At 50.0% G+C, this 57,671-nt stretch carries 50 protein-coding genes (1 of these 50 running past the window's edge); 16 read left to right on the top strand and 34 right to left on the bottom strand.

The genetic code is table 11. The annotated features are described in order from the left end of the window. The 4 genes from BWI97_RS21680 to BWI97_RS21665 form a co-directional block, all read left to right on the top strand. Nucleotides 1–736, top strand: partial view of an AraC family transcriptional regulator gene (locus BWI97_RS21680; RefSeq protein ID WP_102202773.1) — the 3' portion only. The gene continues 101 nt to the left of window position 1, outside the view; the window shows 736 of its 837 coding nt (coding positions 102–837); the start codon falls outside the window, past its left edge; it ends in the stop codon at nt 734–736. Between the two features lie 141 nt (nt 737–877). Then, nucleotides 878–1,291 carry an OsmC family protein gene (locus BWI97_RS21675; RefSeq protein ID WP_094811494.1) on the top strand — a complete coding sequence of 138 codons (414 nt, stop codon included), beginning with the start codon at nt 878–880 and terminating at the stop codon, nt 1,289–1,291. A 160-nt stretch (nt 1,292–1,451) separates the two neighbouring features. Further along, nucleotides 1,452–2,468 carry a zinc-binding alcohol dehydrogenase family protein gene (locus BWI97_RS21670; protein ID WP_102202772.1) on the top strand — a complete coding sequence of 339 codons (1,017 nt, stop codon included), beginning with the start codon at nt 1,452–1,454 and terminating at the stop codon, nt 2,466–2,468. 918 nt (nt 2,469–3,386) lie between these two features. Next, entirely contained in the window at nt 3,387–3,974 is a 588-nt protein-coding gene (locus tag BWI97_RS21665) for a DUF4202 domain-containing protein (protein ID WP_094811496.1), read from the top strand. Between the two features lie 18 nt (nt 3,975–3,992). On the opposite strand, the gene BWI97_RS21660 is transcribed toward BWI97_RS21665, so the two are convergent. From BWI97_RS21660 to BWI97_RS21650, 3 genes are all read right to left on the bottom strand, one after another. Beyond that, the gene (locus tag BWI97_RS21660) at nt 3,993–4,622 is read right to left on the bottom strand and encodes a response regulator transcription factor (protein WP_102202771.1); all 630 of its coding nucleotides are present in this window, start codon (nt 4,620–4,622) and stop codon (nt 3,993–3,995) included. A gap of 477 nt (nt 4,623–5,099) precedes the next feature. Further along, entirely contained in the window at nt 5,100–5,975 is an 876-nt protein-coding gene (locus BWI97_RS21655) for a manganese catalase family protein (protein WP_102202770.1), read from the bottom strand. A 299-nt stretch (nt 5,976–6,274) separates the two neighbouring features. Further along, nucleotides 6,275–6,763 carry a response regulator gene (locus tag BWI97_RS21650; protein WP_102202769.1) on the bottom strand — a complete coding sequence of 163 codons (489 nt, stop codon included), beginning with the start codon at nt 6,761–6,763 and terminating at the stop codon, nt 6,275–6,277. 207 nt (nt 6,764–6,970) lie between these two features. Between BWI97_RS21650 and BWI97_RS21645 the strand changes: the two genes are divergently transcribed. Continuing rightward, a complete protein-coding gene (locus BWI97_RS21645) occupies nt 6,971–7,831 on the top strand; it encodes an alpha/beta fold hydrolase (protein WP_094811504.1) in 861 nt (286 codons plus the stop codon). A gap of 55 nt (nt 7,832–7,886) precedes the next feature. Here the strand turns inward: BWI97_RS21645 and BWI97_RS28430 are convergent, their stop codons facing one another. The 3 genes from BWI97_RS28430 to BWI97_RS21635 all read right to left on the bottom strand — a co-directional run bounded on the left by BWI97_RS28430 (nt 7,887) and on the right by BWI97_RS21635 (nt 12,235). Further along, a complete protein-coding gene (locus tag BWI97_RS28430; protein ID WP_233207942.1) occupies nt 7,887–8,375 on the bottom strand; it encodes a hypothetical protein in 489 nt (162 codons plus the stop codon). Further along, nucleotides 8,293–10,374, bottom strand: coding sequence for a prolyl oligopeptidase family serine peptidase (locus tag BWI97_RS21640; protein ID WP_233207941.1), 2,082 nt, complete (start codon nt 10,372–10,374; stop codon nt 8,293–8,295). The genes BWI97_RS28430 and BWI97_RS21640 overlap by 83 nt, the downstream gene beginning before the upstream one ends. Before the next feature lie 427 nt (nt 10,375–10,801). Then, the gene (locus tag BWI97_RS21635; protein ID WP_102202768.1) at nt 10,802–12,235 is read right to left on the bottom strand and encodes an APC family permease; all 1,434 of its coding nucleotides are present in this window, start codon (nt 12,233–12,235) and stop codon (nt 10,802–10,804) included. Nucleotides 12,236–12,487: 252 nt separating this feature from the next. Between BWI97_RS21635 and BWI97_RS21630 the strand changes: the two genes are divergently transcribed. Beyond that, complete coding sequence (locus tag BWI97_RS21630) at nt 12,488–13,045, top strand: HD domain-containing protein (RefSeq protein WP_094811511.1); 558 nt, start codon at nt 12,488–12,490, stop codon at nt 13,043–13,045. Between the two features lie 461 nt (nt 13,046–13,506). On the opposite strand, the gene BWI97_RS21625 is transcribed toward BWI97_RS21630, so the two are convergent. The 6 genes from BWI97_RS21625 to BWI97_RS21600 all read right to left on the bottom strand — a co-directional run bounded on the left by BWI97_RS21625 (nt 13,507) and on the right by BWI97_RS21600 (nt 21,488). Continuing rightward, nucleotides 13,507–14,724: a sorbosone dehydrogenase family protein gene (locus tag BWI97_RS21625; RefSeq protein WP_102202767.1), complete on the bottom strand. Its 1,218-nt coding sequence runs from the start codon at nt 14,722–14,724 to the stop codon at nt 13,507–13,509. A 336-nt stretch (nt 14,725–15,060) separates the two neighbouring features. Continuing rightward, complete coding sequence (locus BWI97_RS21620; protein WP_094811513.1) at nt 15,061–16,203, bottom strand: Gfo/Idh/MocA family protein; 1,143 nt, start codon at nt 16,201–16,203, stop codon at nt 15,061–15,063. A gap of 312 nt (nt 16,204–16,515) precedes the next feature. Next, nucleotides 16,516–18,060: an aldehyde dehydrogenase (NADP(+)) gene (locus BWI97_RS21615; RefSeq protein ID WP_094811516.1), complete on the bottom strand. Its 1,545-nt coding sequence runs from the start codon at nt 18,058–18,060 to the stop codon at nt 16,516–16,518. Nucleotides 18,061–18,197: 137 nt separating this feature from the next. Beyond that, nucleotides 18,198–19,439, bottom strand: a complete 1,242-nt coding sequence (locus BWI97_RS21610) for an FAD-binding oxidoreductase (RefSeq protein ID WP_102202766.1) — start codon at nt 19,437–19,439, stop codon at nt 18,198–18,200. A 37-nt stretch (nt 19,440–19,476) separates the two neighbouring features. Further along, nucleotides 19,477–20,484, bottom strand: a complete 1,008-nt coding sequence (locus BWI97_RS21605) for a 4-hydroxyproline epimerase (RefSeq protein ID WP_094811520.1) — start codon at nt 20,482–20,484, stop codon at nt 19,477–19,479. An 89-nt stretch (nt 20,485–20,573) separates the two neighbouring features. Continuing rightward, a complete protein-coding gene (locus BWI97_RS21600; protein WP_094811522.1) occupies nt 20,574–21,488 on the bottom strand; it encodes a dihydrodipicolinate synthase family protein in 915 nt (304 codons plus the stop codon). Nucleotides 21,489–21,625: 137 nt separating this feature from the next. Here BWI97_RS21600 and BWI97_RS21595 point away from each other — a divergent pair, with 137 nt between their 5' ends. Both BWI97_RS21595 and BWI97_RS21590 read left to right on the top strand, forming a co-directional pair. Next, complete coding sequence (locus BWI97_RS21595) at nt 21,626–22,480, top strand: AraC family transcriptional regulator (RefSeq protein WP_102202765.1); 855 nt, start codon at nt 21,626–21,628, stop codon at nt 22,478–22,480. 515 nt (nt 22,481–22,995) lie between these two features. Then, nucleotides 22,996–23,682 carry a hypothetical protein gene (locus tag BWI97_RS21590; RefSeq protein ID WP_102202764.1) on the top strand — a complete coding sequence of 229 codons (687 nt, stop codon included), beginning with the start codon at nt 22,996–22,998 and terminating at the stop codon, nt 23,680–23,682. 49 nt (nt 23,683–23,731) lie between these two features. On the opposite strand, the gene BWI97_RS21585 is transcribed toward BWI97_RS21590, so the two are convergent. From BWI97_RS21585 to BWI97_RS27745, 3 genes are all read right to left on the bottom strand, one after another. Next, nucleotides 23,732–24,601 carry an SDR family oxidoreductase gene (locus tag BWI97_RS21585; RefSeq protein ID WP_102202763.1) on the bottom strand — a complete coding sequence of 290 codons (870 nt, stop codon included), beginning with the start codon at nt 24,599–24,601 and terminating at the stop codon, nt 23,732–23,734. 260 nt (nt 24,602–24,861) lie between these two features. Beyond that, nucleotides 24,862–25,758, bottom strand: a complete 897-nt coding sequence (locus tag BWI97_RS21580) for an SDR family oxidoreductase (protein WP_094811561.1) — start codon at nt 25,756–25,758, stop codon at nt 24,862–24,864. Between the two features lie 43 nt (nt 25,759–25,801). Next, the gene (locus tag BWI97_RS27745) at nt 25,802–25,939 is read right to left on the bottom strand and encodes a hypothetical protein (protein ID WP_158242815.1); all 138 of its coding nucleotides are present in this window, start codon (nt 25,937–25,939) and stop codon (nt 25,802–25,804) included. Nucleotides 25,940–25,951: 12 nt separating this feature from the next. On the opposite strand from BWI97_RS27745, the gene BWI97_RS21575 reads away from it, so the two are divergent. Next, nucleotides 25,952–26,767: an aldo/keto reductase gene (locus BWI97_RS21575; protein ID WP_102202762.1), complete on the top strand. Its 816-nt coding sequence runs from the start codon at nt 25,952–25,954 to the stop codon at nt 26,765–26,767. A gap of 82 nt (nt 26,768–26,849) precedes the next feature. Here the strand turns inward: BWI97_RS21575 and BWI97_RS28970 are convergent, their stop codons facing one another. The 4 genes from BWI97_RS28970 to BWI97_RS21555 all read right to left on the bottom strand — a co-directional run bounded on the left by BWI97_RS28970 (nt 26,850) and on the right by BWI97_RS21555 (nt 29,381). After that, entirely contained in the window at nt 26,850–27,152 is a 303-nt protein-coding gene (locus BWI97_RS28970) for a S9 family peptidase (protein WP_102202761.1), read from the bottom strand. 11 nt (nt 27,153–27,163) lie between these two features. Continuing rightward, nucleotides 27,164–28,063 carry a S9 family peptidase gene (locus BWI97_RS21565; protein ID WP_102202760.1) on the bottom strand — a complete coding sequence of 300 codons (900 nt, stop codon included), beginning with the start codon at nt 28,061–28,063 and terminating at the stop codon, nt 27,164–27,166. Nucleotides 28,064–28,693: 630 nt separating this feature from the next. Next, nucleotides 28,694–28,897, bottom strand: coding sequence for a hypothetical protein (locus BWI97_RS21560; protein ID WP_094811534.1), 204 nt, complete (start codon nt 28,895–28,897; stop codon nt 28,694–28,696). A 271-nt stretch (nt 28,898–29,168) separates the two neighbouring features. Beyond that, nucleotides 29,169–29,381 (bottom strand): hypothetical protein, encoded by a 213-nt coding sequence (locus BWI97_RS21555; RefSeq protein WP_102202759.1) that lies wholly within the window; start codon nt 29,379–29,381, stop codon nt 29,169–29,171. Between the two features lie 660 nt (nt 29,382–30,041). Between BWI97_RS21555 and BWI97_RS21550 the strand changes: the two genes are divergently transcribed. Beyond that, nucleotides 30,042–30,245 (top strand): hypothetical protein, encoded by a 204-nt coding sequence (locus tag BWI97_RS21550; protein WP_102202758.1) that lies wholly within the window; start codon nt 30,042–30,044, stop codon nt 30,243–30,245. 30 nt (nt 30,246–30,275) lie between these two features. Here BWI97_RS21550 and BWI97_RS21545 read toward each other — a convergent pair whose 3' ends face one another. Further along, a complete protein-coding gene (locus BWI97_RS21545) occupies nt 30,276–31,736 on the bottom strand; it encodes a PLP-dependent aminotransferase family protein (protein WP_102202757.1) in 1,461 nt (486 codons plus the stop codon). A gap of 81 nt (nt 31,737–31,817) precedes the next feature. On the opposite strand from BWI97_RS21545, the gene BWI97_RS21540 reads away from it, so the two are divergent. Beyond that, nucleotides 31,818–32,444 (top strand): pyridoxamine 5'-phosphate oxidase family protein, encoded by a 627-nt coding sequence (locus BWI97_RS21540; protein WP_094811540.1) that lies wholly within the window; start codon nt 31,818–31,820, stop codon nt 32,442–32,444. Between the two features lie 57 nt (nt 32,445–32,501). On the opposite strand, the gene BWI97_RS21535 is transcribed toward BWI97_RS21540, so the two are convergent. From BWI97_RS21535 to BWI97_RS21520, 4 genes are all read right to left on the bottom strand, one after another. Next, entirely contained in the window at nt 32,502–32,747 is a 246-nt protein-coding gene (locus BWI97_RS21535) for an Atu4866 domain-containing protein (RefSeq protein ID WP_094811542.1), read from the bottom strand. A 35-nt stretch (nt 32,748–32,782) separates the two neighbouring features. Further along, nucleotides 32,783–33,634, bottom strand: coding sequence for an oxidoreductase (locus BWI97_RS21530; RefSeq protein WP_094811545.1), 852 nt, complete (start codon nt 33,632–33,634; stop codon nt 32,783–32,785). 319 nt (nt 33,635–33,953) lie between these two features. Further along, nucleotides 33,954–34,169, bottom strand: coding sequence for a hypothetical protein (locus tag BWI97_RS27445; RefSeq protein ID WP_141217442.1), 216 nt, complete (start codon nt 34,167–34,169; stop codon nt 33,954–33,956). Nucleotides 34,170–34,245: 76 nt separating this feature from the next. Then, on the bottom strand, nt 34,246–35,661 hold the full coding sequence (locus BWI97_RS21520) for a glycosyltransferase family 39 protein (RefSeq protein WP_102202755.1): 1,416 nt from the start codon (nt 35,659–35,661) through the stop codon (nt 34,246–34,248). A 244-nt stretch (nt 35,662–35,905) separates the two neighbouring features. Here BWI97_RS21520 and BWI97_RS21515 point away from each other — a divergent pair, with 244 nt between their 5' ends. From BWI97_RS21515 to BWI97_RS21505, 3 genes are all read left to right on the top strand, one after another. Further along, the gene (locus tag BWI97_RS21515) at nt 35,906–36,955 is read left to right on the top strand and encodes a sensor histidine kinase (protein WP_102202754.1); all 1,050 of its coding nucleotides are present in this window, start codon (nt 35,906–35,908) and stop codon (nt 36,953–36,955) included. Nucleotides 36,956–36,973: 18 nt separating this feature from the next. Further along, nucleotides 36,974–37,777 (top strand): AraC family transcriptional regulator, encoded by an 804-nt coding sequence (locus BWI97_RS21510; RefSeq protein WP_102202753.1) that lies wholly within the window; start codon nt 36,974–36,976, stop codon nt 37,775–37,777. Between the two features lie 73 nt (nt 37,778–37,850). Next, nucleotides 37,851–38,378 carry a dihydrofolate reductase family protein gene (locus BWI97_RS21505; RefSeq protein WP_102202752.1) on the top strand — a complete coding sequence of 176 codons (528 nt, stop codon included), beginning with the start codon at nt 37,851–37,853 and terminating at the stop codon, nt 38,376–38,378. 42 nt (nt 38,379–38,420) lie between these two features. On the opposite strand, the gene BWI97_RS21500 is transcribed toward BWI97_RS21505, so the two are convergent. Further along, nucleotides 38,421–39,059 carry an SOS response-associated peptidase gene (locus tag BWI97_RS21500; RefSeq protein WP_102202751.1) on the bottom strand — a complete coding sequence of 213 codons (639 nt, stop codon included), beginning with the start codon at nt 39,057–39,059 and terminating at the stop codon, nt 38,421–38,423. Between the two features lie 562 nt (nt 39,060–39,621). On the opposite strand from BWI97_RS21500, the gene BWI97_RS21495 reads away from it, so the two are divergent. Continuing rightward, complete coding sequence (locus tag BWI97_RS21495) at nt 39,622–40,827, top strand: ROK family protein (RefSeq protein WP_102202750.1); 1,206 nt, start codon at nt 39,622–39,624, stop codon at nt 40,825–40,827. 84 nt (nt 40,828–40,911) lie between these two features. On the opposite strand, the gene BWI97_RS28965 is transcribed toward BWI97_RS21495, so the two are convergent. From BWI97_RS28965 to BWI97_RS21455, 9 genes are all read right to left on the bottom strand, one after another. Beyond that, nucleotides 40,912–43,092, bottom strand: coding sequence for a carbohydrate-binding protein (locus BWI97_RS28965; protein WP_255403154.1), 2,181 nt, complete (start codon nt 43,090–43,092; stop codon nt 40,912–40,914). Beyond that, nucleotides 43,052–43,567, bottom strand: coding sequence for a sorbosone dehydrogenase family protein (locus BWI97_RS28960; RefSeq protein ID WP_255403153.1), 516 nt, complete (start codon nt 43,565–43,567; stop codon nt 43,052–43,054). Before BWI97_RS28960 ends, BWI97_RS28965 begins: the two co-directional genes overlap by 41 nt. A 15-nt stretch (nt 43,568–43,582) precedes the next feature. Next, complete coding sequence (locus BWI97_RS21485; RefSeq protein WP_369826632.1) at nt 43,583–45,394, bottom strand: beta-N-acetylhexosaminidase; 1,812 nt, start codon at nt 45,392–45,394, stop codon at nt 43,583–43,585. An 18-nt stretch (nt 45,395–45,412) separates the two neighbouring features. After that, nucleotides 45,413–47,134 (bottom strand): FAD-dependent oxidoreductase, encoded by a 1,722-nt coding sequence (locus BWI97_RS21480; RefSeq protein ID WP_102202748.1) that lies wholly within the window; start codon nt 47,132–47,134, stop codon nt 45,413–45,415. A 158-nt stretch (nt 47,135–47,292) separates the two neighbouring features. After that, nucleotides 47,293–48,987, bottom strand: a complete 1,695-nt coding sequence (locus tag BWI97_RS21475; RefSeq protein ID WP_102202747.1) for a RagB/SusD family nutrient uptake outer membrane protein — start codon at nt 48,985–48,987, stop codon at nt 47,293–47,295. A 4-nt stretch (nt 48,988–48,991) separates the two neighbouring features. After that, on the bottom strand, nt 48,992–52,069 hold the full coding sequence (locus tag BWI97_RS21470) for a TonB-dependent receptor (protein WP_102202746.1): 3,078 nt from the start codon (nt 52,067–52,069) through the stop codon (nt 48,992–48,994). A gap of 43 nt (nt 52,070–52,112) precedes the next feature. Beyond that, entirely contained in the window at nt 52,113–53,693 is a 1,581-nt protein-coding gene (locus BWI97_RS21465; RefSeq protein ID WP_102202745.1) for a DUF4127 family protein, read from the bottom strand. An 18-nt stretch (nt 53,694–53,711) separates the two neighbouring features. Beyond that, on the bottom strand, nt 53,712–54,941 hold the full coding sequence (locus BWI97_RS21460) for a sugar MFS transporter (RefSeq protein ID WP_102202744.1): 1,230 nt from the start codon (nt 54,939–54,941) through the stop codon (nt 53,712–53,714). Between the two features lie 4 nt (nt 54,942–54,945). Further along, nucleotides 54,946–56,142 (bottom strand): AGE family epimerase/isomerase, encoded by a 1,197-nt coding sequence (locus BWI97_RS21455; protein ID WP_102202743.1) that lies wholly within the window; start codon nt 56,140–56,142, stop codon nt 54,946–54,948. Nucleotides 56,143–56,724: 582 nt separating this feature from the next. On the opposite strand from BWI97_RS21455, the gene BWI97_RS21450 reads away from it, so the two are divergent. Next, entirely contained in the window at nt 56,725–57,513 is a 789-nt protein-coding gene (locus tag BWI97_RS21450) for a two-component regulator propeller domain-containing protein (protein ID WP_102202742.1), read from the top strand. The last annotated feature ends 158 nt before the right edge of the window (nt 57,514–57,671 follow it).

Raw genomic sequence — 57,671 nt, 5'->3', positions numbered from 1 at the left:
GGCGTACCTCAAAGCCGGGAGTAGTGCGGTAGTCGATTTCAAGGAATATCAGCTGGAGCAGGACGCCTTGTTTTTCATTAGTCCGGGCCAGTTTACGCACTTTGACGAGGTCAGTCAGGGAACCCTTCTTTACTACAACCGCGATTTTTACTGCGTCGAAATTCATGACAAGGAAGTAGCCTGTGACGGCATTCTTTTCCATAATGTGTACGACATTCCCGTGGTTTACCTCAGTCCGGAAAACGCTCAGGCCATGGAAACCATCTTTACGGAACTGAAAGCTGAGTTCGAACAGCAGGATTCCACGATGGAAGAAATGCTGCGGATTCTACTGAAAAGTATCATCATCAAAGCCACGCGGATCTGGAAACAACAGCATCAGGTAACGACCGAGGAAATCCGGCAGGAAGTGGAATTTTCCCGAAAATTCAGTCAGCTCGTCGAGTGGCATTACACCCAGCACCACACCGTAGCCGAATACGCTGACTTGCTGAATATGACGCCCAAGGCTCTCAACAAACGCATTACCCGCTACAGTAACACCACCCCCAACGATATTATCAAAAACCGGATTATCTTGGAAGCCAAACGCCTGCTGGTGCATACCGCATTGAGCGTAAAGGAAATCGGTTACAAACTCGGCTACGATGATTCCTCCTACTTCATTCGTCTTTTTACCAGTCAGACGACCGTTTCGCCCCAAAATTTTCGTTTGAAATACCAGCAGACGATCTGAGGTCACGTTGAAAAAACGGTGATAGGGAAAAATGTGCTATACGTGTCGAAAATCGTGCATTGAGTGGCCTGTCCCGCTCGGGTACCTTTGTTGCGTTCAATGATTCAGAAAGAATCAAATCACTCTATAACGCAACGTATCATGAAACGCAACGCAACCGCCGTTTGGAACGGCACCATCAAAGAAGGCAAAGGTCATCTGACGACCCAAAGCACTACCCTTAATCAAACCCAGTATTCATTCAACAGCCGCTTTGCCGAAGGCGTCGGTACGAATCCTGAAGAACTGATGGCCGCGGCTCACGCGGGCTGTTTTACCATGAAACTAAGCCTGGACCTGACTACGGCCGGTTTCAATCCCGACAGCCTGGAAACAGTAGCCACCATTACGTTGGATAACGGCGTCATCACACGTTCGGATTTAGTATTGGAAGCTAAAATTCCCGGTATTACGGAAGAGCAGTTTCAACAGATTGCCGCCGGTGCCAAAGCCGAGTGTCCCGTTAGTAAGGCTTATAACTTAACCATCACGCTGCAAGCTACCTTACTGGCCTGATCGGCCCATTTTGTAAATTTCCTGATCGAAAAGCGAAGCTCCCGAGCTTCGCTTTTCGGTTTTTAGGCGGAATTAGGAAAAGGAAGTCAATTTTATGGAAAAAGACCCAGGGAGATACGTCTATATTTGCCTCTATCCTGAAAACCCTTTTTCAATGCGTATGCGAACGCTCGTTTGTACCACCCCCGGCCAATTTGATTATCAGTCCGCCCTTCGGCCCAGCTTGACGGCCGGACAGGCCATCATAAAAATTAAACGAATCGGTATCTGCGGAACCGATTTACACGCCTTTGAAGGTACGCAACCCTTTTTCAATTATCCCCGGATTCTCGGTCATGAACTGGCCGGAGAACTCGTCGAAGCCGACGGTGCCCCGGGTTTTGAAATGGGTGAGCGGGTAACCTTCATTCCCTATTTCAACTGCGGTACCTGCATCGCCTGCCGTTCGGGCAAGCCCAACTGCTGTACCCGGATTCAGGTGGCAGGGGTACACATTGATGGCGGCATGGCCGAGTACGTATCGGTACCTTCCTATTCACTTATTCACGGGGAAGGTTTAAGCTATGAGGAGCTGGCTCTGGTAGAACCGCTGGCCATTGGAGCCCACGGGGTGCGTCGGGCGGGTATCCAGCCGGGCGAGTTTGTACTGGTTGTGGGAGCCGGGCCCATTGGTTTAGGCATGATGGAGTTTGCCCGTATCGCCGGAGCCCACGTGATTGCCCTGGATATCAACGAAGCTCGTTTACGGTTTTGCCAGGAGCGTTTACAGGTGCCCCATACGATCAACGCCCTGCAGGAGGATGTCATGGCTCAGTTGCAGGCCATCACGAATGGAGATATGCCAACGGTGGTCATGGATGCGACGGGAAGTCTGAAAGCCATTAATGCCGGGTTTGCCTACCTGGCTCATGGTGGCCGCTATGTACTGGTTGGGTTACAAAAAGGGGAGCTCAATTTTTCCCATCCGGAATTTCACAAACGCGAAGCCACGCTCATGAGCAGCCGTAATGCCACCCGTGAGGATTTTGAGCACGTGGTTAACAGTATGAAGAAAGGGCTGGTTGATCCCAAAACCTATATTACGCATCAGGTACCCTTTGATCGGGTAAAAGACGAATTTGCCAGTTGGCTTAATCCGGCTACAGGTGTCATTAAAGCCATGGTTCACGTAGAGTAAACGTTGTGCGTTCGGGTTTAACGGTAGACTATAAACAAATTAAAAAAATATTGTAGTAATACTGAAAAAAATGTTGTAGTAATAGTACTACATGTTAAAGTTAATTATCTGTAAATAAATGTATTGAAAAAAAACAATTTTGAGTGAGGTCTAGCACCAATTAAGGCCGCCAAATAAAGCGTACAAAAAGTAATATATTTGTGCATCCTATTATATTGACTTGGCGGTGATATATAATAGCAACGTAATTGTTAAATCCTGTCGTTGGTGGCGACAGGATTTTTATTTTTTAATCAATACCGTATCGTTCTCGTTTTTCTGAACGAAGTCCCCGGTCAGAACAATGTTTCTGATCATTATTTAGTTTCTTCACATTGACCGATTATGCCACCAGAGCAACTACGATTTTACCTTGATCCTGTGGATGGTACCTTAAATGCAGCTCCCTGCCTGAATGCGTATTTCCTGTATAAGAATAATGCGTAATTAAGTATGAAATACGGAGAGTAATCTATCTGTTTTAGGATATAAACGGATTGAGTTTAAGCCACTAGGAAAGATCATCTAGGTGTTTTTATAACCTTAAATTAAAGGTGCCTTATTGTTTCAGGAAGTCTAATTCTGAATAGAAACTAACAGGAAAATTTCTGTATTAATCATTAGGAATAGACTGCAATTATTCAGGTTAAGTATGGTTAATCGATTCCTGGAATTTTATTAAAGTGTACATTCATATTAGCTATTTAAATAACCAGATTTAAAACTATTGCTCGTTAAGGGGTAGATTTTATACATCATTAGTTCTGTATTTATCATACGAAGCATCATTGTTTAGTGTTGTTAAAAGCCCCTATACTATACGTCATAGACTACCTTGAATCCTTTTGAAATACAGGGTTCTGCACTACTTTTGATCGTATGAACGAGAAACAAGCCCAGGCCTTCGCCCTTTTCGACCAATACAATGCTCAGTCACCCGAGACCATTGAATGGCAGGGAAACCAGTATCCATCGGAAGTCTTTTACGCTCAGCAACTGTACGACTGGGTCCGCAAACTCGATCCGCAGGCCAGCGAGGCCTTGCTACTGGCCTCGCGTTGTCAGCACATCGGCCGCTGGGAAATAGCCCGTAGTTCTTATCCCGAAGGTCGGGTCGGGTACCTGAAATGGCGGAGTGATCTGGCGAAACACCACGCGGAGATTTCTTCGCAACTCCTCGCTCAGGCGGGGTACGACGAAACCACCATCGAACGCGTTCGACAGATCAACCTAAAGCAGAAAGTGAAAACAGATCCGGAAGTACGAACCATTGAAAATGCCCTCTGCCTGGTTTTTCTTGAGTTTCAGTACGATGATCTCATTGAAAAACTGGGAGCGGAAAAAATGATCGATATTCTCCGGAAAACCTGGGCAAAAATGAGCGAACCCGGACATCAGGCGGCATTAACGCTGACCTACAGTACTGAAGGTAAACGTCTCATTGAAGAAGCATTACAGTCCGAGTAAGCAGGGATTTATTCGTTTTTACAAAGGATTATACAAGCCATGCTTGATGGCAAATACAATGAGGTCAGCCGTACGGTTGACCTTAAATTTTTTCATGATGTTATTATAATAGCCTTGTACCGTGTGCGTACTCAGCTTGAGATAGTAGGCCGTTTCTTTAATCGTACGGCCCATGCAAACGCTGGAAAGTACTTCCCGTTCCCGCTGAGTCAGATGATAAACTACCTGTTCATCAACGAATAATTCGTTCACTAGATGACTCGTGATGCTTTTACTGAGGTATTGCTTATCCTGCAGAACGGCTTCGACGGCCTGATGAATTTCCTGCAGGGAATCTGACTTGGAAACGTAACCGTCGGCACCCATGCGTAACGCACTTTTTACGGTATGGGCATTAACCAGGGCAGAAAGGGCGAGAATTTTGCTATCGGCGTATGTTTCGCGAAACTGCCCCAGAAAATCGAGGCCATTTACTTCCGGCATCATAATGTCCACAATAATTACATCCGGGTTCAGTCCTTCCGATTTAGCGATGAATTCCTTACCGGAACCAAAACATAAAACTTCGTAAGCATCTGAATTCAAAGATAATGCAGTTTTGATGGATTCGGCCACCAGTAAATGATCATCTATGATTGCTATTTTCATCTGTGTAGTTTCAAGTAATAGAAAAGACAAAACTAAGAAACCAGACTACAAGATCATAGAAGTAAAGGCGGCTTGTATGATTATAATCGGAAAGTAAAGAAAGGTATTTTTGATTAGATACGCTTGGATTGTCCCCAAATATTAGCTTATAAATTCTAACTAGATATATTTAGGGGGCCTGAGCAGGAAGAAATCGGACATCGGGTTAATTTTCTGATCATAAATACTTTATATGGAGTTAAGCAGAAAAAAAATTAAATCACTATGCTAAACATAGAATAAGTATAGTTTAAAAATGGGATCAGGAACGCTGGAACGGATACATTATACGAAGCCAATAGTAAAAGTCCTACCGGTTTTTGATACACGTAAGCTATAAGTACCCACTTTGGTACCAAATATCATAGTCTGATTACACTAGGGAAGTACTGTAAACAATGAAAACCCCCTGGCTAGTGAACCAGGGGGTTTGACGAATTAGAACAGGGTTTCTTTAACTTTTTCTATAAACCCATCAGCACCGCCGGTCATCTGCTCCTGCTGAGCGTAACCTTCTGGCGGTGGGGGAGAGAGCTTTGGTTCCGGACCAAACGGACGGGCGTGGTCGTAGGTAAACTGTCCTTTGCCGTCGATGGAGGGACCCGAAACCCAGCGGGCATCCGGAGCCTCAGGTTTACTAATATCGGTAGAAAGGAAGGTATACGCGAACTCCGAAGGCTGGTTGGTCATCGGGAACGTATTCGGGATCGGCAGAGCATTCTGTACCCCACCCAGCTCTTCCAGTACGGCCAGCCATTGATTCTGGTGCATGGTATCACGGGCAATTAGAAACGATAGCATCTCTTTCATGCCCGGATCATCGGTAGATTCGTAGAGACGGGTAGCTAATACGCGGCCCGTCGATTCGGCCATGACGTTAGCGTACATATCGGCAGCTAAATTACCACTGCCTACAACCCAGGAGCCATTGAAGGGTACACCATTAGCATCCACTGCCATTGCGGCTAATCCAGCCGACAGGTAATGCCGGGGGTCCATACCCCCCATGATGCCCGATACAATAGGGCTCGTACCCGCGATTTCATCGACTACGGTACTACTGGCTCCTTCCAGATTCAAGGCCACTGCCGTAGCCAGCATTTCGATGTGGGCCATTTCTTCCGTACCCGTTTCGAGCAGCATGTCTTTGTACTTCTGAGGTCCCCGGCTGCCCCAGGATTGGAACAGATACTGAAGGCATACGCGAATTTCCCCCTCGATGCCACCAATAGCTTGTTGAAGCATACGGGCAAAGGCTGGATTGGGTTTATCCACCCGTACCGTGTACTGGAGTTTTTTGTCGTGATAGAACATAAGTGAAACGAAGTTTGAAAGGTGTACTACAATCGGGAAACAGAAGGGGCACTGTTTCCGAGATTCAGGCCGATAATGCGAAAACTTCAGTCCAGTCAAAATTTTGTTAAGAAATGCAGGATTTTTTACCCAGATATGGAAGAGAATCCAGTACTAGTAGACCATATTTCTCTAATTTCCATGAAACGAAGGCAGAAATGAGCAGAAGTATGAAAAATTGGGGCTATACGTACGCAGCTAACCGTGGCAGTACAGCGGGTGGCCAGCAACGTACGAAAGCAGACGTCTTTCAGCTTCGCTTATACTAAATCGGTAGCATCCGTTTCATCGGAATAGGGCAGAGCCGTTTGATCCCACCAGTAAGAGCTCATTTGTTTGAGGTAAGTAATCCAGTCCTGATAACGCCGGGGCTTGACAATGTACGAAGCAGCTCCAAACGTGTATGTTCTCTTAACGTCCGTTAAATCTTTGGAATTACTCAGAGCAACGACGGGGACATGATCGTAATGGTTATCCGGATGCTTCAGTTCCTGCAATAACTGCCAGCCCGTTTCGCGGTCAGGTAGGTACAGATCCAGCAGAATAAGTTTGGGAAAAGGCTTTTTGAGCAGCGAACGGGTAATCAGATACGTTAAGGCCTGCGTTTTATTCTGAGCCCAGGCTACTTCAATTTCTGGAAGGCTAACCTTAAATGCCGCCTGCATGATTGTCCAGTGGTCAGGATTGTCTTCGATGACTAAAAGGCTGGCTTCATGGTAGTTGTGGAAGTGTAAGCTTTCGATCTCCATAGTTTTAAAGGATTGGATGGTTCGTAGTTCAAATATAAAAATTAGCAGATTGTAATAATTTCGCAATCAAGGATTTGTACCTTTTTCAAGTCATTTCTTCACATAGGTCAAGCAAACGGATCTCAATACGGTTGCAGCTATACGCAAGCGGCATTGCTTTTTAGCTAACAGATCCTTCCATAGTACTCATGATAACTGGTTGTTCCGATGCCTTCCGTATTTGTCTCAAGTAATGGTATTCAGCTGCACGTCCGGCAGGAAGGTCCCGTTGATGGACCCCTGATTCTGCTTTTACACGGCTTTCCGGAATTCTGGTACGGCTGGCGACATCAGATTACGGCACTTGCCGAAGCCGGGTTTCGCGTCTGGGTACCCGACCAGCGGGGCTATAACCTCAGTGATAAACCAGCGGGAATCCAATCGTATACGCTCGATAAACTCGCCGCTGATATGATTGGCCTGATTGATGCCGCCGGGGTTGAAAAGGCTACAGTGGTAGGGCACGACTGGGGTGGGGGCGTCGCCTGGTACCTGGCCATGACGTACCCCGAACGTATCCATCAACTGGTCATTCTGAATATGCCCCACCTCGCTGCTTTTGGCGAAGTACTGCGGCGGCATCCCCGGCAACTGCTCAAGAGTTGGTACGTGGGCTTTTTTCAAGTACCCTGGTTGCCGGAATGGCTTGCGAAAAGGGGCAAGTACTGGGCCATCCGGCGAATGCTGCGATTGACCAGTCGCCCGGGAACGTTTACGGATGAAGATCTAATCGAATATCAGAAAGCCTGGAGTCAGCCGGGGCCCGGCGGAGCTTCGGCATTTCGGACCATGGTCCATTGGTACCGGGCCTTCGTTCGACACCGACCGTCGGTACAACACCGGGTTACTGTACCCACCTTAATTCTCTGGGGCGTTCGCGACAGTGCCCTGATCCCGGAATTGGCTACAGCCAGTAAAGCCTGGTGCACGAATGCCGAATTGATTTACTTCAAAGAAGCAACGCACTGGCTGGCCGCAGAAGAACCGGAGGCCGTAACGAAGTGGATTATTCAAAAAGCTACCGCATAAAAAAAGCGGTAAATCCAGCATCTTCTGAACTTACCGCTTTTTTGTAAGGTACGGGTTAGGGATTAACGACCCAAAGCTGAGGATTCAACTTCCAGGCATTGTCATAGAATCCCGCGAGTTTCACGCCTTTGCTGCCTTGCTTCAGCATGTCGAACTGATAGATCATGAAGTCCGGGAAACCGCTGGCTCCGGCAAAATACTGGTTGGCATCGGCGGCTTTCATTCCTTTCAGACCCGTACCACTCACCACGGCTACGGAAGCCGTGTTTGAGCCTTTGATGGGCCATACAAAGTACGCACCCCAATCGTCGCCCTGGTAGGATTGTGTACCGGCCTGTACCCGATTCCGCTGAATTTGAATGGGACAGTCAGCCAGCAAAATTTTCCAGGCCGCATTGCTTTGAGCATTCCCAAACAGAATGACACCGCGGTCGGCGTACTTGCCTAGCGAGTAGGCTTTGTCAGGAATGATGTCCACGGCTCCGTTGCCCCGGTAATATCCAGCTTTCAGCGTCGAAACGAGCTTTCTGACGGCTCCATTCATTTTCTTCTGGTGTTCCCTGCGTTGAGTACACAAAAACCATCCGATTGCGGAAGGCATCTTTGAAGGTACCGTAGCGATGCGGTCCTTTCTGATCCAGGCCGGGAGCCGTGCGAATCGCCCATTGCTTACCTTCTTTCGCCAGAAATACGCTGTCTTTCGCCTGTTTCGGCGTAAAGCTCAGAGCATTTAGGCTATCCAGGGTAATACGGATCGGTGTATTGGCGACTACATCCGTAAAGACCAGTTTCAGTAAGGCTACGTTTTCCGTACGACCCGATACACCCTGCTGATTACGCGTCAGCTGAATGCGGCTGTACTGTAAAGGACGTTCCTGCTGCTGAATGCTCGCCCAGCGGAACGTGGAGGAAATACCGGGATTGGCCGTCATGAAATCAATTGTCGTAACGGTTGAATCCACGGGCCGCTGATGCCACTTGAAGTAATCAAACAGAGGTTTCCAGTCTACACTCTGGTCGCCAAACCAGTGTTCGCCACCGGGATATTCGTAATAGCTGAAATCCGGATGAAAGTCACCCAGAATTTTCTTCATCTGCCGGGCATACGTGACGGGTACCGTACGGTCCGCGTCTCCGTGTAACACATAAACTCCCAAAGGTTTATAGTTGGAAACCAGTTTTAATACATCGCTCTGGTTGCCGGATTGTAGCAATACCTGCTCCATCGGATCCTGACTCGTTGCCGGAATCAATCCATCCGCCGAGCCGTATTCTTTCAGCGTGGGGTAACCCGCACAGGGTGCAATGCCCGCCCACTGATCGGGGTAGGTCGCTCCAAGAAACCAGGTACCGTGTCCACCCATCGAATGGCCCGTCAGGTAAACATGCTGCGGGTCGGGCTGAAAACGGTTTTTGGCAATCGAAAGCACTTCCAGAGCATCCAGACGACCCCAGTCTTCCCAGTTAAAGCCCCGCGGGCGACGGTTGGTAGCAGCGACCAGCGTACCCCAGTCTTTGGGTTTATAAGCCCGGGCCTGACCACTGGCTTCAACGCCTGCTCCGTGTACGGAGAGGAAAAGGGACTGCTGCGAACGCGGACCGCCAATTTGTGGTGTCACGGCATAGTACTGCAGGCTGCCGTCGATACTACTGACGAATGTCTGACTATACGATGCACCGCTAACCATGGCTTCTACTGAAAGTTTGGCCTGATCAATGGGTTTTCCCTGTTGCAGAAGCGTGAGCTGAACGTCGTGTTTTCCGGGCGTCGTGGCTTTGCTTCCGTTGAAACCAAAGGCCACCTTACGGAAGGAAAGAGCCGGAATCGCGGGTAATTCGGTCACCACTTCCTGACCCGCCAGCGTACTTTTGATTTGCAGGCCCGTGAGTTCCTTAGTGGTCGTGTTCAAAACCACCAAAGCTCCCTGCAAGGATTCGTTGGCACTGCCCGGTATAACGGAAGGTAGCGTCAGATCGTCCGTATTCAGCAAAACAGGTTTTTCCGGAAACGTCAGATTCGCCGTAATGGATAAGCCGCGTACGTAAAACTCATTCAACCCTTTTTTTAGCGAAACGGGCAGGTGCAGATAACCCATGCTGTACGGATCGCCCATGTGTAGCTCGCCATTGACGTAAACCTGGCTGTTGCCTTTAATATTCAGCAGGGCCGTCTGGGCTTTGGGCGAGGTGTAGGTCAGGTACATATACCCCCCGTTGCCGCCAATGCCGCCGCGAAGGCTGCCCGGCGTAATGCCCGGTCCGGCCGGACCTCCCGAGCCACGGAACGAACTCATCCGGGCTCTCAGGCGTTTGGTGCTGTCGGCTTCGATAGCCTGCCATTTAATTTCTGAATCAGAACCGGGTGTTTTCAGCTGCTTCGTGTGCATCTGGTACACCAGCTCGTCGGTATAAATGGCTTCGCGGCCGTACCGCTGCGGCAGGGTAGCCACCCAGCCTTTCGTAAAGTGGTACACTTGCTGGGCGTGGCTTTCCGTGAATCCCAGGGAAAGAGCCAAGGCCCCAATGAGTAAGGGTTTACGCATGAAAAGAATAGATTAAAGAGCAGAAATAGTCTTCGCCAGGCTTGCCAAAAGACTCGCAAATTAATTCCTTCCCTACGAGTTGTCATGGGCCCTGCCGCAAATAAGGGCCAAACCGCCTTTTCTGCCTACTAAAGCCTTTTAAGTAGCGAATGGCTGGTGAAATGAACGGGCTTTTTCCGGAAGAAAAACGCCCAAAAGGGTAGTAAACCAGAAGGGAGTACAGCCCTGAATTGGTTCAGAAGACCAGCGATCTCCTGTTTTTTCTCGGAAAGCAGCAGTTGTGAACCGGAAGCAATCCATCGGGCAGATTAGGTATTCGGCTAAGTGTCCGTTTTACGTCTTCAGCGAAGGGCAATTCTATTTTTATAAAACGTATGAAACAAAAAAAGACTTTCGTTGTTCCGAAAGCCTTTTGTAATCAGTGTTCCTAAGCCTCTACCGGCTCCCTTTTTCGCATGACCAGGTAGTACACCGGAATTCCCAACAAAATCAGTCCCAGGCCCGGAAGGGTATACTGAGCTTCGAAAATCAACAATAGCACCGCCAGAAATAGAGCCACGACGATATAGATGATGGGCAAATACGGGTACCCGAAAGCCCGGTAGGGGCGGGGGGTGTCGGGTTGCTTGACCCGCAGTACGTAAATACCCAGAATCGTCAGGATGTAGAAAATCAGTACACCAAAAATGACCAGGGCCAACAGACGGTTGTACTCACCCGTCAGGCAAAGCAGACTGGCCCAGGCACATTGAATCCAGAGGCTGTAAGCGGGTACTTTGTTTTTATTAAGAAGACCCGCTTTACGAAAAAACAGTCCATCCTTCGCCATGGTGTAGTACACGCGGGCACCGGACAGAATCAATCCGTTGTTACAGCCAAAGGTGGAAATCATGATCATAATGGCAATGGCGATGGTCCCCCAGGAGCCGAAAATGTAATCGGCGGCAACGACGCCTACGCGGTCATTCGGGGCAAAGGCCATTTCGGACAAGGGTACAACGGCCAGATACATGACATTGGTAAGGACGTACAAAAACGTCACAATCAGCGTGCCGAGTACCAGACTCAAGCCGATGTTTTTCTGCGGATTTTTTACTTCCCCCGCAATGGACGTAATGGAATGCCAGGAATCACTCGAAAATAAAGTGCCTTTCATAGCGACGGCGATGGCTCCGAAAAAAGCGAGTCCTGACAAAGCGGTGCTTTCGATTTGCCCATTATTTTGGGTCAGGGCCGACAGCGTCCAGGCATTTTGCCAGTTCTGTTCCCATACCTCGGCTTTGGCTCCCCAGATCAGACCAGCGATGGTTAAACCGACCAGGGAAAGAATTTTAACCGTAGTGAGGATCGTCTGCACGGCAACGCCATTTTCTACACCCCGGCCGTTGATGTACGTCAGAAAGACAATCGTCCCAATCGCAACCAACTGAGCCGCCGATAGCTGAAATCCACCCAGACTCAGCAGAATTTCTTTCTCACTAACTGCCGGAATCAGGTACGCCGTAAACTTGGCAAAGGCTACCCCTACGGCTGCAATCGTACCGGTTTGAATGACGGTGAAAAAAGCCCATCCGTACAGGAAACCCACCAGCGAACCATAGGCCTCCCGCAGGTAAATGTACATGCCGCCCGCCCGGGGAAACATGGCCGCCAGCTCTCCGTAACTCACCGCCGCAATGATGGTGACGACTCCCGCCAGCAACCACATCGCCAGCATATAACCCGCTCCGCCGACACTGCGGGTAATCTCCGCACTCACAATGAAAATCCCGGACCCGATCATCGAACCCGCTACGACCATCGTCGCATCAAATAAATTTACCCGGGGCTTAAAACCCGTGTCCTGAGGTACAGTTGCCATGCAGAAATTGAAAACTAATGATCTTTTGTTTGTCGAGGTAGTGCCGCTATTTTCTTTGGTAAAAATGGCAACTAGTGTAAATAACGCTAGCAGACGGCTATTTTTAAAATACTTCGTTCAATAATAGTCGTAAGTCGGAAATGCGTCTACGCATCTGTGTGAAAATGAAGCCTAGACTTAGATAAAAACCTTAATGCGTGAAATTGGTCTGCAATTTTTAAGGAACGAACAAACGAAAATGCAGGGATAGCCATGGAGACATTAGAAAAAGTTCAGGAATTTGCCCGTCAGGCTCACGAGGGACAACGGCGGAAATACGCCGACGAACCTTACATTAATCATCCCATTCGCGTTATGCAGGTGTGTGAGGAATATTCGGCGGAATTACCGGTATTGGCGGCAGCTTTATTACATGATGTACTGGAAGATACTGAAGTCCCGGCCGAGGGAATGCAGGAATTTCTGTCGGGTATTATGGAAGAGGCGGAGGCACGACGTACCTTAAAATTAGTACAGGAGCTGACTGACGTATACACCCATGCGGATTATCCGGGGCTGAATCGGGATCAACGAAAAACTCGGGAAGCGGAACGAATGGCCAAGGTCAGCCCGGCCGCTCAAACCATCAAGTACGCGGATATTCTGGATAATAGCCTGGATATTGTAGCGTCGAAATCTGACTTTGCTCCGAAGTACCTGATTGAATCCAAAACGTTACTCCAACGCATGACGCGGGGTGACAAAACTCTTCATAAACGGGCGGTGGAAGCCGTGGGGCAAGGTTTGCTTAAGGTGCGAGGCAGAAAATGAAGGGCGAGACATACCGGATTAATGGCTTTGTTCAACCCATAGGTTGAAACGTAAAATGTGTACAAATTTCACAATTTACTTAGTTTAATCGAAACCTTTAATGCTGTAGAGGGTCACTGGCTACCGCCTGTAGGACGACGAATGACCTTCAACGGGTGGAGGCTTCTCATACCCCGGCAGTTGGAAACTGCCCGATAATAGGTACAAGTTTGGAAACTTGCACTAGTTTCTCTTTTGAATCAAGTATTTAACCCCAGAGGGGTTCAACGTTGATAGCCCCGTATGCAATGCGGGGTGTGCTTGTACCAGTTTTCTCCTGAATTGAGTATCCAACCCCGGAGGGGTGCAGTCTAAATAGCCCCGCATGCAATGCACGGCACAGGACCGCCCCATTCCCACAGAATGTCCATATAAGAAGAGCGCTTTCTACCGATAGAAAGCCGCTCTTCTTGAAGAAATACTTACTGACGCGAAATACGATAAATCACCCCATTCGTATCATCCGAAACCAGCAGTGAGCCATCCGCGTGTACGGCTACGCCAACGGGTCGTCCAATGTGAGAACGGTTATTGTCGACGAGGAAGCCCGTCAGGAAATCCTCAAACCGTACGGGTTTTCCGTTTTCAAAGTGCATACGCACTACGCTATATCCCGAAGGCTTACTCCGATTCCAGGAACCCCGCATGGCTACGAATGCGTCGCCCTGGTAATCGCTTGGAAACTGCGAACCCGTATAAAACGCCATTTGCATGGGGGCCGCGTGAGCCTGATACGTCAGCGAGGGCTTAGTAGAAAGTTGCGAGTACTGTTGGTAAGTAGTGTCTCCGGGAGGGCGAGTACCGGGATTATATTTTCCGTCCTCATAAATGTAAGGCCAGCCATATACGCCATTTTCCTTGATGAGGTTCACCTCCTCTTTCTGTTCTTCATCCCCCAGCCAGTCAATTCCGTGATCCATGCCCCAGAATTCCTTGGTTTCAGGGTGCCAGCCAAAACCGATGGTATTTCGTAGACCTTTAGCATAAATCTTCATATTCGATCCATCGGCATTCATACGTACCATTGTAGCATGCATGGCATTGGGTTCGGGGCAGGAATTACAGGTACTGCCTATGGAGAAATACATCAGTCCATCGGGACCAAACGCAAGCGTACGGTTAGGGTGTTGCCCACCATCGGGCAAGCCGGATTTAATCAGTTTGGGTTGACTCAGCGTACCATCCGAATTAATATCGGCTACGTACAGATCCTGAACTGCCGCGATATAAAGCTTCGAGTTATGAATAGCTAATCCGTGGGCTTGTTTGATGCTGGCTACCATCTGTTTGCGTTCAGCTACGCCATCCTTGTCTTTATCTTCCAGAAGCGTAACCATGCCAGCATCGCGATCCGATACATACACATAACCCTGCGAACTAACGGCCAGAATACGAGGCTTGCCCACTTCCTGAGCAAACGCCTGTACTTTAAATCCAGTGGGCACTTTTAATTGTTGGATGCGTTCGGGTGTAGCTGGTACCAGAGCCGGACGAAATACATAACCAGTAACCTGAGCAGAAGTCGGTTCCTCATCAGTTTCCGGAATAAAAGAATCCCAGAATCCACTGCCTTTGCTACAACTCAGGCCAATCACGCCCGCCAGTGCAGCACTTAAGAATAATGTAGTTCTTGTTTTCATTGAATTGGATAGAATAGAGTGTTTATAAAGTAAAGGGTGTGGGAATGCGTCGGCATTTACGTAGGTTGGAGGTTTGATTTGGCTTAAGGTTTGATGAAGTTTGATCGGGTTAAAGTTTGAATCGGTTTAAGGTTTGAATGATTAATACACGAATCTGATCAGGCGAAACCTGTAATGATTTGAGGTTTGATTACTGGCAGATTGGAAGGATATACGCGTTGTAAAAAGTATGCAGGAAACCTCGGTTTTACCGGAAACCTTTGGATTAAACCCGATCAAACCTGAGACCTGCTCAAACCTCGAACCTATTTAAACTTTCAAACCTCAAACACCCCCTTAAGCAGGAATCTCGACCCGTTTTCCCGTCCTCATCGCCTCGTAAATAGCGTTAATGATTTTTACGTCCTGACGACCCATTTCTCCCGGTACGGGCGTGGGCCGCTTTTTGGTAATGGCTTCGGCGAAGTCGTCCATTTGCAAGGCTTGCTGATTGACCTTGGGCAAGTCCATTTTTCCCTGGGACGTTTCGCCTTTCTGACCGGAATAACCATACGCGGGGTTTAGTTCGAAAAACCCCTTGTCGGCTTCGGCTCGTAGCAAACTCATATCTTCTTCGTAGCTGCTTTTGCACTCGGCAATCACGCCGCCCGGCATTTCCATTTCCCAGGTCAGCGATGCTTCTACTTCTTTGAAGAATTCCTTGTCTTTCTTTGGTCCTTCTTTCGCTCGTACGGCCAGGGGTTCCTGGCCAGTCGTATACCGTACGGCTTGAATGCAGTAGATGCCTACATCAGGCAGCGGACCTCCTCCCGAAAGCTCTTTATCGACTCGCCAGCCTTCGGTACCATTCATGCCGTTTTCGGCTTTGATTTTTTTCAGATTGCCGAAGGTTTTGGTTTCGGCCAGGCGTACCATTTCCAGATTATAGGGCTCGAAATGAAGGCGGTACCCAATCGAAAGCATTTTTCCGGCTTCCTTGCAGGCGGCAATCATCTGGTCGCATTCGGCTACGGTAAGAGCCATCGGTTTCTCGCAAATGACATGTTTGCCAGCCCTGGCTGCCCGTACCGTATATTCGGCATGCATGCTGTTGGGGAGTACCACGTAGACAATGTCGATGTCTGGATTGTCCTTGATCGTATCGAAAGTCTCGTAGTTATAAATGTTCTTCTCGGGAATGTCGTATTTCTTCTTCCACTTTTCCGCCTTATCCGGCGTGCCCGTAACAATCCCCGCCAGATAGCAATGATTCGTTTCCTCCAAAGCCGGAGCCAGCTGTTCTTCACTATATTTTCCCAGGCCAACCAGAGCAATGCCCAGTTTACCCTTCTTCTTTTCCTCACGTTGATCCGCTTGTTTTTCAGATTCTTTGGACTGATCTGATTTGCCCTGGCAGGCGATCAAAAGGCCGCTGCCCGCTACACTTGTGTAGACAATGCCGTTCGAAACTGTTTGAATAAAGCTTCTGCGGGTTACCATAGCGTTGAGTTTATAGTGGATGATGAACGAACTGCAAAGGCGGATAACAAAGCAAAGTGCTAAAACCGGGTACGGGCGGAGTACCAGGGAAATCCGAAAACGTATACGAATCGTTAAAAAAGAATGCCTGCTTTTCTTTTGGTAAGCAGGCTGTAGCCAGGAGTAAGAATTGGCGGAGAATGGGCAAAACCCTACCTACCGTCTTACGATCCTTCAGACAGAAAAGAAACTAGCCAGCGAAAACGAATAAAAAAATCCCAGCCTGTGGCAGACTGGGATGATGATACGAATGTATGGAAAGTCGTAGAGGAACTACTGCTGTGTTACGCCATCCCAAAGTCGCCAGATGGAGAGCGGATTGGCATCTTTCAATTCATCCGGAAGCAGAGCCTGGGGAAATCCCTGATAACATACGGGTCGGGCAAAGCGGCAAATGGCGTTCGTACCTACAGACGTCGAGCGGGCATCGGTTGTGGCCGGGAAAGGTCCGCCGTGATGCATGGCGTGACTTACTTCCACACCTGTCGGGAACGCATTGATGATCAATCGACCCGCTTTTTGTTCAAGAATGGCCAGCAGATCGCCGTATTGCAGGAGTTCATCTTCGGTACCATAAACCGTGGCCGTCAAATGACCTTCCAGCGATTGAGCCAGGGCCAGCATTTCTTCGCGACTATCCGCCTGAACAATGATACTGCTGGGACCAAATACTTCTTCAGCTACGGCCGGATTCGCCAGCAGTGTTTTAGCCGTACTGGTCAGCAGGACGGGCCGGGCCAGTGCATAGCCTTCCGTCGCATCCGATTCACCCAGTACCTGCACATCTCCGTGGCTGGTGAGGTGTGTGATGCCCTGATGGAAAGCCTCGCGAATCGCCTTGGTCAGCATAGACGTCGGTTTTATCTGCGTAATGGACTGCTGGGCCTGTGTTTTGAATTGCTCGCTAGCTTCCGAAGCCGTGACAACACTCAAGCCGGGATTCGTACAAAACTGACCGGTACCGAGCGTTGTGGAAGCGACGTATGCCTGAGCCAGGGCCGCTCCCTGTTCTTTCAGAATCTGGGGTAAAAAGAAAACCGGATTCGTACTACCCATTTCAGCGTACACCGGAATGGGTTCAGGGCGACGGGCCGCTGCATCGAAAATGGCCTTACCGCCCCGGAATGACCCCGTAAAGCCAATGGCTTTGATGGCGGGATGATTCACCAGGGCCTGGCCCGTTTCGTTCGTTCGACCCTGAATGCAGAGAAACGTATCTTCGGGCAGGTTGCACTTTTGTACGGCCGTGCGAATGGCTCCGGCTACCAGCTCCGATGTGCCGGGGTGAGCCGGGTGAGCTTTAACCACCACCGTACAACCGGCAGCCAGGGCCGAAGCCGTGTCGCCACCCGCTACGGAGAAGGCCAGCGGAAAGTTACTGGCTCCAAAAATACCGACGGGTCCGAGCGGTCGCAGCATTTGCCGCAGGTCGGGGCGGGGCAGGGGCTGCCGTTCGGGCAGGGCCGGATCAATGCGGGCGTCTACCCAGGAGCCTTCCCGTACGTAGCTCGCAAAGAGGCGTAACTGACCCGTAGTACGACCGCGTTCGCCCGTCAGACGAGGTAGGGGCAGAGCCGTTTCGGCGTGAGCCCGTTCCAGCAGAGCGTCGCCCAGGGCTTCAATTTCGAGAGCGATCTGCTCAAGAAACTCCGCTTTTTTACGTCCGGATACGTTTCGGTATTCGGCAAAGGCCACCGCCGAACGATGACCAAAATCCGTGATTTGTTCGAGACTGGTTTCAGTAAATTCACCCGGCAGGGTTTCGCCCGTGGCCGGATTGATGGCTTGAAAAGTAGAGTCTATCGTAGCTTGTGACATGCCAGTGCTTGGGTTTACAGAGGTTTTCGAACGCGTATAAGGCCCGTTTGCTGGGGCTTGGCATACAGGGCCAAACGCCGCTGTACTTTACAGGGGACGGAAAGAGTCCCTGCTTCACCCTTAGCTTTTTCCTGCTTTTACTGAAAGCGGGACGGATGGAACGCCGCGATATCCATACTCAGCGATTGACCCCGGATGATCTCGCTAACGAGCTTGCCCGTACCAGGTCCCAGACTTAAACCCATCATGCCGTGACCCGTGGCAAGGGTTACGTTTTGGTACGCCGGAATGCGACCAATATACGGCAAACCATCGGGCGAGCAGGGTCGCAGGCCTTTCCAGACGACTTCGCGGGCGGGCAAATCTACGCGAATACCCGGATAATACCGTTGAATGGACTGACTGATTCCCTGTACGCGTTTCATGTTTACGGAAAGATCAGTCCCGTTGATTTCCATGGTACCGGCAATCCGCAGATCCTGGCCCATGGGCGTGGCCGTAGCCCGGGCTTCCAGCATAATGGCCGGTACCCGCACCTGAGGGCTCTGATCTTTCAGCAGAAAACTGTATCCTTTTCCACCCTGTAAAGGCAGATTGAGTTGCAGACTTTTGACTACTTCCGGCGACCAGGCTCCTCCGGCTATGACTACTTCATCGACGGGGTACTGTTCACCACCCGCCCGAATGGCCGTTACGCGAAAGCCATTCATTTCGAAGCCTTCTACCCGATGGTTTTCCAGAAACTGAACGCCTTTGCTTTTCAAATCGGCAATCAGGGTTTCCATAACCAGCCGGGGTGTTACGTGGGCATCGCCGGGATAGTATATGGCTCCGTGTACCGTCACTTCCGCGTTGGGTTCCAGGGCCTGTACCTGTTTCTGATCCAGCATGCGGGCTTCAATGCCCGACTGATTCGCCAGATCCGCTTCGTGTTGTAATTCATGTTCTGCAGCAGCCGTTTGGTACAGCATCAGCAAACCGCGTTCGTGCCAGCCAAAATCCAGCGTCTTGGCCATTTGCTGATACATCGTTTTACTGAGTAAGCTGATGTCCCGCAAAGCCGGAATGGCGTATTGAACGTGCTCGTTGGTTGAATGTTTATAGAACAGCCAGCCCCAGCGAAGCAAATCCGCGTTGAGCCGGGGCTTCACGTAAAAAGGACTCGTCGGCTGAAGCATCCAGCGAAGCCCTTTGGCAATCATACCCGGCTGGGCCAGCGGCACAATGTGGCTGGGCACAATCATACCGGCATTTCCGTAGGAGCAGCCGTCGGCCAGTGCGGTCTGGTCAAAAATGGTTACAGCATACCCGGCTTTTCGCAGGTAGTAAGCCGAGCTTAGACCAATAATTCCTCCACCAACAATTCCAATGTGTTGCATGTGTTTTGGGGTGACGAGCGGCCGCTCGTTTTATAAGTTAAATGACCTGAAAGCCAAAGGCATACGGGTCGTCTTCGTCGATGATGAGGTGGTTGTAGCCGTGTATGCGGGCCCAGCCTTCAATGCTGGGTACAATGGCCGGTTTGCCGGCCAGTTCGGTTTCGGCTTCGATTCTTCCGTTGAAAATCGAGCCGATGATACTTTCGTGAACAAAGGTATCGCCGGGCTTGAGTTTGCCCTGAGCGTACCACTGAGCCATGCGGGCCGAAGTTCCCGTGCCGCAGGGCGAACGGTCAATGGCTTTATCGCCGTAAAAAACGGCATTGCGGGCCGTAGACGTTTCTTGTAACGTAGCACCCGTCCAGAGGATGTGACTCAGGCCGCGAATGGTGTCATTTTCGGGGTGAACGAAACGGTACTGTTCATTCAGTCGAACCCGTAAAACGCGGGCCCAGCTAACGAGCTGATCGGCACTGAAATGCTCCAGACCCGGAAAATTGGCCTGCACATCCACAATACCGTAGAAATTACCGCCGTACGCCACATCAAGGGTTAAGGTACCCAGATCCGGGCATTCGACCGTAAGACCTTCCGCCGCCAGATAGGATTTAATGTTGGTGATTTTCACCGACGTGACCTTCCGGCCTTCCTGTACATACTCGGCCCGTACCAGTCCGGCGGGTACCTCCAGATTCAGTACGCCCGGCGTTTTGGGCCGAATCAAATTTTGTTCGATGGCTACGGTAACGGTGCCGATGGTACCGTGTCCGCACATGGGCAAACAGCCGGAGGTCTCAATAAACAGTACGCCTGCGTCATTGGCCGGATCAATGGGCGGGTACAGAATGCTCCCCGACATCATATCATGGCCCCGGGGTTCGAACATCAGACCCTTGCGAATCCAGTCGTATTCCCGGAGGAAGTGCTGTCGTTTTTCGCTCATGGACTCTCCCTGCAAAAAGGGAATACTACCGCCAGTGACTACCCGTACGGGGTTACCACAAGTATGGGCATCAATACAGAAAAAATGATACGCTGTAGACATCGTTCGAAAATTGCCAAAGATCCTAATGATTGAACTGTGCCAGCTTAAGACCGACACAGTTCAAGGGAAAACAGCCTTCGTGAGCTGGATTAAGCCGGAACCGCAAGACTGGGGCGATTCGCCATCGCCCGATCGATGATGCCCTGTACGTGAGCCCGTTCTTCGCCGATGAGCGGCAGACGCGGAGCCCGTACGTATTCGGAACCGATGCCCGTAGCCACGGCAGCCAATTTAATATTCTGAACAAGTTTGGGGTGAATGTCAAGTTCCAGCAAGGGCATAAACCACTGATACAATTCAAAGGCTTCTTTGATTTTGCCCTGCTGAGCCCATTCGTAAAGGGCTACGGTTTCAGCCGGGAAGGCATCAACCAGTCCACCTACAATGCCATCAACACCGAGTACGGCTGATTCCAGAATCTGTGTATCTACGCCACCCATGATTTTGAAGCGATCGCCGAAGGCATTCCGCATCCGGATCACGTTGGTCAGGTCGCGGGTCGATTCTTTCACGGCTTCAATGTTCGGAATCTGAGCCAGTTCCTGGAACATCGGTACCGTGATGTGGATTTTGTAATCCACCGGATTATTATAAACCATAATCGGCAGCTTCGTTGACTCGGCCACGCTCCGGAAGTATTCTACTGTTTCGCGGGAATCCGCAAAGTACCGCATAGGAGGCAACAGCATCAAACCATCCGCTCCGTTTGCTTCCGCTTCCTGAGCGGCTGCGATGGCATCACGCGTGGCCTGTTCCGCAATATTCACGATAACCGGTACCTGTCCGTCACAAACCTGCAGGGCTCGTTCGAGCAATTGCAGTTTTTCGGGGCGGGTCAGCGTACTGGTTTCTCCCAGCGATCCGCCAATGATCAGACCCCGTACGCCGGCGTCGATCTGAGCCCGGAGGTTGGTTTCAAACAGATTCAGGTCCAGCGTGTCCTCAGCAGTAAAGGGCGTAAGAAGTGCAGGGTAAATTCCCTGCCAGGTAACGGCAACGTTCATATCGTAGAAGGGGCTTAAATGTTAGCTCAAAGGTCCGAAAGGTTTGGCAGGCTTCATTGCTCGGATTTGATTGGCTTTAATACTTTTTTCACTACTTTTATGGGGCTTTCCAATAAATCGACCAAATAAATATCAGTATGAAGCCCCTGTTCTTTCGCGTACCCAGTGTCGATCAGCGTTCATTTCGAATTCAGAAGGAGAATGGACCCAGCTTTTACGGGCAATTACACTTTCATCCCGAAATCCAGCTTACCCTGATCGAGAAAGGGGAAGGAACGCTGGTGGTAGGTAACCGCATTGACCGTTTTCAACCCTATGATCTGTTACTGCTGGGCAGCAATCTGCCGCACGTGTTGCGGAGTACGCCCGGTGCCGGAAATGAACAGGCGGTATCTACTTCCGTTTTATTTATGAGTGAACCATTCGAACAGCAATTGCTGGCTTTTCCGGAAATGGTCCACCTCAAACAGTTGTTGTCCGAAGCCCGGCACGGTGTTCGATTGCAGGTTTCGGCGGATGACTCGCTGGTGCAGGAGTTCGAACAACTGCCCGAACAACGTCCGTTTCAGCAATTTCTCTTTCTGGTACGCGTACTGGACCAGCTGGCGGGGAATCAGCAGCGGGAGATTCTTTCGCGAATGGCTTACGAACGACCCAGCCGCCCCGATGATCACCAGCGACTTGAACGGATCTTCTCTTACATCCTCCAGCATTACGCCGCTCCGATCGGACTGGAAGAGGTAGCGGGTGTGGCAAACCTGACGCCGGGAGCTTTTTGCCGCTTCTTCCGGCAACATACCCGAAAAACTTTTTCGCATTTACTCAACGAAGTACGCATTGAACACGCCTGTCGACTCCTTCGCGAGTCCCGCGAATCCATCAGTGAAATTGCCTTTCAATGCGGCTATACCAATCTTTCCAATTTCAACCGACGCTTCAAGGAAATTACCGGAATGCCTCCCCGCGACTACGTGCGGACGTACCGTATGTAAGAAAAAGCTCAGCGTTTGTATGGTTTCAAGGATTATTATTGAACAGAAACGACAAGTCGCATTTCCGTAATCATTGCCCGATCCTCGTTAAACACTCTGTTTTAAATTCCTTTCCGATCCGTCGATGGATGGTTTGATCGTAGCCGTACGTACGTCCGCGGTGCGGTTGTCTGGCTAGGCCTGTCCGAAAGTGAAATCAAGAGCTTTTTTGTGCGAAAATGGACAAACTTTGTTCACTTTCGCACATTTCATTTTTAACATATATCTGATTATTAGCGGATTACGATTTTGGTGTTGCCTGGGCACGGCTTTGGTACTTGAAAAGAAGTACGCTCGTACCAGCTCTGATACCTCGCTGTCCGGGCCCGGCAGTAGCTACGGATGCTGAACGTATCGCCGTACACCTGTTGACGTCTCTTCGCAGACGGATCCTTAACCACCCTTATGATGCGTTTTTGACCCATCCACGACGGATGGGGCTGGATCCTATGGTTTCATCTTAACGTCAACTTCTCATGCAACGCTTCCTCCGCAGTACTCGTTTATTCGGCATTCTAGCCGTACTTGTTAGCTTTTCAACGGTAGTGTCGGCTCAGTCTGCCTCCAGCGACTCTGCCCGGGCGTATTGGAAACTGTACGCTTCACAGGAAAGTCAGAGTCCGCTGATTCGGTTTTATACGGCTGCCCATCAGGTCGTTTATGAAGAAACATTGCCCAAAGATTTGGGTCGCCTCACGCAAAAAAATATCCGCCTGTTCGATCAGTTACTGGCTTCAGTGACCAACCAGCGGCTGGTCAGTTCGCACCTGTCTCCCGAACGTAATCTGGCGATATATAGCGTTCCTTTATCGGTCGAAAAATCTCCCGGCACCAAGATTACCTGGTACCGGGATGGCGTTGCTTTTTTCGTGGCCAACCCTCAGGTCAAAGAGCTGGGTAAGATCCAGGTTTTCTACGCTCGACTCGATACAAAGCAGGTGAGTGTGAGTATTACGGACGAACTGGAGGAGTACAGTCACTATCAGGATCGTAGTAACCGATCAACCTACCGTCGGTCCATTGACTTACAGAAATTTCCGAGTGGACGGTACAAACTCATGATTCGGCATCCAGGTCAGACGTTCACTTATTACTTACTCGTAGACCGCAGTTTGAACCGGATAGACATTCAACCGCAGACCAATATGGTCCACAGTGAATAATTTATTTATCGGGGAAACGGAGTACTGCTCCGTTTCCCCGATAAATAAATTATTTCCGGAACAGTGGAGCAAATTCCTGGGCAAAGGCCTGAAAAGTACGAGCCGCTTGTCCCGTTACTTCCCGTACGGTATGGGTGACCATAGCGGCTTCGTTCCGGCTGTAATGAGCGTAATCTTCCACGAGGCCTTCGGCTTGCCACTCCGGAAAGCCTATGCTTCGTAAGGCTTCTCGCATTAGCTCAGGCGATACCTCTTGGAAATGAACCGGTTTGTGAAGTACCGCTGAAAGTTGCTGAGCGATTTCCGAATGACTCAGTGCTTCGGACCCGGTTAGGGTATACGTTTTCCCGGTATGCCCTTCGCCCGTTAACGCTTCTACGGCTACAGCGGCAATATCGTGTACATCAATCAGGCTGATTTTTGCATCGCCAATGGCTGCAAAGAACAGGCCCTGTTGAGCAATGGAAGAACGGAAACCCAGTAATCCCTGCATGAATAGGTTTGGACGTAGAAACGTATACGTTAAGCCCGTTTCCCGGATGGCCTCTTCTACAACGGCATGATACCGTAAAAATCGTACGGGCGAATGCAGATCTGCCGCTAGCTGCGACAGCTTTACCAGATGCTGAACGCCCACCCGCCGGGCTTCGGTTACGAAAGTTAATTGCTGCTGTTCGGCCTGTTCAGAAGAACTGGTAAGTAAAAAGGCCCGTTCGATACCCTGCAAAGCACGGGCCAGACTGGCCGGATCGTTGAAGTCACCACGGACTACTTCCACCCCCGGTAATGTCGCCAGGGCTTCTTTTTCTGAACGAACGAGGGCCCGAAATGGAATTCCACGCTGAGCAAGTTGCTGAGTTAATGCAGAACCGACGCTACCCGTAGCTCCGGTGATGAGAATTTTTGGGAATGTAGACATGGTTTTTTCAGGAATATAGTAGTGATGGATAGAGTCGGGCTTTGGCCTGACCCACCACAAAGGTCGATTCTCTATTCTTTCTGAAATTGTAAGAAAACGAAAGGGCGGCTATACGAAAAAGGCCAGTACGTATCGCACGTACTGGCCTTTTTTATCTGGAACTGCGTCCGAAGAATCAACGTAGAGCTTCCAAACTACGGATGCAGGGAATCATTCGTCTTACGGATCATTTTCCAACAACCCGTTCAATGACTGGAGCGTTAAATCGTGGGTCGGCCACCGGTAACCTGTACGGTTGCTCCCGACATATAGCTGGAGTCTTCCGAAGCCAGCAATACGTAAATCGGGGCTAGCTCGGCGGGTTGGCCTGCCCGTCCCAGGGGTGTATCTTCTCCAAACTTCTGTACCTTTTCGGGAGGCATGGTTGCGGGGATCAGCGGCGTCCAGATCGGTCCCGGAGCGACGCAGTTGACCCGAATGCCTTTTTCGGCGATACTCTGAGCCAGGTTGCCCGTAAAATTCTGGATGGCGGCTTTCGTAGCCGTATAGGCCAGCAACGTAGGGTTGGGCGTATATGCGTTAACCGAGGTTGTATTTACGATCGTACTACCGGGCTTCATGAAAGGTTCGGCAGCTTTGCAGAGATAGAACATGGCGTAGATGTTCGTCTTGAACGTCCGGTCCCATTCCTCGCTGGGAATTTCCTGTAACGATTCGCGGGCCATCTGAAATGCTGCGTTATTCACCAGAATATCGATTCTGCCGAATTCGGCAACGGCTTTCTGTACAATTTCCTGGCAGTGTGATTCTTCGCTAATATCGCCCGGCACCAATACGGCTTTCCGACCCGCCTGCTCGATATACTGAGCGGTTTCACGGGCATCTTCTTCTTCGTTCAAATACGAAATCAATACGTCGGCACCTTCGCGGGCAAAAGCAATAGCCACGGCCCGACCAATGCCGGAATCTCCGCCCGTGATAATGGCTTTACGTCCTTCCAGTTTGCCGGAACCTTTATAGGAAGTTTCGCCATGATCGGGCTGGGGAGACATTTTAGCCGTTTTACCGGGTACGGGTTGCTCCTGCTCTGGATACGGCGGTTTCGGATATTTTTCTCGGGGATCGGTCATTGGGCTGGATTCAGAATTTGCGTTCATTTCTTCATGATTTTGGTGGATGCATCGACAGAATACTGCTTCACTATTGCTCTTTTCGGCAAAAGATGCGTACCAGTGAAAACTGCCAAACGATTTCCACAATCGCTCTTACCATAGGTTTAGCGAATGAATTGGCCCGGATTTTGTACTCCTGATTCCGCTCGATTTCCACCCAACTCATTGCTCAACTTGTATGCTTAAACGCCCCATTCCTTCGACGCAGGAAACGTTACCTGTGATCGGGCTGGGTACCTGGCAAACGTTTGATGTGCCCGCACCCACTGACCGCTTACAACGTACCCTGGAGACCATGCATCAGGCGGGAGGTACGCTCATCGATTCCTCGCCCATGTACGGCCGTTCGGAAGCCCGTATCGGTGATCTTACTACGGCAGCCCGGCTGGCCGATTCGTTTTTTTACGCTACCAAAGTCTGGACGACGGGCCGTGAACAGGGCATTCGACAAATGGAGGAATCCAGGGAGCGAATGCAACGGGAGACGATCGATCTCATGCAGATTCATAACCTGACCGACTGGCAAACGCATTTGCAAACCTTGCGGGAATGGAAAGAATCGAAGAAAATCAGATATCTGGGAATAACCCATTACACGGATAGCAGCCACGAAATGCTGGAACGCATTCTTGCAACGGAGGCCATTGATTTTGTTCAGTTTAACTACTCCATTCTGAATCGAAATGCGGAAAAACGGCTCTTGTCCATTGCCGCTGATCGGGGCGTCGCGACGCTGATCAATCGGCCTTTGGGTGAAGGGGGACTTTTTGCTCAGGTACGCAACCAGCCCCTTCCGGCCTGGGCTGCCGCGTATGAAATGAAAAGCTGGGGACAGTTTTTTCTCAAATACATCGTGTCGCACCCCGCCGTTACCTGCGTTATTCCGGGTACGTCCGATCCGGATCACCTGGCCGACAACATGCAGGCAGGTTTTGGCCCTTTACCGGACGAAGCTACCCGAAAAAAGATGGTGGATTACCTGACTGCCCTCTAAGCGTAGGGACAGATCCTTTTTTTAATACAAAAGGGGTTCTAACCAGGATAGGTTAGAACCCCTTTTGTGTCATTAGCGATGCTTACTGAACTGATTTCGTTTTCGCTTTTTCAAACCATTCGAGGGTACGCCGCATGAATACCACTTCCGTGGGTACGTGATAGCCATTCGGAATGGTAGTCAGTTGAGCCTGGGTAGCCCCCAGTTTTTGCATGGACTCGTAGACCTTGTCCGTATTCAGGTAGGGAATGTATTCATCGGTATCGCCGTGCAGCAGATGCAGAGGCGTTTGCGTTGACCAACCCGTCAGATCATTTTTCCTGAGTGCTTCCGAAAACATAGACGTATCATCGAAAACATCGGCCCGGAAGGTATCGGTGCACATTTCATGAAAACTTACCGTAATGGACCGGGCGTTAGCATGGACTGCCGGATTTGTTCGGCGTACGGAGCCTTGAAATAGTAACTAATGGGCTTATTCAGGCCGTGTAATTCGTTGTAAGTCAAGGTTTGCCAAACGTATAGATAGTTAGCCAGCTTACCGATGGTAGGCTGCGTAGTGATATGCTGAAAGAAAGCTTTCGTAGCATACGGACCTGAACCACAGCTGGTACTGGCAAGCTTAAACTCAGTAGCGTAACTATCCTGAATCATCTTTTGCGTTGAAAGGGTAGCGTACCCTCCTTCGGAATAGCCGGCCAGAAAAACCTGTCCATTCGTGGTGCGGTTTTTAGCTTCCAGAAACTCTTTCGTGGCCAGGAGCATATCTACGGAAGCCTTGGCCAGCGTTTCGCGATGTTCGTAAGGGTGTGAAACCTGACTGGACTGGCCGTAACCCAAGTAATCGGGACACACAACAATGTAACCATGCGTGGCAAAGTACAGCGGATAGGAAAAGCTCGGAGCCGTCAGACTATTGCCCGTTGGAGCTTCGGCAGGCGAATAGGCCGTAGCATGCTGGAAACTTAACAAGGGGTAGTTTTTTGCCTTGGGCTGACGAGGCAGGTACACGATACCCGAAGCAAGAATGGGCGTACCGCCGGCTAAACTTGTGCGATAGGTAAGACGATAGACTTCCATCGTATAGTCAGCCGGGCGATATTCCAGTGAATCGTTAGTAGACTGAATGAGAGCCAACGCTGAAGGTTCGTATACACTTACTAACGAACTATCTGCTAAGAAAGGCTCCACTTTTTCGACGGGCTCTTTATTGCAGGACGTTAGAAACAGTACGGACAGACTCAGCAAACCAACAACCCGCCTAAAAGGACGAGCAATTACTTGAAAAGATAACATGGTATGTATGGAGGAAATAAGAAGGCACTAAAAAGCCAGATCACGCTGAAGCATCGGCAGGATACGGATGTATGTAGCCAGCAGAAATGACGTTACGGTTGAAAGCAGGAAGGTAAAAGGGAGAAAACGATACGAACCAGAAGGAAACTCAAAGAGAAAGAATATAGATTTTTTTTCATAAGAATCAAGGACGATGATGGGCAACGTTTCGGGTACAAGATTACATCATATTCTTTTCATATGCAACCCGTTATCTAATTTAGCATGCTTATAAAAAAAGGCTCATAGTCCTTAATTCTACTTCCTAAAAGTAGCTATTTACTTATAAAATAAACGAGATAAGTATCCCATAAGTAGTGTTTATAAAATCCCTTGGTAACGATTCCCTTTTTTAGTAGGAAAACCCCTGTAAAGCTCTAATGCATTAGCGATATATTGAAAAATTGCTTTTTTCTACTGACCTGTTATGTCGTTATATGCAGGATAATTACTTCCAACGTCCTTCGTACTATTGTAGGAAGTAGCTACTAGCATTGTCGTTCATCCGGTTCAAAAAATAAAAATACCCTTTGATTTGTTGTTCAAAACCAAAGGGTACGGAATGCCTGAATGACAGAGAATTTGTAACGATTAAAAGAATCTGGACGTCCAGAACCAGACCAGCCAGAATCCAATGCCCAGCACGCAAACCGAGTTCAAACCCAGATCATATAAGCCTTTGAGGCGGGCATTGGTCACTTTATTTCGACCGTGTACTTTCAGGTAGAAGTGAATGCCCAGGACCGTGCAGATTAAGATAAAGTAGTTACAGCTATCAGCGATAAATGATAACATAGGATGTATAGTTAGGTAGCTTTAAGAATCAATCAAGTGGATACACTTACAAAAATAAATCAGGAAAGGCTAAAGTTGTATCAGCAGCTCCGGATAAAATATGCAGTATAGGCAGAAATAGATTCTGAAAATGACTACCAACTATCGAAATTAAGGAAGGATACGCTTTCTAATAAAGCAGTTTACAGACGATACAAAGCCATACAGCGTATCGGGGCAGGAAAAAGAGAGGACATAAAAAAAACCTCTCGCGAAGGAGAGGTTTCTTTTATTAATGATTGGCAGCCGCAGCAGCTTCTTTAGGCAGGCTTACTTTCGGAGAGATACTCTCCAGACCCACATCACCGGTCGTAGTACTTGGCGTAATCGGAGCGTTGGTGTAGTCGAAAAAGGGTAACATGATCAGAGACAGTACGATCAAAAAGCCGATTACGACGTATACGGGAGTTAAATCGCCCCCATCGTTGGTTGAGTTAGTAGCCATCGATAATAAAAATTGATTTCTGCTTTTTTGGGCAAATAGACAAAAAAGACGGTAGCATTCCTAGTAAAAATTCCTGAAAAAGACATCTGACTCGCTTTTAAGGTCTGCGTAGCATTAATAGCTGTTCATTTAACAACACAAAACCCAGCCGTTGGCGGACGCTGGGTTTTGGATACGTTTGTCTGGCGGTAACAAACTACATTACATACAAGAAAATATCTTTAATGGATTCTGTACCAGTATGTTAAAAGGCTATACCAATATTAACGGTTTGTGTATACGCAATATACGTAAAGCAGCTTTTTAGCACTAAAAAAGCATTTTTTGGGATTTAAACTTTTTTCAATCCTTATTATAGCCAGGAATCGAACGACCGTAACTGAGTAATGATTTCCTCAATCTTCTTCATAGTGGCATTGTTGATGAGGCGAATACGACTTTTTTAATGGTTCTGTCAAATAAGAATACGGATGATCTGGGTAGCAATAATTAGTGGATATATCGTGTGCTGGTTTGTATGGATTTGCTGGGAATTACGGCAGGCCTATACACCATCTGACGAATTACAGGCAAGTTTCAGTAGCGTACAATTTCATAAAGAAGATGAACATTGGTTAATTTGCCATCAGTTTATTAGTTTGAAAGCAAGAGGAGAAGTGTATGAAACGAATCTTATGGATAAAGCCTTCGGTCGAACCGACCGACCTTTTGAATCCTGACACCGCCATTTTACATATACAAGCTACCGTTCGGCAGGAAATGTGTGAACGCAAGTTGAATAGAATTCGCCTGATGGCAGGAGCTACCTTTATCGCTGGATTTTTTATTTACTTCCTGTTTTTAACGGGCTGGATCACAGCCTAATCAGCCGGTTTTATACAGCGTTCTACCTGGTTAGAGTAGTGATTTAAGAATTTTAACGCAGCAGACTAGTTCCTCTTCCGTCGAAGAAGCAAAGCCCAGACGAGCAACATTTTCTTTTCGGAAAACGGACTCGTGTGCTGTTCCGTTGGATAAATACAAGTCTTTCTGAAGAGCTTTTTCGGCCAGTCGTACCAGGTTAATACCCGAATCGAAGGTAGTCCAGACGGACATGCCCCCTTCCGGTTTTCGAAAATCAACGACATGCCCCAATTCCGTTTGCAGGTAGTCACAGAACAGATCCCGCCGATGCCGATACATGCGTAGCGATTTCCGGATGTGCCGTTGAATAACTCCCATATGTAATAACTCGGCCATAGCATTTTCAAGCAATGTATCGCCCTGACGATCAACGATTCGGCGTAGTTTGGCCAGGTGCTGAATCACATTTTCCGGGCCTACCAGATACCCAACCCGAAAGGCTGGTGAAATGGTTTTGGTGAATGAACCGCTGTAGAGTACCATGCCACCCAGATCGGCACTGGCGAGTGGAAACAGCGGCTTGCTTTCGTAGTGAAAATCGTAGTCATAATCATCCTCGAAAACAATGAATTTGTAGGCCTGAGCTAAAGCCAGTAACCGCATACGGCGGTCCGCTCGTAAGGGTACGGTTGTAGGATACTGGTGATGCGAAGTAAGGTACAGCATCCGCAGCGGTCGTTGTTGACAAATTTGCTCTAACGCATCCACATCGATGCCGTATGCATCTACCGGTACAGGCGTAACCCGGGCTCCGGCCTGTAGAAAATTCATGCGGGCCCCTGACCAGGTGTATTCTTCTACTGCCACTTCGTCTCCTGGCTGAAGCAATGCGGTACTAGCCAGATACACGCCCATCATCGTACCCCGTACAATCAGTATATTTTCCGGTTCAGCCCGCAAACCACGCGTAGCATTTAGATAAATGGCTAATTCCTCCCGAAGCCAGCGGGAGCCACTGGGATCGTTATACCCCAGCCGAATGTAAGGATTGGAGGCCAGCAGCTGCGAGCGATAGGCTCGCGATAATTCCTGAACGGGAGCAAGTCGGGCATCGGGAAACCCATCGTCGAGGTGATAGCGGGCCTGAGCCTTGAGCGGCTGTCGATCCAGATGCGGTGTGGGGTGGAAAGGAAACCCCGCCTGTTTCGCAGGATTGAAAACGTCGGCACTGACCAAGGGCCGGGGCGATAATTCTGGTAAGTGCTGGCTTACGAACGTACCGCTTCCTACCTGCGTTTGTAACCAACCCTGAGCGATGAGTTCGTCGTAAGCCTGTATTACGGTTTTTCGGTGAATGGTTAATCCCGATGCTAACGCTCGCGTGCTGGGGAGTCGATAATCCGGACGCAGGATGCCTTTACGGATCAGATCAATGAGCTGAGCGGCGAGCTGAAGGTAAATGGGCTGAGGATCCTGCCGATAAATCTGAAGGAGAGTAGCTAAAGGCTGCATAAAATTGGACTACTCGTTTTGTTAAAAATGGATGCGTTGATGAATCCAGCAAAGCTACACTTTTGTCAAAAAAACAGCCGAATGAATACTCCGAAACTTATTCCCAGTCGGGATGCTAAAAAAGCTCATTTTGATGCCGAAACCATTTACCCTATTCTCGATGAGGCCTTATACTGCACCATCAGCTATTGCGTAGACAACCAGCCTTACTCCATTCCAACGGCTTTTGTCCGCTACGAAGACAAGATTTACATCCATGGTTCAGTGGGCAGTCATTTTATTCGTACGATTGAAAAAGGCTTGCCCGTTTGCGTTTCCGTTACCTTAATGGATGGATTGGTCATTGCCAAATCGGCCTTTTCGCATACGGTGAATTACCGTTCCGTAATCCTCTTTGCTGAAGCCGAAAAGATAGAAGAGCTTGGCCTTAAAAAAGCGGCTCTCCAATGGCTGACCGAGAAAATAGTACCGAATAGCTGGGATTACCTGCGGCCCATGACCGACAGTGAATTACGCAAAACAACGGTTCTGGCTTTTAAAGCCGATCAGGCTTCGGCGAAAATCCGGACGGGCATGCCCAACGACGAACCAGAAGATAAGGAATTGCCCATCTGGTCGGGTATTATTCCGTTCCAACAGCAACGGCTCGCTCCCGTAGCCGACGAAAGTAGCCAGGTCATTCCTTTGCCCGAACATTTAATGTTATAAAAAAACGCCCAGCGTCACGATCAGGACGCTGGGCGTTTGCATGGAGATGAGTTTCGTTTACTTTTCTTCCCGGTACAGAACCATTCCGGCGTGGTACAGAATTCCGTCCCGGAAATCACCGTCGGCCGTAAAACCCGTATCGTCCACGTAATCAATGTGATCTCCCGTGAGGGTGTACCGGCCCTGATAGGCACTTTTCCGGGTACCCCGGGCTTCATCGTAGCGGCCATTAGGTAAGAGTTCATGCCGGATATAGCCATCTTTCGTTACCCACATACCTACGTAAGAATTGTTTGTTTTCATGACTTTTGCTGGGACAGTTCCAGGTTCGTTCCGTTTCAGGATTGAGTCGTAAAATCTGTAGAAATAGTCAAGTCTTTCCAGGCCTCTACATCCGCCTGCACGGCCGCCATCTTTTCCTGCATCATTGCGTAGGCGTCACTACCCAGAAACAGGTGGAGCGGTGGGTTAGGTGTGGTAGCCACCTTAATCAAGGCAGCTACGGCTTTCTCCGGGTCACCGGGCTGATTACCATTGATATCCTCGCGATGGGCCGACAAAGAGGCCTGAGCTTCCGCATATGCTTCGATGCGGCGGGCCGGCGTAGCCATGGATTCCTGGGTGAGGAAATTGGTTCGAAAATAGCCTGGATACACTACCGTCGCATGAATACCGAATGATTTTGCCTCTGCCGCCAGCGATTCCGTAAAACCAGCGACGGCAAACTTCGTAGCACAATAAATGCCCCAACCCGCAAAATTGGCCGTATAGCCGCCGACCGAAGCGATATTGAAAATGTGCCCCGACTGCTGCTTGCGGAGGTAAGGCATCACCTCACGAATGACATTAAGTGAACCGAAGACATTAATGTCGAAATTCTTGCGAGCTTCCTCGTCGCTAAGTTCTTCGAGTGTTCCAAACTGTCCGTAACCAGCATTGTTTACCACTACGTCAATACGACCGAAAGCGGAGATGGTTTGAGCAACGGCTTCCTGCACGCTGGCTGGTTCCGTCAACGAAACCTGTAGGGGTAAAAACTGATCCGAAGCCGGACCAATTTCTTTGATTAATGTATCTAACTTTCTTGAAGTGGCGGCTACCCGATAGCCCTGCTGTAGTAATTTTTGGGTCAATATCAATCCCAGTCCTTGTGAGGCTCCCGTGACGAACCATACCTTGGAAGAAGTCATAATATGTTTGTTTTTTGTACACTGCAAAAGTATACGTGACTCAGTATCAGTAGCTTACAGCAAACAAACCAATACTTGCAAAATTCAAACAAACGAAAGATTCTTACGGATTATCTTTTTTGTAGGGATTTATGTACAGGGATTGTAACGGATAAATGATATCGTATTTCATAGGTATCCTCTTCTTTAAAAAGCAGATAGAATTCCATTGTAGAACTTTAATGATACGTTCGTGATAGGTATCGATTGAAGGGATTTCCAATCAATGGCGTACAAAGTTATGTTGATCCAGATGAAACGGCCCACCGACCCGGTTACCTTACGTACGGGTAATCGAAAGGACGAGGCCACTATTCGGATTTACTTCCAGTTCAACCTTGCCGAAGCCACGAGCTTTCACTTCATCGAATTGCTCCTGCGTAATACGGAAAAGGCGGATGTCATGGCGAGCAACGTGTAATTCAAGCGAGAAGGTAGGATCAGGGTGGGAGGTGTTATGTGATTCGACGGTTACAATTCTTCCCAGAAGCTTCATGAATGTGGTTTTTTAGTAGTCAAAACTAAGCAAAGGGCGCTGACTTCTCCAAATCGTCGCAGGCCTGTTCTAACGGTTAGGGCTGGTGTTGGTATACGACCGTTCGATCATCTTTAAAAATTCGGATATAGGCTCCCATTCGTTCGGGCGTATCCAGCGGAATGTAATAGCTCGAATTCAGGGGGTCATCACTGATGATGTATTTTACTTTTTCCCGGTCAGCAAGATCGAAAAATTCCGGTAGGGTCAGCGGAGGACGGTCTCGCAGGGAACAGTAATAACTCAGGCTCCGAATCTGATAATTTTCCATCTGCCCAAAGAAAAAACTGAGCGGGGCAATCACCCTGCTGTTCTTTTCGGGCATCAGGCGGGCTAAATGTTCGTTATAGGTTTGCTGATAAGGAACCGTATAATTTTCATATACTACTTCGCCAATCGTAAACAATCCAATCAAAACGTAAGCGGATAAAATGACCCGGGCTACCCGTTTTTGCACTTGCGTTCGGAGAAATGCAGGAGCGTAAGTGGCTACAAGAATAGCGAACCAGGGGACAAATAAAAGAATATAAAAAGCGAAAGTACTTTTGGTTAATAACCAGAAAAAAACGACGAGTAAAAGCAGGTATAACAGGATTGGCTGTGTCAGGGAAAGGTGCTTGCGAGCGAAGATAATAGTCAACACGACGAGTGCGGTTAACGCGGCTTCGTGCTGGCTGTGAAAAAAGAGTTGATGATAATCAACCATCACTTTTAATTTGTCGGAGAGGGTACGCGTGTATTGCATGGCCGGGTCTTCCACAAACTGCCAAACCATCCGGTCTACCCGCTGGTCCAGCAGGGCATCCAGCAGATACAGACTCAGTACAAATCCGCCAACACCCGCAAAGACGAGCGTTTTTCGCCAGTCGGTGCGAAGGAGTAGCCAGAGGGCACCGGCGGCCAGGTAAATCAGCCCATTCAGATGCGTCAGAGCGGCCATACCGGCGAATACGCCTGCCCAGCCCACGTGTGGGAGCCGTCCGCCGGGGCGGTCCAGGCACAGGTAAGAGGCAAAGCCCAGCGTCATACACATGATTTCCGGCCGATTGATGCAGAAATACTGAATTAGTGTACCGCAGCCCAGATACAGCAATAAAGCCAGCCATTGTTGTTCGCGGGACTCACGCTCGGTGTACTTCCAGATTAAACCCGCTGCTATCGTTCCAAAAAGAATGCTAATGACTTTACTTCCCGCTACACTAAAACCCACCACACCCATTAAAAAGGCTCCGGTGTAAATGAAAAGTTTATGAAAAACATAAATGCGTTCGTCCCAGTATAAAAAGCCCCGGAATAATTCAGAACGAACTTTTCCTTCTTTTACAAACCAGTAAGATTGTTCCGCAAACCAGGCATCATCAAAATGTTCCGTACGGTGATAAAAAGTAAGAATCAATAAGCCAGTAAACAGGAAAATCAGGAAGCGGTAAACTCGTACAGAAAAAATAGACATACTACGTTAATCAAATCCGAATAAACGGTGCAGGTGATGAATTGGATACGCGAACAAAGGTAAAAGTGGAGACGGCCATTTTCACCCTTGGCTCTAAATAAAATGTTAAAAGAGCTACACCACTGACGAATAAATGAAGATGATAGATACCCGCATTTGTTCTCTCAAGAGAGAAGAAAATCTTCTTTGAAGTGACGAAAACCCGCCGTAATTTTAGTTTTCGTTTTTATACCTTCTGCCTTATATGCCGTTTCTTCAATCACGTAATTTACGACTTCGCTTGCTGGGGCCTATTGGGCTTTTTGCCTTCGGTCTGATTTTCTTCAAGCTCCGCATGTACCTGGAGCTAACCCCCCGGGATTTTTTCTGGTCCATGCTGATTGGTTTGTTATGTGGGTATATCGGTTGGGAGCTGGCACGCTGGGCGGTCCGGTTTATTCAAAAGCTGTATCCCGGCTTGATTAATACGCGGCGTCGGTTGTGGCGACTACTGTTTGTAATTATTCTGCTAGCCAATGTCAATACATTTTTACGCTCAGGAGTCAATCAGTTGCTTAATCCTGGTTTATGGCTGTATGATCTATACGATTACTTTGAAACCGTTGGTATTCAGGTCGTTTACGTGTGCGTTTATGTGAGTATTTACGAGGGTAGTTATCTGATTCATCAGTGGAAACAGACGTATCAGGAAAAAGAACAGCTCATGCGGGCCGAATGGCAGGCCCGTTTTGATTCGCTTAAAAGTCAGGTCAATCCGCACTTTCTGTTTAATGCCCTCAATGCCTTGTCTTCCTTAATCGAGGAATCGCCCCAGCTGGCGGGTCGGTTTGTGGACGAACTTTCCAAGGTATACCGGTATCTGCTATACGCCAATGACCGCGAACTGACGACACTGGAAACGGAACTGCGTTTTATTGAATCCTACGTGCATTTGCTGCAAACACGGCACGGGGAAGGCATTCGGGTACAACTGTCCGTACCCATCGAACACCTGAATTACACCCTTCCGCCGCTCACCCTGCAATTACTGGTCGAAAACGCCGTCAAGCACAATGTGGTACGGGCCAGTCAGCCGCTGACGATTGATATTTCTACCGCTTTCACCCGGCCTTCCGAAGTACAACTGTGGGTTCGGAATAACGTACAGCGTAAAAATAAAGCCGTAGCGAGCAATGGGGTAGGCCTGAACAATATCACGGCTAAATACCGGATGCTGACGCAGTCGGACATTGTTATTCGGGAAGAAGCTGACTCTTTCACGGTCGTATTACCTTTACTTTCGCACCTGAATTAGGAGCTATCCAACCGTTTTATGAAGACTTCGTATCAACTCAGACCGACGGACGATTTAGGGCATAGCGTGGCTTGCATCTGGTATGAGGAGAGTCCGCAGGTGCATGTACGCACGCAAACCGTTGCCTTTCCGTATCAGGAATTACTCATCAACTACGGCGATTCGTTTTGTAATACCGGAGCTTTTCCCTATACCTATACTGCCGCAGGTTCCGTGCTGGGGTTATCGCAGCAACCCTTGTATACGACGGTACAGGGACGGTATCGGGCTCTTGGGATCTTGTTCAAACCCGGAGGACTGTATCGATTATTCGGATTTACGCCCGAAAAACCGAGCACACTCCGGCCCCTGTTCGGTCCACAAACCACACCATTTCTACAAAACCTGAAGGAACACGCGGAGGGAGCCGAAAAAGTCCAGTACCTGCAAGCCTTTCTTCGTGATAATAGTCGGCCTCAATCCATTCCAACGGCCACACAGGACTTATTAACGGAGCTGGAATCTAGTTCCGGAGCAAGCATTCAGTCGTACGTACAAACCCTGGAGCAATCGCATAAAACCTTTCTGCGTAGTTTTGTTTCAGTGCTGGGCATAACACCGAAGAAGTACCGGCAAATGATTCAGCTCAATCAGGCTTTGCATTGTATGGTTACTCAGCCTGAACAATCCTTAACCGAAATCGGCTATGAATCGGGTTTCTACGATCAGGCTCACTTCATCCGAACGTTCCGGTCATTAACCGGCATGACGCCGGGTGCGTACCGTCGGGCTGTACGGGAGCAGCGGGTGGCTCGGGAGATACCCAATACGATTTATCTGTAAGCAGTTTTGGGTAAATTTTATACAATTTTCACGGAAAAAACGGATTCACTTTTGCGGAATAAAATCCTTTCGCATGAGAAAAATAACGTTGTACACAGCCATGAGTCTGGACGGATTTGTGGCCGGACCCCAGGACGAGTTAAACTGGCTCATCCAATTTCCCAATCCCGAACAGACGGATTATGGCTACGCAGCTTTCCTGGAAACCATCGATACCACCCTGATGGGCTATCGAACCTATGAAGTCGTGCTGGGTCTGGAAGAGACCTTTCCGTACGCGAACCTGACCAACTACGTCTTTACCCGTTCGACCACCCGTGGCGAAGCTCCGTACGTAACCTTCATTACAGAGGATTGGCTCCCGTTCATACAATCTTTAAAACAGCAACCCGGCAAGGGCATCTGGCTGATTGGCGGGGGCCAGCTTAATGCGGCATTTCTACAGGAAAAATGCATCGATGAACTGATCATCCATGTAATGCCCGTCGTACTGGGTTCGGGAATTTCGCTGTTTCAGGGATTAACGGAAGAACATACCTTTCAGCTTACCCGTACCAAAAGCTACAGCAATGGGGTACTGGAATTGAGGTATCAGTTGTAAAACCGAAGCGTTTGGTTGTGAATATTAATGATTTTCAGGGTATTACGCTCCAATTACCTCGCTCGCCATGAGTTGCTGTTCCAGGGGTTGCATGAACTGGTTCATCTCATTTCGCTTCAGATCCGGACGAATCCAGTCTTTTTCCAGGGCTGGATTCAGTACAAAAGGCATCCGCTTTTTAGTATTGTGGATGTACTCCATTAGCTCATTGGCGGGTGTCGTAATAATGGTAAACGTAGGAATTTCGGTACCCGTCTGCTCATTTTTCCAGTGACTGTACAAGCCACCCAGGGCAAAAAGAGGCGTATCCGGCAAGTGAATGAAGTACGGAATTTTAGTGGATCCCTGATGCCGCCACTCATAAAACCCTGAGACCAGTACCAGACAACGTTGCTGGACAGAACCTTTGAAACTGGGCTTTTCGTATAACGTTTCTGACTTGGCATTTAGAGTCATTCTAGCCAGCTCCGGGGCTTTGTCCGGCTTGGCCCAGCCCGGAATTAGTCCCCAGCGAAACAACTGAATCCGACCAGGATCTTCCTGCGTAATGATTGGCAGGTACGGCATGGCAAAGCCGTTGACTTTCTCCTGCGGTTCGTAGCCGTCCGTTTCCAGGGGGTCCGCCTGAAAACGATCCTGTAATTGCTGCATCGTAGCCTGAGCCTTCACATAGTAACACATAAGGATGAATCGTTTTCTGATTAGCGATTAAAATTCCTGGAAATCAGTGAAGTATACCAAATTAGATTTGTAATTGAATGAATAGTAAACCACAAACGCAGAATTTTGATTCAGTATTTTATTGTTTAACCAAAGGAACTTTGTGGTTGTAATCAAATCTTATCATATTTGGCCCCCGAAATACAACAAGGAGTAAAGAATGTCCCGCCAGGCATCCTTTGGGATATTTTAGGTGGCAGTCCCACTGCCCGATTCAACCCTAGCCTTCAGGCTAGGGTTTTTCGTTGGTTTTCGTCCCCAAAGCAGATCGTTTAAAACGGTTTAGTCACGATAAATTGAAGCAATCTTCCGCTTTCGTACGGCTTGGCGGAATGGATCAAAACATTCTGAATCTAAACTTCAGCAGCCTTAATAGTTATCCTTTTATGGGGTTTGGGACAGCGACAAATTCTGCGTACCTTGGTTTTGTTTTTATTTTTTAATCACCTTTGCCCGACTGCACAAAGGGCTCCACCAACGGCTTTATCCGGGTTGTTTCCTGTAACATCAGTCGCCTTTTGCAATGACCAAGGTAGTAAGCGAGACCCGAACTACGCATAAAAGTATCGATCCGAAACGAAGCATTCTGAGTTATTTTGCGAACGTCGGTAACGCCATCATTCCCGAATTAAGTAAAGAATTAGCCATCAGTATTCCCAAGGTGACTTCAACCGTCAATGAGCTGATTCAGGAAGGATTGATTCAGGATTACGGCAAAATTGATTCTACGGGTGGTCGTAAGCCCAATCTGTACGGAGTAGTTGCCGATTCCGCTTTTTTTATTGGCGTGGATGTCAAACATACGCACATCAACATTGGCCTGCTTGATTTGCAGAAAAACCTGCTGAAAGTAACCGAGAATTTGCCGTATACGCTCGACAATACCACCGAATCGCTGGATACGCTTTGTGAATTAATTACTGGTTTCATCGCGGGTTTAACGATTCCGAAAACCAAAATTCTGGGTATCGGAATCAATCTTTCCGGCCGGATTAATTACGCCACGGGTTACAGTTATAGCTTTTTCTTTTTCGAGGAACGACCGCTCAGCGAAATCATTGAGAAGAAAGTAGGGTACCGGGTCTTTCTGGAAAACGACTCCCGAGCCATGGCTTACGGTGAATTCTGCAATGGAATCGTAGAAAAAGAAAAAAATGTATTTTTTCTCAACCTGGATTTTGGCATCGGCGTAGGCATTCTCATTGATGGGCAGTTGTACTACGGGAAATCGGGTTACGCCGGGGAACTCGGTCACGTGCCCATTTTTGATAATGAACTCATTTGTCACTGCGGCAAGAAAGGCTGTCTGGAAACGGAAGCCTCCGGCTGGGCTTTGACGCGATTGTTTCAGGAAAAAATACGCGAAGGGTCTACTTCCGTTCTGACCCGTACGGGGCTACAGCCGGATCAGATTCAGATGCAGGACATTATTCAGGCGGCCAAAAACGACGACGTACTGGCCATCGAACTCATGGCTCAACTGGGCGAGAACATCGGGCGGGGCATTGCCTTTCTGATCAATGTCTTTAACCCGGAACTGATCATTCTTGGCGGCAGTCTGGCTACCACGCAGGATTACATCTACTTACCCATCAAAACGGCCATTAACAAATACTCCCTGAGTCTGGTCAACAATGATACGCAGGTGAAAATGTCGAAATTGGGCGAGCACGCGGGTATTGTAGGTGCCTGCCTACTGGTTCGCGACCGACTGCTTTCGTTGGTCTAGCTTATTCCATTGTTTGATACAGCATACTACGAAAAAAGCCAGCCCTCGGCAGAAGGCTGGCCTTTTTTCGTAGCCTAGCAACCATTAACGTTCCATCGACATCCAGTCGAGGTAAAAGAGCTCTTGCTTGGGAGCCGCTTCTGGATTTCTGAAAACCAGGTACAGATCGTGAAAGCCTTTGGCTGGCTGGATCGGCGTTTGTACTTCTTTCCATCCATTTACTACGTTAGCTTTCCCGGCTGGCAGTGTGACCCGACCGATTACAGGACCGCTTACCCCATCCTGCCGAATCTCCACCTGACCGCCCTCGCCGTAGGACAGGAACCGAAATTTGATCTGCCGAATGCCTACCAAATCCAGGTGATGAAAGGCCACATACGTCTGATCGTAAATCTTCCGGATGTACGATTGATAGCCATTGTTGGCCGTGGCGATGACGACGCCAACTGTACCCCGATCATTGTCTTCCAGCTGAAGCAATGGGTTACGCAAAACCAGATGTTCGCGACTCGTCAACGGTTCAATCCCGTGAGCACCCCGGTCAGTGTAACGAGCCAGCAGTACGTAGGCACCGTCCGAATTTTTGGCAGAATGCTGGTTGAGCGATAAGATACCCGACAGCGGTAAGGTCTTCGTTTGCTGAGTCAGCGAAAGAATATAGCGAACCATTTCCTGAGCATCGGCGATGGACAGATCGGGGTGCGGACTCATCGCGTACTTGCCCCAAACGCCGCTACCGCCCTTGATGACTTTCTGAGCCAGCCGATCAACGGCATCGTCCTTGTACTTCCCGGCAATGGCCTGCAAGTTTGGTCCGATGGAAGCCGTCGCCAGGGCATGGCAGGATTTGCAGTCGGAAGCCAGAAACAGTTTTTCGCCTTTCACCTGAGCGGTTGGAGTATGCGAATTTCCTGACAAAACGCTGGCCAGGTCCTTTCCGTAGTCCAGGTACGTAAACGAAAGCTTCGTCTGGGTCGGATCAATCTTCTGGTCTTCGCGGTCGGTGATCCGTACCTGATAGTTCAGTCGCGAATGATCCCAGTAAAAACTCCGGTTGCTCGTCGAAAGAATTTCAACCTTCGGCGGCGTATTACCTACCTTAATGGTAACCGCAGCCGTACCTTTTCCACCCTGCGAATCAATGGCCGTGAGCGTAACGGGATAGACGCCAGGCTTCTCGAAAGTCGGGGATACCTCCGTACCTTTCAGCGTTTGTTTGCCCACCTGCCACTCAAATGTGAGCTGATCACCGGGGTCGTAATCTTTGGAACGAGCCGCGGATAAATGTACCTTCAACGGAGCCGCTCCGTAGCGGTGATCCACCTGAATATCCGCCACGGGGTTGCGATTACCTTCCGCGTACTCGATGCGGTACAGACCCGCGTCGGCATTATTAGCAAACCAGTTGGTACCGTAAGCGAGTAAATAGATGGCTCCGTCCGCAGCTAGCTGCATGTCCATGGGAGCCACGACATTGAGTTGGGGTAGGAAGGGCTCCATCTTCACGTAGTTCCCCTGTTCGTCCAGCGTCACGGCCATAATCCAGCGGCGGATCCAGTCGTAAATGAAGAGTTTGCCGTTGTAGTACGCGGGTAAGCGATAACTGCCCTGCGGGTATTCGTCACGATAATACACCGGACCTGCCATGGCACTAGCTCCGCCTTTGCCGACCAAGGGCCAGCGTTTAGATGGACCTTTCCCGTACCAGATCATGGCGGGTTGAGCGGGCGGTAATTCTTTCACGCCCGTATTGTTGGGGGAACGATTCACCGGATGAGCTGGGTCCTGCTTGGGGCCTTCCTTTTTGGTAGCAAAGTCGTACTTCGGAAAAGCTTCGTTATTTCCCAGAAAGTAGGGATAACCAAAAAAGCCGGGTTTACGGGCCTGATTGATCTCGTCGTAACTCAGGGTTCCTTCCTCGGCGGGCACTTGGGTATCCGGTCCAACGTCCCCCCAGTAGACGAAGCCATTTTTGGGATCGACCGATACGCGGAAGGGATTTCGACAACCCATCACGTAAATTTCGGGCCGTCCTTTCGAGCCGTCTTTGGGAAAGAGATTGCCTTCAGGAATGGTATAGGTACCGTCGGCTTCGGGTTTGATCCGCAGAATCTTGCCCCGTAAATCATTACTATTCGCCGTGGAAGCCTGATCGTCGGAGAGTTCCCGACCGGGTCGTTCATCGGTAGGATTGTGCCCTTCGATTTCTTCCGCATTCGTATTGTCACCCGTGGACAGGTACAGCAAACCCTTGGAAAAAGTCACGTACCCCCGCCGAATGGCAGCAGTACTTCCGTTGCGTCGGAATTTCGAGCAATACTTTTTTGGAAGCCAGATCAAGCTGATCGCCCTTGAGTTCGAAGCGGGACAGGTGACTAATCCATTTTTCGCCGCCCACGCCGTAATACAGATAGAGCCAGTGATTGCGTTCAAAATCCGGGTCGGCCGCTACGCCGAGTAATCCGTCTTCAATCCCGCTGAATACGTTCAGATTGGCAATGGTTTTCAGTTGCTTTTCCTGGGCATCGTACAGGCGTACGCCGCCCTTGCGTTCGGCAATGACCACGTTCCGGTTGGGGAGCAAGGCCATGCCCATGGGTTCGTCCAGTCCCTGTACCAGTGGCATGACGGTAAACCGACTGCTATCCGGCGGCGTGTCCGATTCGCTATGATGGTACGGTCGAAAAGAAAGCGTACTCGCCAGAGCAGCTAATCCGAGAATAATCGTTGCTGTTTTCATACCAATCAACCCCGTTTATTGAGCCCGTTTTTCCATGTCGGCAGTCGTCAGTTCCAACATCCGGCCGATGGGTTTACCCTTGGCGTAAGCCACCACTTTCACGCGGTCGGCTCCTTTGGGCATCAGAAACGGTTGCGTGTATTTCGGAAAATGACGATCAGGAATGGTATTGTCCGTCGAGTAGTACAATTCCACATCCGGTAATTCATGATCGAGTACCAGTTCCATCAAGCCGGTCGGATGCTTTTTCACCGACGTAACGATCGGATTGTACATACTGCGGGAATAATTGACATCCTGCACGTCCAGCCGCTTGAAGTGACTTTCCACCCGATGGACAAAATCAGGCCAGTTTCGCTGATTTTTCGGCGACCAGAGTACTTCGGCAATGGCAAAAGCTCGTGGCCAGGTCATGTATTCGACGTGCCGTTCGTTGGGTACGGATTCGGTCCACAAATTACCCTGACCACCCAGTACCAGCTCAGCCTTTATACTGTCGGGAAGAGGTTCAAATGCATAGCTTTTGCTCAGTCGGCACATGCCGTAGGTACTGGGTTCCGCACTCGGATCACCCTGGTACAGATCGAGGTAGCAAAACTGGTGCGGCGTCATAATCACCGGGTGACCCTGCCGGGCGGCTTCGATACCGCCTTTCAGGCCGTGCCAACTCATCACCGTGGCGTCGGGAGCGAGTCCGCCTTCCAGGATTTCATCCCAACCAATGAGTTTTTTACCCTTCGACTGAACGATTTTTTCAACGCGTTTGATGAAGTAACTCTGCAACTCCTCAACGTTCTTAATCCCCTGTTTTTTCATCAACGTCCGGCATTCGTCGCATTTCTCCCAAAAGCCCTTATAAGCTTCGTCACCCCCCACGTGGATGTACGGACCGGGGAATAATTCAGCAATTTCGGTAAAGACCTGATCGATGAACAGATACGTGCTGTCCCGGCAAGGGTTGAGCGTATTGTCTTTCACTTTGTAAAGCTTCCCGTTCGGCGGTACCTCGGTAGGTAGCTGCCCGCAGGTCAGTTGCGGATACGCCGCAATCGCCGACATGATGTGGCCGGGCATATCGATTTCGGGAACGACGGTGATATGTCGCTGCTGGGCGTAGGCCACTACTTCGCGAATGTCGTCCTGCGTATAGAAGCCCCCGTAGGAAGGTACTTCGCCCGGCTGGGTATTCTCCAGATCCCACCAGCGACCTGTCCGGGGTACCCGCCAGGCTCCCACCTGCGTCAGTTTCGGTAGTCGGTTGATCTGTACCCGCCAGCCCTGGTCATCCGTTAAGTGCCAGTGGAAGACGTTGAATTTATACCGGGCCATCTGATCGATGTACCGTTTGACAAAGGCCTTATCGTAAAAATGCCGACTGACATCCAGCATCAGTCCCCGCCAGCCAAAACGCGGCTGATCCCGAACGTGTACCGCCGGAATCGTCTGAGGCAACGCCGTTTTTCCTTCGGGTAACAATTGCCGAAGGGTTTGAATGCCGTAGAAAATACCAGCGGCTTTGGGAGCCGTGAGCGTAATGCCTTTGGACGTTACCCGCAGGTCGTAGCCTTCCGAACCCAAATCGGCCGCCGGAGCGAGCGAAACGGTAATCGTGGAGGTAGCGGAGCTACCCTTTGGTAGCTGCGGCAACTGCTCGGCGATCATCCGGCGAAGCTCCGGAGTGTTTACGATCAATCGCGTTTGAGTGGTAAGCGTAAAGGTACCCGTGCCCGCTTCCAGTGTTTGGGGAGCCGGAATCAGGGCGGGCAGCTGGGCCGAGGCAACGGTCGTCACCAGGGCCAGAGCCAGTACTTTATAAAATCGATTCATTCCCATACAACTAAGCGATTAAGCCGAAGGCCACTGCGTTTCAATACCCTGACTACGAACCATTTTCTGAAATTCTTCCCGCAGATTGAGTTTTTCATGGACGGCTTTCGGCGTTACCTTCTTCTGTTGGGCATAGGCCACCAGCATGCCCACGGCTTCGCCAATGCTCCATTCAACCGGATGCAGGCGGTAACAGCCGTTGGTAATATGCGTTGTACCGATGTTCTTATTGGCCGGAAGCAGGTTTTGGACCCGTTGCGGAATCAGAGCCCCCAACGGAATCTGGAAGGGTAGTGAGCCGAAATCGATGTAATTATTGCCCGCCGTACTCGGGTGCAGGTCGATGTGGTAATAGCCCACACCCACGCTATCCGCAAACGGAGCGGCGGTGTTACCGGTTTTCTTCCCGGTAATCATTGCCCGGTTGTCGGCTCCGACGTGTTCTTCCAGAATGGTAAACAGGGCCTTGATTCGTCGGGACTCGCGGATGTAGGGGTATTTCGCCAGTCCGTCTTCCGTACCCATAATGTCCGGACGCAGTCGCAGACCCGCCCAACCCTGTCCGCCGTCGGGACGGGGAGCCTCGGTTTGCAGCCAGTACAGTAGGGACAGACTCAGTTGTTTGGCCCGATCGACGTGGTGTTTAAAATCTTTCTCGCTTGCTCCGATCAGGTTTCCCAGCGTGTAATCGTTCTGCGGCCAGTTGACGATGGAAATATCACCCGCGAAGGTACCGGGTTTAAAATTCGCTTTACTGAGGATGCGACGGTAATTCCAGAGGTTCAGTTTATCGCCCGTGGCTACGCCTTCGGGATTAAAACCGAGGGCTTTGGGCTCCAGCGTTTTGGGGTTGGAATACTGAAGATCCAGCAACCGTCCCGACCAGGCGGGCGTCAGTTTTGGCGTCAGGTTTCGCCAGAAGTTATATTCTTTCGGTTTGTCGATGATGTGCGTTTCGCCGGGCAGATAATCCATCGCCATACACATCGTAAAGGCCTGTACGTTGTTCGGATCGGCTTTTTCCGGGGCGTGCAGTTCGCGAGTTTGCTGGCGGGATTCAGCCCCGGTAACAAATTCCGTTTTCGTGAGCGGTAACAAATCACCCAATTCCGTGGCATCTACGAAATACGGAGCTTCGAGTACCAGCTCTTTTCCACTCCGCAGACTGCGGGCTTTCAGTGCTTTTACCTGATCGCCGGTTACATCCGCCGCTACGATTTTATGTTCGAGTAGCAGGACCAGTTGCCGTGAACTCTGGTACGGAGCCAGCATTTGCAGCAAAACCGCCAAGGCCACTTTGGGTTCGTGACAAAGTTTGGAAACGGTACCGTCACCGGGGTTCAGATGCGTCCGAGTGCGGGCAGCGTCCGTAAGCGGGTAATAGGTCTGGTAGTACTGGCGAACGGCCGTACGGAAATCGCGATAAAGCCGCGTGGCTCCGTGCGTTTCAATCCAGGGGTGCTCATCGGGGGGGACGCCCTGTTGGGTAATCTGCCCACCGATCCAGTCGGTCTCCTCGGTCAGTACCACCTTCAGGCCATTGCGAAGAGCGGATAAAGCTGCGGCACAACCGCCGAGGCCGCCCCCCGCCACAATGACGTCGGCGGATCGGTGGTCAGCGGCTGTAGTAGCCAAGGAAGATTCCGTACTTGCGGCGTACGAAGAAAACGACAGAAAGGAGGTCGAAAAAAGACCTCCGCTCGTCAGGGATACGCGTTCAATGAAATGACGTCGATTCATAAGCATTCTTCGGTTATTCCGAAGCGTGTAAATGGAAAAGCAGTCGCTGCTTATTGGGTACTTGAAAATAGATACTGGAAATTAAGGTTGGGTCGAACGTTTCATCTTCATGGAATCTTCCCGAAAAGTTGAACCTTTCGGGAAGAGATACGAGGGCTTTACCAGCCCGAATTTTGCGTCAGTTGTTTATTAATGTCGCGTTCCGATTGGGGTATGGGCAGCAATTCCAGTCGTGGGTACCAGTAGCGAATTTCCCGAACCAGTCGCTGACTTTCGCTCGTAGTATAGACCGGAATGTTGTTCAGATCATGGACGGCACTCGTTTTGAACGTCGGTGGGGCGGGAGCGACGGCCGGATCTTTGGCCGCTCCCATTACCTTTTGCGGCATGACCACTTCGGCAATACCCCAGCGACGAATGTCAAACCAGCGGAAGCCTTCCATGGCCAGTTCAGCCACGCGTTCGCGACGAACGAGCTGACGTAACTTGTTTTGATCCCCCTGAATGGCGGCATCCACCGCCGGCTGACCCGCCCGGCGACGTACCTGATTCAGAGCCGTAACTACCGAAGCATCCAGTTGATTAAGTTCAATTTTGGCTTCAGCGTACATCAGCAGAATTTCGGCGTATCGCATCAGAATAAAGCCTACGCGGGATTGAAACGCGTTCTCCTGCGTGAGGGTGTACTTGGTATGCAGTAAACCTACACCACTTTTGGCCGGACCAAAGGCATTGTCAAAATCGGCGTTGGTCCGCGAAATCCAGCTACCGTCGGCATTGCGGAAAGATGTGGTGTTTTTGTAAATGGTGTACACCAGGGTCTGCTGATTCATGCTGATGGTATCTCCGGGAATGGCTACCGTGTACTTCAGTCGCATGTCCCGATTTTTGCTCGGCTGAGCCGGATCGTACAGGGGCGACTCGTCAATGCGTTTGCCATCCTTCGCTTCGAACATATCCACCAGTCGTTGCTGCGGAAAGCGACCCGACTGCCCACCAGCGGCCCGGGAAATACTGCCCAGTGGTACGTAATTAACCGAGTTGGCATCCGCATCCGAATACAAAATCTGGAACATGATTTCCTTTCCGGCATTGGCCGTCTGACCCGTACGGGTAAACAGATTAGCAAAGCTAGGATTCAAACTCAGTCCTGCACCGTCGATAATTTGTTTGGAAGCCTCGGCGGCGACCGCATACTCTTTGTTGAACAGAGCGGTACGGGCCTTATACCCCAGAGCTACAGCCTTCGTGACGCGGCCCTGATCGCTCGTTGTCCAGGGAAGTACGGCAATCGCGGCATCGAGTTCCTGGTAAATGAACTTGAGCACATCGGCTCGTGGAGTCCGCGTTTGCGTATAAAACTCTGAAGGTTCCAGCGGCTTCGTAATCAGGGGAACGTCACCGAATAGAAAAACCAAATGGTAATAGGCGTAGGCCCGAAGTACGCGGGCTTCGGCCTGAATCTGGTTGAACGTTGCCGCCGATACACTGCTTTTACCGGTTTCCATGCCTGAAATCAATGTGTTGGCTCGCTGAACGGTGGTATAGGCGAACGTCCAAAGGGATTTGGCGTGGGCGTTGTACACGTCAATGTTGCCCTCGCCCAGATCCACACCCCGCAGTAGGGCAAGGTCCGTCCAGCCGTCCATCATCGACTGGTAGGCCGTATTGCCCGTATTCCAGTACGCCGATCGGTACACGGCATTCAGGGCCCCGTTCATCTCGGTTTGATTGTTGAAAAACTGGCCCGTCGCCGGAGCGTCCAGCGGCACCTGGCTCAGGTACTCTTTACAGCCCGAAAGCAGCGTAAGCGACAGGCTGAGTCCTAGTATCGAAAGAAAACGAAAGTTCATGTCGTTAGAAATTGATGTTTAAACCAGCCGTGTAGGTACGCATGATGGGGTAAAACTCGCCGCCCGTATCGCGTTGCTCGGGGTCAAAACCGGGGAAGAATTTCGTCCAGGTTACTAAATTCTGACCACTCAGGTACAGCCGAACCGACTTGATTTTAGCCTTCGTCGTCAGTGCCGTGGGCAGCGTATAACCGACAACCAGGTTCTTGAGTCGCAGGTACGACGCCGATCGTACCCAGAAGGAAGAGGCCACGTAGTTATTGGGAATACTGTTGACCGTCAGACGGGGATAGGCCGCGTCGGTGTTTTCGGGTGACCAGTAATCTTTCTGGTACTCAAACATGGTTCCTTGGAAATTCGAGGAGTAGAAAGGCTGGGCCGCCGTTCCCGACAGGTAGTTGTCTTTTTTACCCACGCCCTGGAAGAAAGCCGTAAAGTCAAAGCCTTTGTACTGAGCCGCCAGGTTTATGCTGTACTCGTAGCGGGGGAAATAGTTGCCGAGAATGGTACGGTCGTAACTGTCGATTTTGTTGTCAGGAACGCCATTCGGACCGCTGATGTCCCGGTAACGAATATCACCCGCGGCCGAGTTGCCGTACTGGAAGGGAGCCGCTTTTACTTCGTCCGTACTCTGGAAAAGCCCATCGGCAATATAGCCGTAGTACGAATCCAGCGGGTATCCTTCCTGTTGAATTGTCGCTCCGTTGATGATGGGCGTACCGCCGTTTTTCAGGAGTTTATTGCGAACGTCGGAAGCATTGACTTGTACCTGGTAGCTGAAATCGCGGATTTTATCCCGCCAGCCCAAACCAAGTTCCCAACCCGTATTCCGCATGGAACCCGAGTTAACGAAGGGAGCCGTGAGGCCCACGTAGGCGGGGATGGGGACGAGCTGAAGCATATCCACAATATCCCGCTGGAAGAAATCCGCCGTCACGTTCAGACGGTTTTTGAGTAAGGCAAAATCGCCGCCAATGTCCAGAATCCGGGAGGTTTCCCAGCGAATGTTCGGGTTGGCGGCCGTCGTCAGGGCGTAACCGGGATTGACGATGTTGTTGAAATAATAGTTATACGCCGTTCCCGCATTGAAGAGGGAGTAGGTGGGGTAGTAATCCGACTCGCCCCCGCGAATCAGGTTCTGATTACCCAGCGAACCGTAGGAAGCCCGGATTTTCGCTTCACTCACGACTGATTGGAGCGGTTGCCAAAACGACTCCTGCGAAATCCGCCAGCCACCCGATACGGAGGGGAATAGTTGCCACCAGTTGTTTTGACGGAAACGCGAGGACGCATCCCAACGGCCATTCACTTCCAGCAGATACTTATCATTATACGTATAATTTAACCGACCATAAATCGAAACCATTGAAAAGCGGTTTTCACCCCCGCTGAGCGTCTGGCCTAACTGATCGCCGCTGTCGAGGTACGGACGGTCCGGCGAGAGCAGATTCTGACGATACGTATTGATGAAAGACGTTTTGAAATCTTCCGTACTAAAACCGCCCAGTACGGTAAAGGCGTGTTTCCCCACCGTTTTGTTGTACGTCGCCTGCGTCCGGAACAGGTTTTGAGTATTCTGTGAAATCCGGTCCGACAGCGAGTTCAGAGCGGGCCAGGGGCGTTGGTAAATCAGCGTATTGTTGGCTACGTCAGCCGAGTAGATCCGGTACTGATTGGTAAACTGCCGTCCGCGGTTGGTGTAATAATTGGAGCTGTAGGTCGCCAGTAATTCCAGTCCTTCGATGGGCGTATACGTCAGCGTTCCCTTGATGATCCGCGAGTCAGTCAGGCTACGGTTGAACCCCCCATCCCGGGCCTGAGCCGCGGGGTTGGCATTCGACCAGCCTTCGCCCCATTCACCCGTATCAAACTGACCCGGCGTAATGGCCGGGAAACCCAGCATCTCGCGGATGATGTACTGCGGCGTACCCTGTCCCGGCCAGAGGCGGTTGGAGTTGTTGAGTACCAGATCCACTGAAGCGGAAAGTTTCTTGCTAATCGTAATGTCGGTATTGAACCGTAAGTCCAGACGCTTGTAATTCGTATTGGCCGTTAAACCGTTCTGGTCCAGGAAACTACCCGACGCAAACGCCTTCACCCGATCACCCCCAATGGACAGGTTCAAACTGTGGTTCTGCATGATGCCCGAATTGGTCAGTACCAGCTTTTTCCAGTCGGTATTGAACAGCGTTTTGTTATCGGGGCCATTCGTCCGGTAGGCTTCAATTTGCTGAGTAAACGCGGCGGGTAACCCACTGTTGGCCTGAGCTACGTCCCAGTATAGCATGTGTTCCAGAGCATTTACTTTCTGGGGAAGATCGGTCGGTTCCTGCTTCAATACGTAGGCGTTGTAACTGACATTTACGCCTTTGGCTCCGCGTTTGGTGGTTACCAGTACGACGCCGTTCGCCGCCCGTGAACCGTATACCGCCGCTGCCGCCGCATCTTTCAAAATGGAAATACTGGCAATGTTGTTGGGATCGATGGCGTCGAGGCTCATTTCTACGTTATCCACCAGAATCAGCGGATTTTGTCCGGCGTTGATCGAACCAATTCCGCGAATCCGAATGGTACCCGCATCGCCCCCCGGAGCACCGGATTGCTGGGTGATGGTTACGCCCGGAGCAGCTCCTTGTAAGGCCAGTGACGTAGAACCGACTTGACGACTGGTCAGGGTTTTACTTTCGATGACGGCCACCGAACCCGTCAGGTTTACTTTCTTCTGGGTGCCGTAACCGACCACCACGACTTCATTCAGTTTCGTGGATTCTTCGCTGAGGGCAACATTGTATTCACCGGCTCCCGAAAAGGGTACTTCCTTGCTGGTCGTACCCAGAAAAGAGAAAACCAGCGTTCCGGCCGTAGTGGGAGCTTTTAACGTATACAAACCATCGACATTGGTTGTCGTGCCGGTCGTTGTATTTTTAATCATGACCGTAACTCCCGGTAAAACCGACCCGTTTTCATCGGTGACTTTACCCCGTAACACCGGGTTTTGGGCGAAAACGAACAGGGGCAGCGTCAAAAGCAAAGGCAGTAGCCAGCCCAGACGCCTGTGCAGCGTACGTACGTGTGGCATCATGAAATCAAGGAGTAAGAAAAGATAGAGGTGTTAATTCAGGGGGTTAAGGTTTCACGGCTTTGCAGGTGAGGTCGAAATCAATCAGGGCCTCAAACGTCCGGTTCCAGGGCAAATGGAATTGGAGCGGCGATGGCGTTAGGCACTGGTACTGCGGCGGAATAGAGGCCTGATACGCGGGCCAAAGCTGGGTAAAAAATGCCTGTAGCTGTTCCTGGCAACGCGTTTCCATGGCCTGATTACGCTTTTCATCGAGCAACGTGGCACTCATACCCGCCTGACCAAAAGCGGCGTTGGCTTCGCGGCGTACTTTCGTATGAAAATAGTAATCGTCGAGTAAGCGATGCAGAAGAAACCACTGTTGAGCCGTGTAAATGGACGACGCAAGGCCGGGTTTGGACAGCAGCTTTTGGGAAGCTACGGTATAAATCGTACCCTGCGGCAGAGCGGTACCGATGGTGTTACCTGCCGTATTCCAGGAGGCATAGCCGCTAAGTTTACCCAGCAACTGACGTTTTTCGAGAGCTTTCGTAAATGTTGAATCGCCCCCCTGTACATCGCCCCGGGGGTCGATGTCGGCTACGATGACGGCTTTTCCCGCTTCGAGCAGGGAAGCAATTTCATCGACTGAAGATTCCGCCCGATCCGCTTCGTGCCGGGAAGCGTATACGTAGAAAAAGACATCGGCCGTATTATCTGGTACTTCCTGGGCTCCGGCAGCCAGAATCTGTTCGCTCACCGTTTGATACAAGGGACGATCTTCGAAGGGCATCGTCGTGCCCCGCGTACTTTCGGAAGAATAAAGGGCCCTGACTTTGGGGGCAAATCCAAAGTGGCGGATCAGGGCCCGACTCAACAACAACATCGAAACTTCGTCGGTACCCGCCTGGAGAGCTACCCGGCTGGTTAACTTTTCTTTTTTAATCTCCTGGAGTAAGGTTTCGTGATCGCTGCGGTGGACACCCTGTGGTTTCGCATCGTCCTGGGTTAGTAACAGGTAATCGATGATGCCTTGTTTGGTTAAGGCAATGGCCCGCTGATTGATCCGCAGGTTGCGGGTACGGGCTTCTTTATAATCCTGAAGCTCGGCCGCCGGAATTTCTTTTTCAAGCTGCCGGGCTTCGGCCTGATGAGCAGGATACGGAGAAATTTCGGCCCAGCGGGCTATTTTTTGTCGATACGCGGCATTCTGAGGCGTAGCGGAGGGAGCCAGTCGCATCACCACGCTCTGGGCGTAAACCGGAAGTTTGGGAGCTTTTTTTCGAATCCGGTTCAGTACTTCCAGGCGTTGCAGGGCCAGCGGAGCGGCTACCTGATGGACCCGCGAGCCAACGAGTCCGCCGTACGCCAGCATGTCCAGACAGACGATGGCGGCATCGAACGAACGTAAATCCTGTTTTTCAACCCAGGCCGCAATGGCCTCGCTCTGACCCGGCGTGGTAAACTGGCCCAGTAATTCCTGGGGAGGAGCAATCACCTCGGCATATCCGATCAATCCCATCCGAACCGTAAATTGCAAACAGGGCGGTCGGTCATCTAATGGAATCAGCAGAATACGGGCGGCTCGGACCTGAGCCATCGCGTGACTACTGATGAATAAGAGTAGAAGAATGAGTAATCGGTTCATGCCTTGGTGTTGCTAAGATTAAGAGGCTAAGGAGGACTTGTGCCCGTTGAGGCCAAAGAAAACCAGGTACGCGTAACAGAGAATGGGCAGCAGAAAAGCAATCGGCCAGGTGTAATGGTCGATGAGCAGACCCTGACCGTAGGAAACAATGGCTCCTCCCGCAATGGCCGTAGACAGCAGTCCGGAAGCCTGCGTCGTGTACGATCCCAGTCCCTGCACCGCCAGCGAGAAAATGATGGCGAACATGATGGAGTTACAAAGCCCCACGGCAATCATACTCCAGACTGCCACGTATCCCGTTGCGTTGATGGAAAAGCCAATCAGTACAATCGCTAGTCCGGCACAGGTAGCCAGCGTAGCGGAAGCTTTCAGGAATTTCAATAAGTAAGCTCCCAGAAAACGACCCACCAGCATACTACCCCAGTACAGCGAAACGTAGCCATTAGCTTCATTTTCTGTAATATGAACGGTATCAGTAATGTAGTTCGTCAGAAAGGTACCGACCGACACTTCCGCTCCCACGTAGCAGAAGATACCCAGAATACCGAACCGCAGATTCCGAAACGAAAATACACTCCGGCCCTGGGTCTGGCTTTTTTCTTCCGCCTGAACTTGAATATCCGGTAAATGTAAGCGACTTACAGTCAGTGCGATTATTGCTAAGAGGGCCGCAATGCCCAGATAGGGATACTGCACGGCATCGCTCGAAGCCTCCTGCAAGGGAGCCAGAATAAAGGCGGCTCCAAACAGCGGAGCCAGCGTCGTACCGAGCGAACCTACGCCCTGAATGAGCGTCAGCCGGGAAGACGCCGTTTCAGCAGGTCCCAGTACGGTGATGTAGGGATTGGCCGCTACCTGCAACAGCACGATGCCGATGGCAATCACAAACAGGGCTCCCAGAAACAGCGTGTACTCGTGCAGCAGGGAAGCCGGAAGAAACAACAAGGCACCCGCCCCCGCTACGGCAAATCCCAGTACCATCCCTTTCTTGTAGCCTACTTTTTCCACGAGACGACCCGCCGGAATCGACATGATGCCGTAGGTAAGAAAAAAGTAGAACTGCACCAGCGACGACTGCGAGTAACTGAGCTGAAAACCTTTCTTGAAAAAAGGCACCAGCGTATCGTTCAGACAGGTAATAAAACCCATCATGAAGTACAGCACAGCCAGCGACACCAGGGCGGGGCGGTAGGAGGTTTGAGCGTCCGTTTCCGGTACGCGTACCGATTGCAGGGGAATGTGAGCCATTGGTTTAGTCTTGTAAAAGCGGCGTAGCGGACTGTTTCTGAGCAATTGCTTCCAGCGTTTTCCAGCATTGGTACAAGCCCCGAGGAATGTGGAAGCAGCCTTTCCATTTGCCACCTTTCAGTGGCAAAAGTACGTCTCCCTGCCGATTCAAATACCCGAACCATTCGCCGTGAGCGGGATCGGGGAAATGCGACCAGGTGTAGGCGTGTACTTTTTCAAACCATTCCCAGCAGCGTTCATCGCCCGTGTGCAGGTAGCCTTTCAGTAAACTGATGAGCGTTTCGATGTGTACCCACCAGAGTTTCTGATCCCATTCAAGCTGCAAAGGCGGCTGACCTTTTACGTCCAGGAAGTAGAAAATACCCCCGTACTGCTGATCCCATCCGTATTCCAGTAACGAAAGCGTCAGGTCGGTAGCTTTTCGAATCAGGGCCTGATCGCCCCGCCGCTCGGCCAGATCCATAATGAACCACATCGATTCCAGACCGTGACCGGGATTGATCAGACGACCTTCAAAACTATCCGAAAAATCACCTTCGAGTGTAATGTTTTCCAAAATCAGACCCAGCTCGGGGCGATAGAATTCTTCCATCACGGCGTGGATACCCGCGTCAATGGTCTCTTCCAGTACCGATGGTTCAATCAGATGCTCCAGTTGCAGCACCAGATTGGTAAGAATCATAGGTAAGGCAAAGTTTTTCAATGGCCGCGTACCCGGGAAAGCCTTGGTGTAGAGTCCCTTCGGATTGGACTGTCGCCGCAAAATGTTGGCGAACGTTTCCTGAGCGATAGTAGCGTATTCGGCGTTACCAGTGGCCAGGTGCAATTGCCCAAAAGCCATAGCGGCGAAGCAATCCGAGAAGATATTGTAGGGTTGAATAAGGGGATTACCCTGCTGAGTTAGTGAAAAATACCAGTTTCCGTCTTCATCACGCCCATGCTTTTTCAGGAACTCGGCTCCCTGAATGGCAAAGTCCAGCCATTCCTGTTTTTGCTCTACCTGATTGTAGAGCATGGCAAAACACCACACCTGGCGGCCCTGAAGCCAAACGAATTTGTCGGTATCAAAAACGGCTCCTTTCGTATCAAGACAGGTGAAATACCCCCCATACGTTTCATCACCCGACTTCTCGAGCCAGAACGGAATAACACTCGTTAGTAGTTCATCTTGGTACAGTTGCTGGTATTGCGATGGCTTCATGTAATAGCTTGCTTAAGTAAAAGCTTAATCTTAGTCTGATTAAGTATGTTTAATAAACTTAATAAATAAAATTATTAAGTATGGTGTAAAAGAACAATGAATAAATTAACTAAGCAAGGAAAAATAAAATATTATTTTAAATCAGGTAGCACGATGGAATGGTAGGGGAATGGATAAATCGCCATAGTTCGTTTTACAAAAGCGGATTGAAGCAGAATTTTATACGGAGTGAAGAGGCATAGAAAAACCGCATTTCCGGGAGGAAATGAGTAGAGAAGTCGAATCGTTGAAGTGCATTAACGGATTAAACACCCTTTGCAACCTGCGGTGGGAGGATTGACCCATCTCCCACAGATGAGTTTCGTTTCAGGCGACACTTTTACGCTGTTATACCCAAACGCAGTCGTTCGTGAGATCCAGAAATTTTAAAACCTTGCTGATTCTTTTTCTTAGTTATGCCGGAGTGGTTGGTCTGCTAATTTATTTGTTAAAAATGTTTTTATAAACTTTTCGCTAAAAATTAAGAGTATAGTAAGAAATAAGGTGCCTTATTAGAGGTGTCAAAAGCTTACTAACACTCGCATGAAAAGTCTTCTACCACTGCTGGCGTTTATAATCGGAATTACCGTTAGTACGGCTCAGCCCCGGCTTTCCATCAGTCCCGAGAAAGCTTTGCAGGAAGACCTCATGTTTAAACGTTATGGAAGTACCGACGGCCTGCCTGATAACCGGGTACGGTCGTTTTTCCAGGATCGAAAAGGGTTTCTCTGGATCGGTACCATGAATGGACTGGCTCAGTACGATGGCTATCGTTTCCGGAAATTCTACAAAAACAAGGATGCGATCGCCGGAAACTGGATTTATGACATCTGCGAGGATAGCCAGGGACGGCTCTGGATCGGTACTCGCGAAGGACTGAGCCGCTTCGATCCGCGTACGGAAACCTTTCAGAATTTCCGGAATGATCCTAAAGACTCGACGTCGCTTTTTTGCAATCAGATTAATGCTTTACTGGTCGATTCGCAGGATCGGGTGTGGATAGGTACGCCACAAGGACTGGCCGTATGGAACCCGAAAACGCAGCAGTTCCGAACGCTTCGAACCGAGCCGCTGAACCGTCCCATTCGAAAAATGATCCGCTCGCAGGGCGATTACCTCTGGATGGCCACCGCCGAAGGGCCGGTTCGCTACCACGCCTCCAGCGGAATGTACACCTTTTATCCCCTGAATGTAAAACCCAACGCCTACGGCGATCATTACTGGTCGTTGCTGGAAGATCAGCGGCATTTGTATCTGGCCACGGGTGGCGATGGCCTCTGGCGACCTTTACGATTGGTGGAAACCTGTCGTATTCCCGCCGGAAATTCCTGAGTTCGTACAAACCCCGCTGGAACAATTCCTGGGATTATTACCGCAATTCAGGTGAAAACCGCTGGAATGACCTGTACTGGGGGTATCACGTCATCGGTCAGTTTGAATCACTGAATCAGATTGCCGAATACGGCGTGAACATCGACGGTCAGGGCAAC

Origin of the sequence: Siphonobacter sp. BAB-5405 (genome assembly GCF_002872335.1) — a bacterium.
Classification (GTDB): Bacteria; Bacteroidota; Bacteroidia; order Cytophagales; family Spirosomataceae; genus Siphonobacter.
This window is presented reverse-complemented; position numbering and strand designations above follow the sequence as displayed.

What these genes read in the sequence shown, in the direction of transcription:
- BWI97_RS21675 (WP_094811494.1), top strand. Translation starts at nt 878, where the DNA reads ATGAAACGCAACGCAACCGCCGTTTGGAACGGCACCATCAAAGAAGGC.
- BWI97_RS21670 (WP_102202772.1), top strand. Translation starts at nt 1,452, where the DNA reads ATGCGAACGCTCGTTTGTACCACCCCCGGCCAATTTGATTATCAGTCC.
- BWI97_RS21665 (WP_094811496.1), top strand. Translation starts at nt 3,387, where the DNA reads ATGAACGAGAAACAAGCCCAGGCCTTCGCCCTTTTCGACCAATACAAT.
- BWI97_RS21660 (WP_102202771.1), bottom strand. Translation starts at nt 4,622, where the DNA reads ATGAAAATAGCAATCATAGATGATCATTTACTGGTGGCCGAATCCATC.
- BWI97_RS21655 (WP_102202770.1), bottom strand. Translation starts at nt 5,975, where the DNA reads ATGTTCTATCACGACAAAAAACTCCAGTACACGGTACGGGTGGATAAA.
- BWI97_RS21650 (WP_102202769.1), bottom strand. Translation starts at nt 6,763, where the DNA reads ATGGAGATCGAAAGCTTACACTTCCACAACTACCATGAAGCCAGCCTT.
- BWI97_RS21645 (WP_094811504.1), top strand. Translation starts at nt 6,971, where the DNA reads ATGCCTTCCGTATTTGTCTCAAGTAATGGTATTCAGCTGCACGTCCGG.
- BWI97_RS28430 (WP_233207942.1), bottom strand. Translation starts at nt 8,375, where the DNA reads ATGAATGGAGCCGTCAGAAAGCTCGTTTCGACGCTGAAAGCTGGATAT.
- BWI97_RS21640 (WP_233207941.1), bottom strand. Translation starts at nt 10,374, where the DNA reads ATGCGTAAACCCTTACTCATTGGGGCCTTGGCTCTTTCCCTGGGATTC.
- BWI97_RS21635 (WP_102202768.1), bottom strand. Translation starts at nt 12,235, where the DNA reads ATGGCAACTGTACCTCAGGACACGGGTTTTAAGCCCCGGGTAAATTTA.
- BWI97_RS21630 (WP_094811511.1), top strand. Translation starts at nt 12,488, where the DNA reads ATGGAGACATTAGAAAAAGTTCAGGAATTTGCCCGTCAGGCTCACGAG.
- BWI97_RS21625 (WP_102202767.1), bottom strand. Translation starts at nt 14,724, where the DNA reads ATGAAAACAAGAACTACATTATTCTTAAGTGCTGCACTGGCGGGCGTG.
- BWI97_RS21620 (WP_094811513.1), bottom strand. Translation starts at nt 16,203, where the DNA reads ATGGTAACCCGCAGAAGCTTTATTCAAACAGTTTCGAACGGCATTGTC.
- BWI97_RS21615 (WP_094811516.1), bottom strand. Translation starts at nt 18,060, where the DNA reads ATGTCACAAGCTACGATAGACTCTACTTTTCAAGCCATCAATCCGGCC.
- BWI97_RS21610 (WP_102202766.1), bottom strand. Translation starts at nt 19,439, where the DNA reads ATGCAACACATTGGAATTGTTGGTGGAGGAATTATTGGTCTAAGCTCG.
- BWI97_RS21605 (WP_094811520.1), bottom strand. Translation starts at nt 20,484, where the DNA reads ATGTCTACAGCGTATCATTTTTTCTGTATTGATGCCCATACTTGTGGT.
- BWI97_RS21600 (WP_094811522.1), bottom strand. Translation starts at nt 21,488, where the DNA reads ATGAACGTTGCCGTTACCTGGCAGGGAATTTACCCTGCACTTCTTACG.
- BWI97_RS21595 (WP_102202765.1), top strand. Translation starts at nt 21,626, where the DNA reads ATGAAGCCCCTGTTCTTTCGCGTACCCAGTGTCGATCAGCGTTCATTT.
- BWI97_RS21590 (WP_102202764.1), top strand. Translation starts at nt 22,996, where the DNA reads ATGCAACGCTTCCTCCGCAGTACTCGTTTATTCGGCATTCTAGCCGTA.
- BWI97_RS21585 (WP_102202763.1), bottom strand. Translation starts at nt 24,601, where the DNA reads ATGTCTACATTCCCAAAAATTCTCATCACCGGAGCTACGGGTAGCGTC.
- BWI97_RS21580 (WP_094811561.1), bottom strand. Translation starts at nt 25,758, where the DNA reads ATGAACGCAAATTCTGAATCCAGCCCAATGACCGATCCCCGAGAAAAA.
- BWI97_RS27745 (WP_158242815.1), bottom strand. Translation starts at nt 25,939, where the DNA reads ATGAGTTGGGTGGAAATCGAGCGGAATCAGGAGTACAAAATCCGGGCC.
- BWI97_RS21575 (WP_102202762.1), top strand. Translation starts at nt 25,952, where the DNA reads ATGCTTAAACGCCCCATTCCTTCGACGCAGGAAACGTTACCTGTGATC.
- BWI97_RS28970 (WP_102202761.1), bottom strand. Translation starts at nt 27,152, where the DNA reads ATGTGCACCGATACCTTCCGGGCCGATGTTTTCGATGATACGTCTATG.
- BWI97_RS21565 (WP_102202760.1), bottom strand. Translation starts at nt 28,063, where the DNA reads ATGTTATCTTTTCAAGTAATTGCTCGTCCTTTTAGGCGGGTTGTTGGT.
- BWI97_RS21560 (WP_094811534.1), bottom strand. Translation starts at nt 28,897, where the DNA reads ATGTTATCATTTATCGCTGATAGCTGTAACTACTTTATCTTAATCTGC.
- BWI97_RS21555 (WP_102202759.1), bottom strand. Translation starts at nt 29,381, where the DNA reads ATGGCTACTAACTCAACCAACGATGGGGGCGATTTAACTCCCGTATAC.
- BWI97_RS21550 (WP_102202758.1), top strand. Translation starts at nt 30,042, where the DNA reads ATGAAACGAATCTTATGGATAAAGCCTTCGGTCGAACCGACCGACCTT.
- BWI97_RS21545 (WP_102202757.1), bottom strand. Translation starts at nt 31,736, where the DNA reads ATGCAGCCTTTAGCTACTCTCCTTCAGATTTATCGGCAGGATCCTCAG.
- BWI97_RS21540 (WP_094811540.1), top strand. Translation starts at nt 31,818, where the DNA reads ATGAATACTCCGAAACTTATTCCCAGTCGGGATGCTAAAAAAGCTCAT.
- BWI97_RS21535 (WP_094811542.1), bottom strand. Translation starts at nt 32,747, where the DNA reads ATGAAAACAAACAATTCTTACGTAGGTATGTGGGTAACGAAAGATGGC.
- BWI97_RS21530 (WP_094811545.1), bottom strand. Translation starts at nt 33,634, where the DNA reads ATGACTTCTTCCAAGGTATGGTTCGTCACGGGAGCCTCACAAGGACTG.
- BWI97_RS27445 (WP_141217442.1), bottom strand. Translation starts at nt 34,169, where the DNA reads ATGAAGCTTCTGGGAAGAATTGTAACCGTCGAATCACATAACACCTCC.
- BWI97_RS21520 (WP_102202755.1), bottom strand. Translation starts at nt 35,661, where the DNA reads ATGTCTATTTTTTCTGTACGAGTTTACCGCTTCCTGATTTTCCTGTTT.
- BWI97_RS21515 (WP_102202754.1), top strand. Translation starts at nt 35,906, where the DNA reads ATGCCGTTTCTTCAATCACGTAATTTACGACTTCGCTTGCTGGGGCCT.
- BWI97_RS21510 (WP_102202753.1), top strand. Translation starts at nt 36,974, where the DNA reads ATGAAGACTTCGTATCAACTCAGACCGACGGACGATTTAGGGCATAGC.
- BWI97_RS21505 (WP_102202752.1), top strand. Translation starts at nt 37,851, where the DNA reads ATGAGAAAAATAACGTTGTACACAGCCATGAGTCTGGACGGATTTGTG.
- BWI97_RS21500 (WP_102202751.1), bottom strand. Translation starts at nt 39,059, where the DNA reads ATGTGTTACTATGTGAAGGCTCAGGCTACGATGCAGCAATTACAGGAT.
- BWI97_RS21495 (WP_102202750.1), top strand. Translation starts at nt 39,622, where the DNA reads ATGACCAAGGTAGTAAGCGAGACCCGAACTACGCATAAAAGTATCGAT.
- BWI97_RS28960 (WP_255403153.1), bottom strand. Translation starts at nt 43,567, where the DNA reads ATGAAAACAGCAACGATTATTCTCGGATTAGCTGCTCTGGCGAGTACG.
- BWI97_RS21485 (WP_369826632.1), bottom strand. Translation starts at nt 45,394, where the DNA reads ATGAATCGATTTTATAAAGTACTGGCTCTGGCCCTGGTGACGACCGTT.
- BWI97_RS21480 (WP_102202748.1), bottom strand. Translation starts at nt 47,134, where the DNA reads ATGAATCGACGTCATTTCATTGAACGCGTATCCCTGACGAGCGGAGGT.
- BWI97_RS21475 (WP_102202747.1), bottom strand. Translation starts at nt 48,987, where the DNA reads ATGAACTTTCGTTTTCTTTCGATACTAGGACTCAGCCTGTCGCTTACG.
- BWI97_RS21470 (WP_102202746.1), bottom strand. Translation starts at nt 52,069, where the DNA reads ATGATGCCACACGTACGTACGCTGCACAGGCGTCTGGGCTGGCTACTG.
- BWI97_RS21465 (WP_102202745.1), bottom strand. Translation starts at nt 53,693, where the DNA reads ATGAACCGATTACTCATTCTTCTACTCTTATTCATCAGTAGTCACGCG.
- BWI97_RS21460 (WP_102202744.1), bottom strand. Translation starts at nt 54,941, where the DNA reads ATGGCTCACATTCCCCTGCAATCGGTACGCGTACCGGAAACGGACGCT.
- BWI97_RS21455 (WP_102202743.1), bottom strand. Translation starts at nt 56,142, where the DNA reads ATGAAGCCATCGCAATACCAGCAACTGTACCAAGATGAACTACTAACG.
- BWI97_RS21450 (WP_102202742.1), top strand. Translation starts at nt 56,725, where the DNA reads ATGAAAAGTCTTCTACCACTGCTGGCGTTTATAATCGGAATTACCGTT.